At 72.1% G+C, this 57,671-nt stretch carries 46 protein-coding genes and 1 other RNA gene (1 of these 47 running past the window's edge); 22 read left to right on the top strand and 25 right to left on the bottom strand.

The genetic code is table 11. The features are described from left to right. The 3 genes from ACIRSU_RS34095 to ACIRSU_RS34085 form a co-directional block, all read right to left on the bottom strand. A protein-coding gene (locus tag ACIRSU_RS34095; protein WP_403800741.1) for a hypothetical protein crosses the window boundary here: on the bottom strand, positions 1-350 show its 5' portion. The gene continues 730 nt to the left of window position 1, outside the view; 350 of the gene's 1,080 nt are visible here — the first part of the coding sequence; its start codon is at positions 348-350; the stop codon falls past the left edge of the window. A gap of 111 nt (positions 351-461) precedes the next feature. Continuing rightward, positions 462-989 carry a GNAT family N-acetyltransferase gene (locus ACIRSU_RS34090; protein WP_403800739.1) on the bottom strand — a complete coding sequence of 176 codons (528 nt, stop codon included), beginning with the start codon at positions 987-989 and terminating at the stop codon, positions 462-464. 3 nt (positions 990-992) lie between these two features. Next, on the bottom strand, positions 993-2,243 hold the full coding sequence (locus tag ACIRSU_RS34085) for an XRE family transcriptional regulator (protein WP_403800736.1): 1,251 nt from the start codon (positions 2,241-2,243) through the stop codon (positions 993-995). Between the two features lie 214 nt (positions 2,244-2,457). Between ACIRSU_RS34085 and ACIRSU_RS34080 the strand changes: the two genes are divergently transcribed. The 5 genes from ACIRSU_RS34080 to tgmC all read left to right on the top strand — a co-directional run bounded on the left by ACIRSU_RS34080 (position 2,458) and on the right by tgmC (position 5,471). Further along, positions 2,458-2,580 carry a hypothetical protein gene (locus ACIRSU_RS34080; RefSeq protein WP_403800734.1) on the top strand — a complete coding sequence of 41 codons (123 nt, stop codon included), beginning with the start codon at positions 2,458-2,460 and terminating at the stop codon, positions 2,578-2,580. A 56-nt stretch (positions 2,581-2,636) separates the two neighbouring features. Then, entirely contained in the window at positions 2,637-2,867 is a 231-nt protein-coding gene (locus tag ACIRSU_RS34075; RefSeq protein ID WP_403800731.1) for a hypothetical protein, read from the top strand. Between the two features lie 191 nt (positions 2,868-3,058). Beyond that, on the top strand, positions 3,059-3,370 hold the full coding sequence (gene tgmA / locus ACIRSU_RS34070) for a putative ATP-grasp-modified RiPP (RefSeq protein ID WP_403800728.1): 312 nt from the start codon (positions 3,059-3,061) through the stop codon (positions 3,368-3,370). Beyond that, positions 3,367-4,317 carry an ATP-grasp ribosomal peptide maturase gene (tgmB, locus tag ACIRSU_RS34065; RefSeq protein WP_403800725.1) on the top strand — a complete coding sequence of 317 codons (951 nt, stop codon included), beginning with the start codon at positions 3,367-3,369 and terminating at the stop codon, positions 4,315-4,317. The genes tgmA and tgmB overlap by 4 nt, the downstream gene beginning before the upstream one ends. Continuing rightward, positions 4,314-5,471: an ATP-grasp peptide maturase system methyltransferase gene (gene tgmC, locus ACIRSU_RS34060; protein WP_403800723.1), complete on the top strand. Its 1,158-nt coding sequence runs from the start codon at positions 4,314-4,316 to the stop codon at positions 5,469-5,471. Before tgmB ends, tgmC begins: the two co-directional genes overlap by 4 nt. An 86-nt stretch (positions 5,472-5,557) precedes the next feature. Here tgmC and ACIRSU_RS34055 read toward each other — a convergent pair whose 3' ends face one another. From ACIRSU_RS34055 to ftsE, 7 genes are all read right to left on the bottom strand, one after another. Next, entirely contained in the window at positions 5,558-6,193 is a 636-nt protein-coding gene (locus tag ACIRSU_RS34055) for a hypothetical protein (protein ID WP_403800720.1), read from the bottom strand. A 340-nt stretch (positions 6,194-6,533) separates the two neighbouring features. Beyond that, positions 6,534-7,115, bottom strand: coding sequence for a Uma2 family endonuclease (locus ACIRSU_RS34050; protein WP_403800718.1), 582 nt, complete (start codon positions 7,113-7,115; stop codon positions 6,534-6,536). A gap of 162 nt (positions 7,116-7,277) precedes the next feature. After that, positions 7,278-7,646: a transfer-messenger RNA gene (gene ssrA / locus ACIRSU_RS34045) on the bottom strand. A 115-nt stretch (positions 7,647-7,761) separates the two neighbouring features. After that, complete coding sequence (gene smpB / locus ACIRSU_RS34040; protein ID WP_403800715.1) at positions 7,762-8,310, bottom strand: SsrA-binding protein SmpB; 549 nt, start codon at positions 8,308-8,310, stop codon at positions 7,762-7,764. Positions 8,311-8,328: 18 nt separating this feature from the next. Then, entirely contained in the window at positions 8,329-9,525 is a 1,197-nt protein-coding gene (locus ACIRSU_RS34035) for a S41 family peptidase (protein WP_403800712.1), read from the bottom strand. Positions 9,526-9,604: 79 nt separating this feature from the next. Next, positions 9,605-10,525, bottom strand: coding sequence for a permease-like cell division protein FtsX (gene ftsX / locus ACIRSU_RS34030; protein WP_403800709.1), 921 nt, complete (start codon positions 10,523-10,525; stop codon positions 9,605-9,607). 19 nt (positions 10,526-10,544) lie between these two features. Continuing rightward, positions 10,545-11,234 carry a cell division ATP-binding protein FtsE gene (gene ftsE / locus ACIRSU_RS34025; RefSeq protein ID WP_403800706.1) on the bottom strand — a complete coding sequence of 230 codons (690 nt, stop codon included), beginning with the start codon at positions 11,232-11,234 and terminating at the stop codon, positions 10,545-10,547. 235 nt (positions 11,235-11,469) lie between these two features. Here ftsE and ACIRSU_RS34020 point away from each other — a divergent pair, with 235 nt between their 5' ends. Next, a complete protein-coding gene (locus ACIRSU_RS34020) occupies positions 11,470-11,655 on the top strand; it encodes a hypothetical protein (protein WP_403800703.1) in 186 nt (61 codons plus the stop codon). 78 nt (positions 11,656-11,733) lie between these two features. Here the strand turns inward: ACIRSU_RS34020 and ACIRSU_RS34015 are convergent, their stop codons facing one another. The 4 genes from ACIRSU_RS34015 to ACIRSU_RS34000 form a co-directional block, all read right to left on the bottom strand. Further along, positions 11,734-12,702 carry an LPXTG cell wall anchor domain-containing protein gene (locus ACIRSU_RS34015; RefSeq protein ID WP_403800700.1) on the bottom strand — a complete coding sequence of 323 codons (969 nt, stop codon included), beginning with the start codon at positions 12,700-12,702 and terminating at the stop codon, positions 11,734-11,736. A 411-nt stretch (positions 12,703-13,113) separates the two neighbouring features. Continuing rightward, complete coding sequence (gene prfB / locus ACIRSU_RS34010; RefSeq protein WP_403800697.1) at positions 13,114-14,226, bottom strand: peptide chain release factor 2; 1,113 nt, start codon at positions 14,224-14,226, stop codon at positions 13,114-13,116. 250 nt (positions 14,227-14,476) lie between these two features. Beyond that, positions 14,477-15,739: a serine/threonine-protein kinase gene (locus tag ACIRSU_RS34005; RefSeq protein WP_403800694.1), complete on the bottom strand. Its 1,263-nt coding sequence runs from the start codon at positions 15,737-15,739 to the stop codon at positions 14,477-14,479. Between the two features lie 157 nt (positions 15,740-15,896). Beyond that, positions 15,897-17,648 carry a serine/threonine-protein kinase gene (locus ACIRSU_RS34000; protein WP_403800691.1) on the bottom strand — a complete coding sequence of 584 codons (1,752 nt, stop codon included), beginning with the start codon at positions 17,646-17,648 and terminating at the stop codon, positions 15,897-15,899. Between the two features lie 567 nt (positions 17,649-18,215). Between ACIRSU_RS34000 and ACIRSU_RS33995 the strand changes: the two genes are divergently transcribed. The 4 genes from ACIRSU_RS33995 (at position 18,216) to ACIRSU_RS33980 (ending at position 25,445) form a co-directional block, all read left to right on the top strand. Beyond that, positions 18,216-21,545 (top strand): FtsK/SpoIIIE domain-containing protein, encoded by a 3,330-nt coding sequence (locus ACIRSU_RS33995; RefSeq protein WP_403801018.1) that lies wholly within the window; start codon positions 18,216-18,218, stop codon positions 21,543-21,545. A gap of 208 nt (positions 21,546-21,753) precedes the next feature. Further along, the gene (locus tag ACIRSU_RS33990; protein ID WP_403800688.1) at positions 21,754-23,124 is read left to right on the top strand and encodes an ABC transporter substrate-binding protein; all 1,371 of its coding nucleotides are present in this window, start codon (positions 21,754-21,756) and stop codon (positions 23,122-23,124) included. A 12-nt stretch (positions 23,125-23,136) separates the two neighbouring features. Beyond that, positions 23,137-24,501, top strand: a complete 1,365-nt coding sequence (locus tag ACIRSU_RS33985) for a carbohydrate ABC transporter permease (RefSeq protein WP_403800685.1) — start codon at positions 23,137-23,139, stop codon at positions 24,499-24,501. A gap of 53 nt (positions 24,502-24,554) precedes the next feature. Next, positions 24,555-25,445 carry a carbohydrate ABC transporter permease gene (locus tag ACIRSU_RS33980; RefSeq protein ID WP_403801015.1) on the top strand — a complete coding sequence of 297 codons (891 nt, stop codon included), beginning with the start codon at positions 24,555-24,557 and terminating at the stop codon, positions 25,443-25,445. Between the two features lie 15 nt (positions 25,446-25,460). Here the strand turns inward: ACIRSU_RS33980 and ACIRSU_RS33975 are convergent, their stop codons facing one another. Next, positions 25,461-26,075, bottom strand: a complete 615-nt coding sequence (locus ACIRSU_RS33975; RefSeq protein ID WP_403800682.1) for a TetR/AcrR family transcriptional regulator — start codon at positions 26,073-26,075, stop codon at positions 25,461-25,463. Positions 26,076-26,224: 149 nt separating this feature from the next. On the opposite strand from ACIRSU_RS33975, the gene ACIRSU_RS33970 reads away from it, so the two are divergent. From ACIRSU_RS33970 to ACIRSU_RS33960, 3 genes are read left to right on the top strand one after another with little or no spacing between them, the layout of a single operon-like run. Next, positions 26,225-27,163 carry an ABC transporter permease gene (locus ACIRSU_RS33970; RefSeq protein ID WP_403800680.1) on the top strand — a complete coding sequence of 313 codons (939 nt, stop codon included), beginning with the start codon at positions 26,225-26,227 and terminating at the stop codon, positions 27,161-27,163. 10 nt (positions 27,164-27,173) lie between these two features. Then, a complete protein-coding gene (locus tag ACIRSU_RS33965; protein WP_403801012.1) occupies positions 27,174-28,004 on the top strand; it encodes an ABC transporter ATP-binding protein in 831 nt (276 codons plus the stop codon). 26 nt (positions 28,005-28,030) lie between these two features. After that, positions 28,031-29,446 carry a glycosyltransferase 87 family protein gene (locus ACIRSU_RS33960; protein ID WP_403800677.1) on the top strand — a complete coding sequence of 472 codons (1,416 nt, stop codon included), beginning with the start codon at positions 28,031-28,033 and terminating at the stop codon, positions 29,444-29,446. Between the two features lie 79 nt (positions 29,447-29,525). On the opposite strand, the gene ACIRSU_RS33955 is transcribed toward ACIRSU_RS33960, so the two are convergent. After that, positions 29,526-34,481 (bottom strand): NAD-glutamate dehydrogenase, encoded by a 4,956-nt coding sequence (locus ACIRSU_RS33955; RefSeq protein ID WP_403800673.1) that lies wholly within the window; start codon positions 34,479-34,481, stop codon positions 29,526-29,528. Positions 34,482-34,913: 432 nt separating this feature from the next. Between ACIRSU_RS33955 and ACIRSU_RS33950 the strand changes: the two genes are divergently transcribed. After that, complete coding sequence (locus ACIRSU_RS33950) at positions 34,914-35,471, top strand: DJ-1/PfpI family protein (protein WP_403800670.1); 558 nt, start codon at positions 34,914-34,916, stop codon at positions 35,469-35,471. Between the two features lie 127 nt (positions 35,472-35,598). On the opposite strand, the gene ACIRSU_RS33945 is transcribed toward ACIRSU_RS33950, so the two are convergent. Continuing rightward, positions 35,599-36,258 (bottom strand): HAD family hydrolase, encoded by a 660-nt coding sequence (locus ACIRSU_RS33945; RefSeq protein ID WP_403800667.1) that lies wholly within the window; start codon positions 36,256-36,258, stop codon positions 35,599-35,601. Between the two features lie 87 nt (positions 36,259-36,345). Then, positions 36,346-36,852: a DUF6912 family protein gene (locus tag ACIRSU_RS33940; RefSeq protein ID WP_403800665.1), complete on the bottom strand. Its 507-nt coding sequence runs from the start codon at positions 36,850-36,852 to the stop codon at positions 36,346-36,348. 321 nt (positions 36,853-37,173) lie between these two features. On the opposite strand from ACIRSU_RS33940, the gene ACIRSU_RS33935 reads away from it, so the two are divergent. Then, positions 37,174-37,578, top strand: a complete 405-nt coding sequence (locus ACIRSU_RS33935) for an Rv3235 family protein (protein WP_403800662.1) — start codon at positions 37,174-37,176, stop codon at positions 37,576-37,578. A gap of 167 nt (positions 37,579-37,745) precedes the next feature. Here the strand turns inward: ACIRSU_RS33935 and secA are convergent, their stop codons facing one another. Next, complete coding sequence (secA, locus tag ACIRSU_RS33930) at positions 37,746-40,559, bottom strand: preprotein translocase subunit SecA (RefSeq protein ID WP_403800659.1); 2,814 nt, start codon at positions 40,557-40,559, stop codon at positions 37,746-37,748. A gap of 308 nt (positions 40,560-40,867) precedes the next feature. On the opposite strand from secA, the gene ACIRSU_RS33925 reads away from it, so the two are divergent. Then, positions 40,868-41,452 carry a GNAT family N-acetyltransferase gene (locus tag ACIRSU_RS33925; RefSeq protein ID WP_403800656.1) on the top strand — a complete coding sequence of 195 codons (585 nt, stop codon included), beginning with the start codon at positions 40,868-40,870 and terminating at the stop codon, positions 41,450-41,452. A 483-nt stretch (positions 41,453-41,935) separates the two neighbouring features. After that, positions 41,936-43,099, top strand: coding sequence for a winged helix-turn-helix domain-containing protein (locus ACIRSU_RS33920; RefSeq protein ID WP_403800653.1), 1,164 nt, complete (start codon positions 41,936-41,938; stop codon positions 43,097-43,099). A gap of 198 nt (positions 43,100-43,297) precedes the next feature. Here ACIRSU_RS33920 and ACIRSU_RS33915 read toward each other — a convergent pair whose 3' ends face one another. The 6 genes from ACIRSU_RS33915 to mtrA form a co-directional block, all read right to left on the bottom strand. Then, complete coding sequence (locus ACIRSU_RS33915) at positions 43,298-44,053, bottom strand: response regulator (RefSeq protein ID WP_403800650.1); 756 nt, start codon at positions 44,051-44,053, stop codon at positions 43,298-43,300. Between the two features lie 240 nt (positions 44,054-44,293). Further along, complete coding sequence (gene hpf, locus ACIRSU_RS33910) at positions 44,294-44,977, bottom strand: ribosome hibernation-promoting factor, HPF/YfiA family (protein WP_403800646.1); 684 nt, start codon at positions 44,975-44,977, stop codon at positions 44,294-44,296. Positions 44,978-45,270: 293 nt separating this feature from the next. Continuing rightward, positions 45,271-46,113, bottom strand: coding sequence for a ComF family protein (locus ACIRSU_RS33905; protein WP_403800642.1), 843 nt, complete (start codon positions 46,111-46,113; stop codon positions 45,271-45,273). 677 nt (positions 46,114-46,790) lie between these two features. Beyond that, positions 46,791-48,563 (bottom strand): LpqB family beta-propeller domain-containing protein, encoded by a 1,773-nt coding sequence (locus ACIRSU_RS33900; RefSeq protein ID WP_403800639.1) that lies wholly within the window; start codon positions 48,561-48,563, stop codon positions 46,791-46,793. A gap of 262 nt (positions 48,564-48,825) precedes the next feature. Continuing rightward, the gene (mtrB, locus tag ACIRSU_RS33895) at positions 48,826-50,856 is read right to left on the bottom strand and encodes an MtrAB system histidine kinase MtrB (protein WP_403800636.1); all 2,031 of its coding nucleotides are present in this window, start codon (positions 50,854-50,856) and stop codon (positions 48,826-48,828) included. 1 nt (position 50,857) lies between these two features. Further along, on the bottom strand, positions 50,858-51,535 hold the full coding sequence (gene mtrA, locus ACIRSU_RS33890; protein WP_197990047.1) for a two-component system response regulator MtrA: 678 nt from the start codon (positions 51,533-51,535) through the stop codon (positions 50,858-50,860). Positions 51,536-52,164: 629 nt separating this feature from the next. Here mtrA and ACIRSU_RS33885 point away from each other — a divergent pair. Genes ACIRSU_RS33885 through ACIRSU_RS33865 form a run of 5 tightly spaced genes read left to right on the top strand, consistent with a single transcriptional unit; the run spans position 52,165 to position 57,533 of the window. Then, the gene (locus tag ACIRSU_RS33885) at positions 52,165-53,364 is read left to right on the top strand and encodes a hypothetical protein (RefSeq protein WP_403800632.1); all 1,200 of its coding nucleotides are present in this window, start codon (positions 52,165-52,167) and stop codon (positions 53,362-53,364) included. 4 nt (positions 53,365-53,368) lie between these two features. Further along, complete coding sequence (locus ACIRSU_RS33880; protein ID WP_403800630.1) at positions 53,369-54,049, top strand: DUF4129 domain-containing protein; 681 nt, start codon at positions 53,369-53,371, stop codon at positions 54,047-54,049. Beyond that, a complete protein-coding gene (locus ACIRSU_RS33875; protein ID WP_403800628.1) occupies positions 54,046-55,245 on the top strand; it encodes a DUF4350 domain-containing protein in 1,200 nt (399 codons plus the stop codon). Before ACIRSU_RS33880 ends, ACIRSU_RS33875 begins: the two co-directional genes overlap by 4 nt. Beyond that, a complete protein-coding gene (locus ACIRSU_RS33870) occupies positions 55,242-56,225 on the top strand; it encodes an AAA family ATPase (protein WP_403800626.1) in 984 nt (327 codons plus the stop codon). The genes ACIRSU_RS33875 and ACIRSU_RS33870 overlap by 4 nt, the downstream gene beginning before the upstream one ends. Positions 56,226-56,237: 12 nt before the next feature. Then, positions 56,238-57,533 (top strand): DUF58 domain-containing protein, encoded by a 1,296-nt coding sequence (locus ACIRSU_RS33865; protein ID WP_403800623.1) that lies wholly within the window; start codon positions 56,238-56,240, stop codon positions 57,531-57,533. Positions 57,534-57,671 lie beyond the last annotated feature (138 nt).

The raw sequence follows: 57,671 nt of genomic DNA, 5'->3' as shown, positions 1-57,671 counted from the left end.
ATCACGCGGATGCCGTGCGAGGTGAAGTACTGGACGATCTCGCGGCTCATTCCGACGGGCACGCCGTTCGCGGTGCCGGCGTCGGTCGTGCGGTGCAGCAGCTTGCGCGGGTCGACGAAGCTGAGCACGACCAGGTTGACGGAGGGCCGCCCGTCGCCGCGGTCGACCAGCCAGTGGTTCTTCGCGTCGAACTCGGCGACGTCACGGACGGTGGACCAGGTGCAGTAGTCGTCGCCGCAGTGCCAGACGCCGTAGACCTGGACGGGGGCGGCGGCGGTGGCGGTCGTGGCGGTGGGGACAAGGAAGGCGAGGAGCATGGGCAGGACCGCGAGGAGTCCCTTGTGGCGCATACGTACCTCCGGGGATGCCGTGGCGTGGGGGGCGGCGACCGCAGGTTGGCAGGTCCAGACCAAGCCGGCAAGAGGGCGGGCACCCCGGTATCCGGGCCCGGGCTGCGTTGTTTACGCAGCCAGAGGCAGCGACGCCATCATCACCGCGTACAGCGGCGAGTCGGCGAAAGGCCGCTGCTCCCCCACCTTCCGGTATCCCCACGACTGATACAGCGTCTGGACGCGGGGGTGAGCGGTGTCGACCAGAAGCACCGCATGGGCCTCGGGCCTGCCGTCGAGGAGAGCGCGATGAAGGAGTTCGGAGATGCCCTGCTTCCGCCATGCGGGGCGGACCATCAGCTCCGAGAACGAGAACGTACTGGTGTCCTCGGGAGCCGGGTCGAGACAGTCACGCCACCACTCGTGTCCCGGGGTGGCAGGTGCACCGTACGCGAAGCCCACCGGCTCCTCGGCCTCGTAAGCGACGACACAAGCGAAGCCCTGGTTCTTGCCCCAGTGGTCGACGAACCAGGGGAACCGCTGGTGGAACTCGTCATCCATCTGGTCGGCGTAGGCGTCGGCGTGCACGTCGATGAGGAGTTGCCGTATGGCGGGCACGTCGGCGTGGTGGTAGCGGCGCAGGGCGAGGGTGGGCGGCAAGGGTCAGCTCCATTCGGTGCGGTAGCGGTCGCCCCACGCCTTGGCGGTGGAGACGTCTGGGGCGGTCGTGAACAAGTCACGGTGGAAGTCGCCGATAAGGGACCGCATACGGGCCGGAAGCGGGCTGTCGCCCATCAGGGTGAAGACGCGTTCGGCACTGGCGCAGCCCGCTTCGATCTCTCCCTGGTGGAGCTGAGCGAGGGCGAGGCGGGCGGTGACAAGGGCCCGGTTGCGGCGGAAGTGGGGGTGCAGCATGGCGAGCGCTTGATGGGAGGCCCCTTCGGATTCGGCATGGCGGCCGAGGAGATCCTGCGCGATGGCCGTGAGGGACTGGAGCTCCGCTGGGCCATAGAAGGCAATCCACGAGGGGCGCGGCTCATCCGACGCTGTCTTGGTGAGGGCATCTCCTGCGTACCCGAGAGATCGCAGGGCGGCTTGCCGGTCGCCGAGCGCGGCGTGTCCGATGGCCGTGCGTGCGTGCGCCAGGGAGGCGTACATAGGGTCGCGGCGGGTGATGCCGACACGGAGGGCGGCCTGCCCTGCGGCCAGGGCGTCCGCGTAGTTCTTCCGCTGGTAGGCCAGCATCGACATGCTGTTCCACACCCGCAGCTCAGTGGCCTTGTCGCCGCCCTTGCCGGCCAGAGTGAGAGCGCGTTCAAGATGCTGCTCAGCCCGGCCGAACTGCCGACTGTCCAAGGCGGTCCAGGCCGCCGTCGCGGTCAGGTCGGAGGCCAGGGCGAACAGGCGGGAGCGGACCCGCTGACCGGCTGCCGACCGCTGGAGGCCCAGGGCACGGCGGGCAGCGCCGAGCGCCGCTTCTTCAAGGGTCTGATTTCCGCCGCGCTGGTCGTCCAGGGCGTTGATGCGGTCCAGTTCGCGGCGGACGGTTTGAACGTCAGAGGAGCCCACCATCGTGCGGGAGGCGACGGCGGGAGCAGTAAGGGCGGCTGCGGTGGAGGCCATGAAGGTGCGGCGGTTCACGTCGTCCTGCTCCGGGGTGGTACGTGAGGGGTGGGCATCTGGCCGGATGAACCCGAGGTCTTCGATCGGACGCCGGAAGAGTGCGCATAACGCGGCGCGCTGTCTTGTGTGAGGCCAGCGGGTTTTTCCGGTCTTCCAGTACCGGACGGTGCGGTCGCTGACCGTACCCGCGTGTCCGTGCTCAACGAGCCAGTCGTTCAGCTTCCTGACCAACTCCCCCTGAGTCAGACCAAGCTCGTCCATGTGCTGCTGGAGCGCCGCGTTCTCCGTCACCCCACTCACCGTAGTGACGCACCCCACGGCGGTGAAGGGAGAGCCGCCCGCTTCACCCGCCGAAATTTCCGGTCTCTTGCGACCACGGCAGCGGCATCTTTTCCTCCCTGACGCGCCGTCATCGCCGTTGTACTGAACGTGCAGCAGCGCCCTTCCGGCGAACACCGGCCTCGCTCCCCCGGCGCTGAACCCGCCCGCGACCGAGGCAGAGACGATGACCGAGAAGTCGAACGGAATCCCCCGCCGCCCGCTCCCCATCCCCACCCCGGGAGACGCCCTCTCCGCCCGCACCATGCGGCGAGCCGAACGCGGCTGGGACGCCTTCGTACGCCGCTGAGACGAAGACGACGAGCAGCATGACCAGGCCGAGGACGAGGCCGAGCGGTGAGGGTCATGACGGGCACAACCCCGCCTTACCAGGTAGGCGACTACGTCACCGGCACCTCCTACGTCCCGCCCGAGCGCCGTCACATCGAGCAGCCCGAACAGTTCGAGGGCGATGTGGTGCAGGTCGGGAGCGGCTACGCGGGCGTGGACGCCGATCGCGCCTATGTGTGGGTACGCGTGGCGGACGGCACCGAACGACAGGCCCTCATCGACGACGTCGAGCGGGCTGGGCCCTGACCCGTGATCCGGCCCGGCCGAATCACCACCGCCGCCAAGGCGGGAGCACTCACCCAGATCCAGCCCTTGAGACTCCGCCCGGAACAACCCTGGACTGGTCGAGCCGGGCTTTCCGGCGCGGTCCGCTTCCCCCGAGGCCGAACGCGCCACCTTCGAGTTCATCAGCACCCACCACGACCATGGAGGTACCGATGTACGCGCACTCCGACAGGCTCCCGACGGGGACGCCTCTGCCGAACGGCATCCCCACACCGGCCCCGTGGGGCCTGCGCCGCATGACGCCCTATCCCGCGCAGGCGCCGTCGTACGGACGCGTCGAGCTGGACCCGGTCACCCAGACCGGCCGCTACTTCGACGCCGCCGGACAGGTCATGGAGATGCCCGGCCACGGCACGAGCACCGGCACCAACCCCGCGACGAACACGGGCAACCCCTCCGACGGGAGCAGCGGCGGCGGCTCCGGCGGCGGGGACCAGGACACCGGGAACGACAACGACCAGTGACGGGTACCCGCCCGGTTCTGGTCGTGACCAATCTGGACGACCCCACGACCGACCTGGTGGTTGACGAGCTGCACGACCGGGGTGTCCCGGTCGTGCGGTTCGACTCCGGGGACTTCCCCACCACCTTGTCGTTCGAGGCCACCATCACCATCGACGGCGTCAACGGGACGCTGCGCACCCCTACCCGTACGGCAGACCTGTCTCGTATCCGGTCGATGTACTACCGCCGCCCATCCGGCTTCTCATTTTCCCACCTGGACGGGCAGACCGCCCGGTTCGCGGTGACGCAGGCCCGCTACGGCCTCGGTGGCGTTCTCGCCTCGCTGCCGGGCTGCCTGTACGTCAACCACCCGCACCGGATCGGCGACGCCGAGTTCAAACCCTCCGGCCTCGCCGCCGCCGTCGATGCCGGGTTCCTTGTGCCCGACACGCTGTTCACCTCGGACCCGGGCGCGGCACGGGCGTTCATCAAGCGGCGCGCATCGGTGATCTGCAAGCCGCTGTCGACACCGCTGTACCGGATCGACGGCGTCTCGTGCACCGTCGAGGTGCTGGAGGTGAGCGCGGAGGAGATCGACGAGTCGGTGGCCGGGACGGTCCACCTGTTCCAGGAGCGCATCGACAAGTCCGCCGACGTACGGGTGACCGTGATCGGCGACAAGGTGTTCTGCGTGCGGATCGACTCCGACCTGTTGGACTGGCGCACCGACTACTCCCGCCTGACGTACACGGTGGTGGACCCGCCGCCCGGCATCACGGAGGCTCTGCACGCCTACCTGGCCCACTTCCGGCTCGTCTTCGGCGCTTTCGACTTCGCCATCGACCGCCACGGGCAATGGTGGTTCCTCGAATGCAACAGCTCCGGCCAGTGGGCATGGATGGAGCCCGAAACCGGGCTGCCGATGGTCGCGGCCATGGCCGACCTACTGGAGAGGAAGATGACGTGAGCGACGACCAGGAGCTACGGCGGGTACTCGCCGCGCAGCTCGCAGCCGGGGGGCACCCCCGCACCCCACCATGGCGCGCAGCGGTCGAGGCCGTGCCCCGGCACGAGTTCCTGCGGGGCGGGTTCTTCGACCGCATCGACACAGGCGGACCCACGGCGTGGACCCCGGTCATGCCGGACGCGCCCCTGTGGCTGAAGCGCTGCTACGAGGACGAATCGCTCGTGACGCAGATCGCGGGCACCATCGCTCCCAGGGACATCCGGGGCGAGATCATGCGGTCGCCGACGTCGTCCAGCACCATGCCGTCCCTCGTGGTGCGGATGCTCGAAGACCTGCAAGTCGAGGACGGGCACCGTGTGATGGAGATCGGCACCGGCACCGGCTACTCCACCGCGCTCATGTGTCACCGTCTCGGCGACGACCTCGTGACCACGGTCGAGGTGGACGCGGAGGTCTCGGGGCGGGCCGGGGCAGCGCTCGGCGCGTGCGGGTACGCACCGCACCGGATCGTCGGCGACGGGCTGGGCGGACACAAGGACAATGCCCCCTACGACCGGGTCATCGCCACCTGTGGACTCGTCACCCTGCCCACAGCCTGGATCGAGCAGACCCGTCCCGGCGGGATCATCCTCGCCACCCTTGGGGGCTGGATGTATTCCTCCGAACTCGCCCGCCTCAGCGTCCACAAGGACGGCAGTGCCTCCGGCCGCTTCCTCGGTGGGCAGATCTCCTTCATGCTCGCCCGCCCCCAACAGCCGCCGCCCCTCGGTGTCCTCCCGGATCTCGACCACGGAGAGGAGCGGGAGACGGTCCTCGGGGCGGATCTCATCCAGGACTGGGACGCTCGCTTCTTCGCCCAGCTCGCCGCCCCCCGCGCCCAGCGGATCAGCCTGGACCGCGACGGCCGCACCGAACACGTCCTGATCGACGTGGAGGTCGGATCATGGGCGGCGCTCACCGAAACCAGCGGGCGGTGGACGGTCCGGCAGGGTGGCCCCGACCGCACTTGGGACGACATCGAACAGACCGTCACCGCCTGGCGGGACGCGGGAAGCCCCAGCATCAGCGAGGTACAGTTCCGCGTCACCGCCGACGCCCACACCTACTGGGTCGACGAACACCCCGCCCTTCGTTGGGAACATCCCCGCACCTGACCCCCAGCCGGCCACCCGCCGCGCCCCCCGACTCCATATCCTCCGGAGCTGGGGGTGTGGCCGACGGCGGCGCCGGGTCGCCGTAATCAAGCGAGGATGTCGGTGACGCCGTTCTCGGTGATCTCCCTGGCGATGACGTCGCCGGGACGCGGGACACCGGGGAGCTTGCGGTCCTCGAACCGCGCCGAGGCGTAGCCGATGGCCTCGGCCTGGGCGTGGGAGGAGCCGAAGTACAGGATGTGGGGGTGGATCTGATACTTTCCCCGGCCCGCCTTCCACAGGAAGTTCCGGTCCATGAGCTGACCTATGGCCGGATTGATGGACCGGCGGGTGACGCCGAGCATGCCGGCGACCTCGTCCTGCCTGATCGTGACCTCGCCGTAGGCGTTCATGTAGGGGTACTCACCCTTGTCTTCGTCGTACTCGCCAAGGCGGCCGACAATGGTCCAGAACGCGTCCTTGGCGAGCGACGTCAGGTCGTACTGCGGCAAGAATCGAATGAAGTCCATCGACACGACGACGTGGATGGGCCCGGTCTCGTCCCCGGTCATCGCTGCCTCGGTGACGGTGAGCATGGCGTACTGCCCCCTCTTGGTGATGCTGAAGTCGGCGCGCTCACCGGGTCGCAGCTGATTGCTGATCTCCTCGGCGATCTGGATACGCGATACCTGGCGCGGGAGGGAGCGGCTGCGCCTCGCGGCAGGGGTGGGCTTCCTGGGCACGAACGAACGGTACCAAATGTGAACCCAGGCATCACATTAAGACGACTCATGTGCAACCTGGCCTCTCGCAACTCCAGTCGTTATGTGCAACTTGGAGACTCATTACTACTCAGTAGTGTGAAACCAAGGCTCTCACTCAAGAAGCAGACCCGCAGGTTAGAGCGTTGCCCCCGGCCGCGTGGCCGACACGCGACGGTGGGGCACCCCGGGACGGCGCGACGGGCCCGCAGCCGCGCGGGGCGGCCGGCGGGGCGGGGCGGGCGGCGCGGGGCGGGCGTGGGCGGGCGCGGAGTGCCTTCCGGTCCGCACGGGCCCGGCCGGTATCCGCGCCAGGCGCGCGCTACCGGCGGGGGGTGAGGGTGGTGAGGTCGATGTCCGAAGGGAACGGCACGGGCACGCCCAGCCGGTCGCGGTGGATGCCGGTCGCCACGTACGAGCGGGTAAGGGCGTCGAGCTCATAGGTGTGGACGACCGGGCTGCCGTTCTCGTCCTCGACCCGCCAGAAGTGCCTGATGCCTGCCTGGGCGTACTTGAACGGCTTGATGCCCCGGTCGCGGTCGGCGGACTCCTCCGAGACGACCTCGACCACCAGGGCCACGTCATCGGGCGCGTACCAGGTGCGATCCGGGTCGTAGGCCGCCGTGACCGCGAGGATGTCCGGCTCGGGGCGGGACCGCTTGTCGAGGCGGACACTCATTTCCCGCTCGACCTCGAACCCTTCGGGAGCGGCGTGTCGCAGCGCGAACGTCAGGTTCTCCACGACGCGGGAGTGCCAGGACCGCCGCGGCGACATCATGAAGATCAGCGCGCCGTCGATCAATTCCGTGTGCCGGGGAGCCTCGGCGAGGTGGTCGAGGTCGTCCGCCTCCCAACCGCTCGGGCGCGGAGGGAACATCCAGTCGGGGAGCGCGGGTGTGACCATGGCGGTCTCCTCGGTGGCGGGTGGTGTGACCACGCTACCGGTCGGCGGGTGCGACCGTGCCGGAACGCCCGCGCCTCCAGCTGCCGCGGTAGCCGTGGCATGAGAAAGACCCCCTGCCCTGCCGAAATACTCGCAGGTCAGAGGGTCTTTGCCCACATGGGGTGGTGGAGATGGCGGGAATCGAACCCGCGTCCAACGGTGCGGAATCAGGGCTTCTCCGTGTGCAGTCTGGTACGAGTTTCTCAGCCCTCCGGATCACCCAGACAAGTCCGGAACGGGCTCAGTCACTGTTTGGTTTCCCTCTTCACCCCGTGACCGGGATCAAGGTTTAGTTCCCTGCATGATGCCAGGATCCGGGTCGGGAACAGCCCCGGGCTGACACTTCGCAAGTCGCTACTTAGGCAGCGAGGGCGAAGGAATCGCGCTTGGTGTTGGCGATTATTGGTTTCGGCGCGTGGTTTACGAGATCATTGCCGCTTCCTCGACACGCTTCCCCTGCTTCGACATCCGCTGTCGAAACCGATCATCCCCATGTTGATTTTTCAAAGGTTGCACCCGCTGTGAGGTGCAGGGCCCATGGTACGTGACCGACGGGCGCCGTTGCCAGCGTATTAACCCCTGGCGACCGCAACCCGGCCCGACCCCGTCAGCCCTGGCGGGCCTGCTGGGCCCGCTGCCGCCGCCGCGCCGCCGCGATCGCACGGCTCGCCTCGCGCGTGTCCTGCTTCTCCTTCAGCGTCTGCCGCTTGTCGTACTCCTTCTTGCCCTTGGCCAGGGCGATCTCGCACTTCACCCGGCTGCCCAGGAAGTACAGCGCGAGCGGCACGATCGTGTGACCCGTCTCGGACGCCTTCTGCTCCAGCTTGTCGATCTCGGCGCGGTGCAGCAGCAGCTTCCGCTTCCGCTTCGCCGAGTGGTTCGTCCAGCTGCCCTGGGAGTACTCGGGCACGTGGATGTTGTGCAGCCAGGCCTCTCCGCCGTCGATCTGGACGAAGCCGTCGACCAGCGACGCCCGGCCCATCCGCAGCGACTTCACCTCGGTGCCCATGAGCACCACACCGCACTCGTACGTGTCCAGGATGTGGTAGTCGTGCCGCGCCTTCTTGTTCTGCGCGATGAGCTTGCGCTCCGGCCCCTTGTCCTGGGTCTTCTTCTTCGCAGGCTTGCCCTGCACGTTGACGAGTCCCTTTGCCATAGTGCGGTCATTTTCGCACTACGAGGCCCCTCCGAGGCCACTCAATACCGTGCGGGCCCGTTCTTCCGCCCCTTCCGCCCGGGCGTCGACCGCGACGTCCGGGGTGATGCCGTGGCCGTCGACGGCGTGCCCGGCGGGCGTGCGGTAGTGCCCGACGGTCAGCTCGGCGACGGAGCCGTCCGGCAGCGTGCTCGGCATCTGCACCGAACCCTTGCCGAAGGTCCGCGAGCCGACCGTGACGGCCCGGCCCCGGTCCTGCAGGGCGCCGGTGAGCAGCTCGGCCGCGCTCATGGTGCCGCCGTCGATCAGCGCGACCAGGGGGCGGACGGTGTCGCCGCCGCTTTCCGCGTACACGGCGTGCTGGGTGCCGTCGACGTCGTAGGTGGCGACGAGGCCGCCGTCGAAGAAGGCGGAGGCGGCGGTGGCGGCCTCGGCGACCAGGCCGCCGGAGTTGCCGCGCAGGTCGAGCAGGACGCCGGCCCGGGCCGGCGCGGTGCGCACGGCCTGCCGGACCCGCTCGCCGGTGCCCTTGGTGAAGGCGGCGACCCGGATCAGCACGGTGCCGTCCGCGAGCCGCCGGACGGTGACCGGGTCGGTGACGAGCCGGGCCCGGCGCAGCGTCTCGGTCCAGCCGGCGCGGCCCCGCTCGACGCCGAGGGCCACGGTGGAACCCGTGACGCCCTTGCCCCGCAGCAGCGAGACGATCTCGGAGACGCTCAGCCCGCCGACCGGCCGCCCGTCGATCGCGGTCAGCCGGTCCCCGACCCGCAGCCCGGCCCGCTCGGCGGGCCCGCCGACCCGTATCCGGCTGATCTCGACCCGCCCGTCGGCGCCCCGCCGCGCGGACAGCCCGACCCCGGTGTACGCGCCGTCCAGGGTCTGCTCGAACTCGGCGTACTCCCGCTTGTCGTACACCGCGCCCCACCGGTCCCCGCTGCGGCTGACGAACTCCTCCGCCGCCTTCTTCCCGGACTTCCCGTCGGCGACGGCCTGAGCGGCGGCCTGCGCGAGAGCCTCCCGGTCGACGGTGCCGGCGGCGGTGACCGTACGGGGCGAGGGCGCGGCCGCGGGAATCTCCCGGGGGTCCTGCTGCCGGGGCAGCGCGCCGGTGGCGGCGGCGGTGCCGATCACCCCGGCGAAGACCAACGTCAGAGCGGCCCCACGGAGAACTCCGCGGGGCCGTCGACAGAACTCGGGGCCGGCACCGGCACGCATGCCGCCCACTGTAGGACAAGCAGATGGCGTCGTACGGCGGTTGGCCGTACGACGCCATCACGTCACCCGGAGGGAACTGTCACACCTTCAGGTACTTGCGCAGCGCCACGAACGCGGCGAGCGCCGGCATCAGCAGGCCGATCGCGAGGACGAGCGGGAGCTTGGAGAGGACCGCGTCCCAGCCGATGAAGTTCACCAGCTGCATCTTGTCGGCGAGGGCGATGCCGTGGTCGATGAGGAAGTAGCGGCCGACCAGGAGCAGCACGCAGGCGACGCCGCCGCCGAGGAGGCCGGCGAAGGCGGCCTCCATGATGAAGGGCATCTGGATGTAGAAGTTGGTCGCGCCGACCAGGCGCATGATGCCGGTCTCGCGGCGCCGGCTGAACGCGGAGACGCGCACCGTGTTGACGATCAGCATCAGCGCGATGATCAGCATGAGGCCCATGACGCACAGGGCGGCGATGTTCATGCCGTTCATCAGGTCGAAGAGGTTCTGCAGGATGTTGCGCTGGTCCTGGACCGACTCGACGCCGTCGCGGCCGGCGAAGGCGGTGGCGACGACCTTGTACTTCTCGGGGTCCTTCAGCTTGACCCGGAAGGACTCCTGCATCTGGTCCGGGGTGACGACGGAGGCGATGGCCGTGTCGCCGTACTGCTCCTTGTAGTGCTTGTACGCCTCGTCGGCGGACTCGTGGTGGACCGTCTCCACGATCTCCGTCATCTTCTTGAGGTCGGCCTCGATCTGGTCCTTCTGCTGCGTGGTGACGGCACCCTTGGCGCACTTGGCGCTGGAGGCGGCGTCGCTCTTGTTGCAGAGGAAGATGGAGACGTTGACCTTGTCGTACCAGTAGTCCTTCATCGTGCTGACCTGCTCGCGCATGAGCAGGGCGCCGCCGAAGAGGGCGAGGGACAGGGCGACGGAGACGATGACGGCGAAGGTCATCGTGAGGTTGCGGCGGAGACCGACGCCGATCTCCGAGAGCACGAACTGGGCGCGCATGTGACTTCTCCCCCGCCCGTCAGTGCTGGTAGCCGTAGACGCCGCGGGCCTGGTCGCGGACGAGCCGGCCGCCCTCGAGCTCGATGACGCGCTTACGCATCTGGTCGACGATGTTCTGGTCGTGGGTCGCCATGACGACGGTGGTCCCTGTCCTGTTGATGCGGTCGAGCAGCTTCATGATGCCGACGGAGGTCTGCGGGTCGAGGTTTCCGGTGGGCTCGTCCGCGATCAGCAGCATCGGGCGGTTGACGAAGGCCCGGGCGATCGCGACGCGCTGCTGCTCACCGCCGGACAGCTCGCCCGGCATGCGCTCCTCCTTGCCGCCGAGACCGACCAGGTCGAGCACCTGCGGGACGGCCTTGCGGATCTCGCCGCGCGGCTTGCCGATGACCTCCTGGGCGAAGGCCACGTTCTCGGCGACGGTCTTGTTGGGGAGCAGGCGGAAGTCCTGGAAGACGGTGCCCAGCTGGCGCCGCATGTGCGGCACCTTCCAGTTGGAGAGCCGGGCGAGGTCCTTGCCCAGCACGTGCACCTGGCCCTGGCTGGCGCGCTCCTCGCGCAGGATCAGCCGCAGGAAGGTCGACTTTCCGGAGCCGGACGAACCGACGAGGAAGACGAACTCCCCCTTCTCGATCTCCAGGGAGACATCCCGGAGCGCGGGGCGGTTCTGCTTCGGATAGGACTTGGAGACGTTGTCGAATCGGATCACGGATGCACCACGGTCGGCCGGGAGTAGGTGTGCGTGACACTACGCGAACGGGGATGGCCCGTGCAGTCGCGCTCCGGGCTTGTGCGCTTTATCCTTTTCGTTCCTCCGGGTCCCGCCGGCCGGATTCCACGGGGCGCGCCGAAACGCGCCGGAGCTGGCACAGTGGTAGGGGAACGCCGGGGTCGCTCCGAGCGTTCTTCTTGTAAGCACCCCCTGTGCGGGAGGAGGAGAGCGCATGACCTATGACCGTCTGGTGTGCGCCAACTGCGCGGCGCCCGTCGCCGAGGGCCGCTGCCCCGTCTGCCGCGCGAACCGCGAGCGTCTGCCCCAGCCGACGGGCCTGACGCCGGCGATGCTGCTGACCCTGGTGATCGCCCTGCTGGCCGCGATGGCGCTGCTGGTGGTGGCCCGGGGCATCTAGGCCCCCCTGGACGTACGAGAGGGCCGGGAGCGCTTGATCGCGCTCCCGGCCCTCTCACGTACGCGTGCCTGAGCGACCTCAGACGGCGGTGCGCCCACCGGTCACGAGACGCGGCAGGAAGCGGAAGCCGATGCCACCGGCGATCATGGTGGCCGCCCCGATGATCAGGAACGAGGTCTCGGCGGCACCGGTCTCGGCCAGCTCCTCCTTGGCCTTGCCCTGCTCGACCGGCTGCGAACCGGCGTTGTTGGTGCCGTTCTGGTTGCCGCCGTTGTCGACGCACTCGGCACCGTCGAGGTCGACGGTGCAGGTGCCGGCGCCACCGCTGGTGGCGGAGCCACCGTTGCCGCCGCTGGTGCCCTGGCCGCCCGTGGTGCCCGTGCCGCCGTTGCTGCCCGTGCCGCCGGTGGCGGTGGAGCCACCGGTGGTGGTGGAACCGCCGGTGGTGGTGGAACCGCCGGTCGTCGTGGAACCGCCGGTCGTCGTGGAACCGCCGGTCGTCGTGGAACCGCCGGTCGTCGTGGAGCCACCGGTGGTGGTGGAGCCGCCGGTCTGGCCGCCGTTGGTGCTCGGACCACCCGTGGTGGTGCCGCCGGTCTGGCCGCCGTTCTCGGTACCGCCGGTCTGACCGCCGTTCTCGGTACCGCCCGTCTGGCCACCGTTCTCGGTGCCACCGGTCTGGCCACCGTTCTCGGTGCCACCGGTCTGGCCACCGTTCTCGGTGCCACCGGTCTGACCGCCGTTCTCGGTACCGCCCGTCTGGCCACCGTTCTCGGTACCGCCCGTCTGGCCACCGTTCTCGGTGCCACCGGTCTGGCCACCGTTCTCGGTACCGCCCGTCTGACCGCCGTTCTCGCCGCCGCCGGTCTGGCAGAGCGTCGGGTCGATCTCGCAGTCGTCGCCGGGGCTGTCGCCGCCGACCTCAGCGCCGAGGTTGATGCTGACGCCAACGGCCTGCGCGGCGCCGGCCGCCGTCAGGGACGCGCCGGCGGCGATCACAGCGCCGGCCGCAATGCGCGCAACGCGGATCCGCGTCTTCTTCGTCATCTGGCTGCTACCCCCAGTAGCTCATCTCGTCTGTAGAGCAGCGGCCCGGAACCGGGGACTGAGGGCGATCGACGTTGTTCACTGGACCTGCCCCCGTCCACACACGCCCCAGGAACACGCATGCCGCGTGCCACCCTTCCGAGTTTCCAAGGACACGTCAAGGTCGTTGCGCGTGCGATGCCTGAAAGATCCACTTCTGCCCGCCATGCGGGGATGCAACTGTGACGTAATCCCGGAACTCCGGCCCCCGCTACGCCAGTTCCCATGTCGACAAAGCGTCAGGAACGTGCCCTCATGGCTTGCGCCTGCGAACTCAGGCCAACGGCCCCTTGAGGGAATCGCCGCGCGACGACGACGGGCCCCTCGTACGTGAACGTACGAGGGGCCCGTCGCCCGGAAAGCCGGGAGGCGTTACGCCGTCTGCTCCTGCTGCTTGCGCCAGCGGATGCCCGCCTCCAGGAAGCCGTCGATCTCGCCGTCCAGGACGGACTGCGGGTTGCCGACCTCGAACTCCGTGCGGAGGTCCTTGACCATCTGGTACGGGTGGAGGACGTACGAACGCATCTGGTTGCCCCAGGAGCTGCCGCCGTCGCCCTTGAGCGCGTCCATCCTGGCGCGCTCCTCCTGGCGCTGGCGCTCGAGGAGCTTGGCCTGGAGGACGTTCATGGCGCTCGCCTTGTTCTGGATCTGGGAGCGCTCGTTCTGGCAGGAGACCACGATGCCGGTCGGGATGTGCGTGATGCGCACCGCCGAGTCGGTGGTGTTGACGCCCTGGCCGCCGGGGCCGGAGGCGCGGTAGACGTCGATGCGGAGGTCCGACTCGTCGATCTCGACGTGGTCGGACTGCTCGACGACCGGGAGGATCTCGACGCCCGCGAAGGAGGTCTGGCGGCGGCCCTGGTTGTCGAAGGGCGAGATGCGGACCAGGCGGTGGGTGCCCTGCTCGACGGAGAGGGTGCCGTAGGCGTACGGGGCCTTGACGACGAAGGTGGTCGACTTGATGCCGGCCTCTTCCGCGTACGAGGTCTCGTAGACCTCCGTCGAGTAGCCGTGCCGCTCGGCCCAGCGCAGGTACATGCGCTGCAGGCGCTCCGCGAAGTCGGAGGCGTCGACGCCGCCGGCCTCGGCGCGGATGTTGACGAGGGCCTCGCGCTCGTCGTACTCGCCGGACAGGAGGGTGCGGACCTCCATCTCGTCGAGCGCCTTGCGGACGGCCACGAGCTCGGTCTCGGCCTCGGCCCGGGTGTCCGGGTCGTCCATCTCCTCGGCCAGCTCGAACAGCACCGCGAGGTCGTCGATGCGGCCGCGCAGCGCCTCGGCCTTGCGGACCTCGGCCTGGAGGTGCGAAAGCTTGCTCGTGATCTTCTGCGCCGCCTCCGGGTCGTCCCAGAGGGACGGGGCCGCGGCCTGCTCTTCGAGCACGGCGATGTCTGCCCTCAACTTGTCGAGGTCCAGGACGGCCTCGATCGACCCCATGGTCGAGGAGAGGGACTTCAGCTCTTCGGATACATCGACGACTGCCACGCGTCCAGCGTAACGGCTTCCCGCGATTACCAGGTCCCCGCACTCGCGGCTGGATGCCGGACCGCTTGATGTGCTGACTCACGGCCGGGGTGCCGGCCTGCTTGGTGTCGTGCGTCGGCGGGGCGTCCTCGCCGCCCGGTGTCCTGATCCGCAGCCGGGTGCCGGACCGCCCGCGTCCTGACCCACAGCCGGGTGCCGGACCGCCCGCGTCCTGACTCACGGCCGGCTGCCGGACCGCCCCGCGTCCTGACTACGGCTGGGTGCTGGACTGCTTGGTGTCCTGCGTCGGCGCCGCGTCCTCGCCGCCCGTCGCCGCCAGGTAGCCGCCCGCTCCCAGGGCGCCCGCGAGGACGACCGCGGCGACGGTCAGCGTGATCCGGCGCTTGCGGACCGCGTCCGCCTTGTGCCGGGCCGAGCCGGGCCGTCGGGCGCTCGCGGAGCGCGGGGCGCGGGCGGTGCCGAGGGGGCCGCCGGAGAGCTCGTCGGGGCCGGGGACCCGCATGGAGGTGTGGGTGTCGCGGTTGGAGTCGGTGGAGGCGCCCGGGACGAGCGGAACGGCGGCGCGGCGCGGGGCGTTCTCGCCGGAGACCGCGCCCGCCGCGCCCGCCCCTGTCGCGTACGGGTCCTCCTCGTACGAGGGGTCCGCGGCCGGGTCCGCGTCCGGCTCGTCCACGTCGAGCGGCGGGATGCCCTTGAGCGTGGGCAGTACGTCCCGGAGCCGGGTCGCGAGCTCCGAGGCGCGCAGCCGGGAGGCGGGGGCCTTGGCCAGGCACTGGACGATCAGCTGCCACAGCTCTTCGGGGATGCCGGGCAGCGGGACGACGGTCTCGGTGACGTGACGGCGCAGTACGGCGCCGGGGTGGCCGCCGCCGAACGGCGTGAAGCCCGCGAGCAGCTCGTACAGGACGGTCGCCAGGGCGTAGATGTCGACGGCGGCGCGCGGCGGCAGGCCCTCGACGATCTCGGGGGCGAGGTAGTCGGGGGTGCCGATGATCCGGGTGGCCCTGGTGCGGCCGGGGGTGTCGATCAGCTTGGCGACGCCGAAGTCGGTGAGGAGGGCGGGGTGGGCGCCGCCGGGGCCGAGCGGGCCCTCCATGTCGAGCAGGATGTTCTCGGGCTTGACGTCCCGGTGCACGACCCCGGCCTTGTGCGCGGCGGCGAGGCCGTCGGCGACGTCGGCGATGATCGCGACGGCCGCCTCGGGGGCGAGCCGGCGTTCGCGGTCGAGGCGGGTGCGCAGGTCGGTGCCGCGGACCAGGTCCATGACGAGTGCGAGGTCGTTGCCGTCGACGACGAGGTCGCGGACGGAGACGACGTGCGGGTGGTCGAGCCCGAGCAGGGCGGTGCGCTCCTGCACGAAGCGCCCGACGAGCTCCTGGTCGGCGGCGAGGTCCTCGCGCAGCAGCTTGATGGCGACGGGGCCCTCGGGGCCCTCGCCGAGCCACACCGTGCCGGCGCTGCCGCGCCCGAGGATCTGGTGGGCCGTGTAGCGGCTGCCGATATTCCGTGCCAAGACTGCTCCCTCAGCGGCTGCGGTTCGCGTCAAAAGTTACGCGTCCGAAGGTGCCCACCGGCACTTCCGAGGGGAAATCACCCCTCGGAAGTCGACAAAGCGACAGGATCACCGGTTCTCGCCGGCCCTTACCGCCGGTTACCGGCCGGGCGGGAGCCTACTGGCCTACACCGCTGCCGCCGCCCGTCGCGCTCTTCGTGCTGTCCACGAGCGAGGTGAACCAGTCGTACAGCGAGGAGATCCCGTCGCCGATCGCCTGCCAGTACCCCTTGCCCTGGGCGACCCAGTCCTGGAGCGGCGTCAGCTCCCAGATCAGCCAGCCCGCGATCACGAAGAGCACGATCGTGAACAGGCAGCCCTTGAGGCAGCCGAGGCCCGGGATGTGCATCGGGTTGGCGCTGCGCTGCCGCGGCGGGCGCGGCTCGCGCGGTGCCGGGGCGGGCGCGGGCGCCTGGGGCGGCGGCTGCGGCGGCACGTACTGCTGCTGCGGCGGCTGGGGCGCGTACTGCCGCGGCTGCTGCGGCTGCGGCGGCTGCTGGGCGTACGGCTGGGGGTGCTGCGGCCGCTGCTGGTACGGCTGCGGCGGGCCCTGCTGGTACTGCTGCGGCTGCGGCGGGTACGGGCTCTGCGGCGGCTGGGGCTGCGGCCGGCGCTGGGGGCGGCGGCGCAGCGGGTCCTCGTCCGGGTCCAGGTACTGGACCTGCGTCTGCTCGTTGCGGTCGCGGACCTGGCGCAGCTGGGTCTGCCACGGGTGCGGCTGCTCGCCCGGCGGATCCTGCGGCGCGGGCGGTACGGGGGGCATGACCGCGGTCGGGTCGGCGGCGCCGGGCGGGCCGCCCGCCGGGCCGCTGGTCGGCATGACGCTGGTGGCGGCCGCCGGGTCGTACTGCGGGGGCGGCGGGAACCCCGCCGGGGCCGCGGAACCGCTCGGCAGCACCTGGGTGGCACCGGCCGGGTCGACACCCGGGGCGCCCACCGTGCCCGGGACCGGCGCCGGGGCCGGGTCGGGCGCGAGCAGCGCGCCGACACCGTCGGCGGCCTCGATCTGGGCGGGGGTGGCGTGCACGCCGATGCCGGCGGCGACCGTGCGCAGACCGCGGGCGAGGTTCTGGGCGCTGGGCCGCTCGTCCGGGTTCTTGCGCAGGCAGCGCTCTATCACCGTCCACAGCGGGCCGGGCACGGTCGAGGGCCGCTGCGGCTCCTCGCTCAGGTGACGGTGCAGGACCTCCAGGGCCGTGCCGCCGGCGAACGGCGGGCGGCCGGTGACGAGCTCGTAGAGGAGGATGCCCGCGCCGTAGATGTCGACGGCGGAGGTCTGCGGCCGGCCCTCGGCGGACTCGGGCGCGACATACGCCGGCGTGCCGACGAACTCGTGGGTGCGGGTCAGGCCCGGGGAGTCGGCGAGGCGCGCGATGCCGAAGTCGGTGAGCATCGGGTGCATCGCGCCGGCCTGCTCGGCGAGCAGCACGTTCGCGGGCTTGAGGTCGCGGTGGACGACGCCGTCGGCGTGGCTGGCGGCCAGCGCGTCGGCGATCTGCGCGGTGAGCAGTGCCGCGGCGACCGGGGTGAGCGGGCCGTTCTCGCGGATGTAGCGGTGCAGGTCGGGGCCCTCGACGAGGTCCATGACCAGGGCGAGGACATCGCCCTCCACGACCAGGTCGCGGGTGCGCACGATGTTGGGGTGGGTGAGCCGGAGCAGCACGGACCGCTCGCGCAGGAAGCGCATCACGATGTCCGCGTCGTTCGCCAGCTCCTCCTTGAGGACCTTGATCGCGACGGTCTCGCCGGGCTCGCCCGGGACCGCGGCCTCCGCGCCGGCCGTCTCGCGCTGGCGGGCTCGCCAGACGGTGCCCGTGGCGCCGCGGCCGAGCGGCTCCTCGAGCAGGTACTTGCTGCCGATAGGCCGCACGTCACGCGCTCCCTGCTGATCGTGGTCCCGGATCCCGTGACCGGGTGTCCGAGGATGTCCGAGGGCTCCGAGGTGGGGTGTGGAGGGTCCCCGGGGTTCCTGTGTGTTCTGTGACCCGTTGTGTTCTGTGACCCGTCCGGGTGTCCGACCCACTTTAGTGCCGCCGAACGAGTCATCGACTGTCCCCGGGACGGCCGATTCCGACCGTCTTCCGACCGTGGTCCGACCGTGTACCGGTCCCGTGGGGACCCCGTACGGATCCGGAACGTGTCCGTTCACAAGACGCCCGGCGGCGGACGAAGGTTGCCGGAAACGATACGAGACGTACGTAACCAGGCGTTTTCCCGTCCGCGACACGGCCACGGGCGACCGAACAAGATCACTTCTGGACGACCCGGAGGCGGGTTGTCAGTGGCAGGTGCGAGGATGCACCCAGCACGTCGTGTGCGGGTCGGGAGCCCCGCGCCCGTGCCGACCTGTACCGGACGACGCGTCCGTGCCGGGTGGGGGGAGCGAGTGGGCGATTCCCCTGCCGGGCGCGCCGCGCAGAAGGGACCGCTGACGGCGATGCAGATCCGGCTGACCGTCCTCGCGCCGCACGCCGGCCATGCCGCCGGCCACGGTGCCGGACGCGCCTGCGACGTGCTCGTCACCGCCCCCGCGGGGACCGAGCTGGCCGCCGTGGCCTCCTCGCTCGCGACCGCTGTCGCCGGCCCGGACGCCTCCTCCTCCGCGAGCATCGTGCTGTACGCGGGCGGCCGGCGCCTCGACACCCGGCGCTGTCTGCTCGGCGAGCCGCCGCTGGTCGACGGGGCCGTGCTCTCCCTCCAGGTGCCGGGGCCCGACGACCGCGTCGGCGAGGGCGCCCCGGCCCGGCTGCACGTCGTCGCGGGCCCGGACGCCGGCGGCGTCCATCTGCTGCACGGCGGAGCGATCAGAATCGGCCGTTCTGTGGACGCGGACGTTCCGCTGGACGACCCGGACGTCTCCCGCTCCCACTGCACGGTGACCGTCGGCGACGACGGCCGCGTCACCGTCACCGACCAGGGCTCCACGAACGGCACCACCCTCGACGGCGCCCCCGTCGGCCCGCGCCCCGTCCGCTTCCCGCCCGGCGCCGTGCTGCGCGTCGGCGAGTCCGCGCTGCGCCTGACGACGGGCCCCGGCAAGAACTCCCACGACGGCGACACCCTCACCACCGCCCCGGACGGCGAGGGCCATCTGCGGGTGAGCCTCGCCGCGAGCGGTGCCCCGCACAGCGCGAAGGACGGCGGTACGGAGCCGGGCGCGGCCCCCGTCGCCTACGCGCCGCCGTACGAGCCGGGCGCCAGGGCCGAGGAGCCGACCTTCGGCGGAAACGGCCTCCGGAACGCCGGCCTGCACCCCGAGGATCCCGAGGGGCACGCGCGCGCGGAGGACCCCGCCGCGGGGCCGCAGGGCGAGCTCGAGTCGCACAGCCGGACCCGGCAGACCCGCAAGCGCGGCCTCGGCGCCTGGGCCCGGCGGCTCGCGGGCGGCCGGGAGGAGGGGCCGGAGGCGGCGGAGTACGGGGTGGATCCCGTGCCCGCCTTCGCCGCGACCGCGCCCGGCCCCGGCCCGTCCCCGGACAACTGGCCTGACCCGGCCGCCGTGCTGCTGACCGCGCTCGGCCCAGGCCCGCGGCTGTGGGAGCGGGGCCCGGACCATCCGGAGGCCCTGGTGGTCCGGCTCGGCACGACCGACCGGGCCGAGCTGTCCGGCGTGCCCGTCACCGTCGGGCTGCGCGAGGCCGGTTCGCTGGGCCTGGCCGGGCCCGCGCCACGGCTCGCCGGGCTCGCCCGCTCCGTGGTGGCCCAGCTCGCCGCCCTGCACTCCCCCGGCGACCTGGAGATCGTGCTGGTCAGCGCCGACCGGAACCGCCCCCTGGAGGAGCGGCGCCGCGCCTGGGCCTGGCTCGGCTGGCTGCCGCACGTGCGCCCCGCGCACGGCCAGGACTGCCGGCTGCTCCTCGCGTACGACCGCGACCAGGCCCAGGCCCGCTTCACCGAGCTCACCCGCCGCCTCGACGACGGCCCGCTCGGCCCCGGCTGGCCCAGCGCCGACCGGGCGCAGGTCGCCGCGGCCGCCGCCCGGCACGACGGACCCGTGACGGTCGTCGTCGTCGACGGCGACCCGGGCTCCTCGGCGCTGCGCGAGACGGCGGCGCGGCTCGCCGGGGCGGGCGCCGCCGCCGGCATCCACCTGATCTGTCTGGCCGAGGCGCCCGCCGCCTCCCCGGTCTCCCCGGTCGCGGCGACGTACGAGACGGCGTGCGCGGCCTCGCTCGCCTTCCGCGAGTGCGGGGCGGCCGCCCTGCTCAGCGGTGACGTGGCGACCGCGCTGCGACTGCTCCGCACGTCCGGCGGCCGGGTCGCCGGGCACGGCACGGTCGGCATGCTCGACGCGGTGTCCGTGGCCTGGGCGGAGCGCTTCGGCCGCGCCCTCGCCCCGCTGCGTACGGAGCCGGCCGGCGGTGCCGGTACGGGCGCCGGGTCCGGGCGGGCCGCGGCCGCCGCGCTGCCGCCGTCGTCCCGGCTCCTCGACGAGCTGGGCCTGGCCCGGGCCACGCCCGCCTCGCTGATGGCCCGCTGGGCCTCGGCCGGCGAGGGCACGGCGGTCCTGGGCGCGGGCCCGCGCGGCCCGGTCGCCGTGGACCTCATCAAGGAGGGCCCGCACCTGCTGATCGAGGGTCCGGCGGGCAGCGGCCGCACCGAGCTGCTGCGCTCGATCGCCGCCTCCCTCGCGGCCGGCGGCCGCCCGGACCGGCTCGGGCTGCTGCTCGTCGACGGCGCGGGCGGCGAGCGCGGCGAGGGCCTCGCGCCGTGCACGGAGCTGCCGCACGTCACGGAGCACCTGGTCGCCTCCGATCCGGTGCGGATGCGTGAGTTCGCCCAGGCCCTGGGCGCCGAGCTGAAGCGCCGCGCCGAGCTCCTCGGCGACACCCACTTCGCCGACCGCCGCTCGGCCCGACTCATCGGCCAGCGCTCCGCGAGCCCCGACGAGTCCGTCCCGTCGTCCGTCCCCTCGTCCGCCGCGCGCGCCTCGGCCCGTATCCCGGACGCCCGCACGGCCCCCGGCGCCCTCGGCACGCTCGGGGAGACGACGAGCGGCCGCACGCTCCGCACGGACGCGAGCGGCTCGGTCGGAGACACGCCGAGCGGGCGGACGTACCGGACGGGGGCCGCGGCGAGCGCCGCGATGCTCGGGGACACGCCGAGCGGGCGCCTGCCCCGCCCCGGCGCCGGTGACATCTACGACCAGGACAGCGTCCCGACGTACCGCCGGAGCGCCGACCCGGCACCGGCGATCCCGCCGCAGGCCGGGGGCGCCGAGGGGGCGGCGACCCTGGCCCGCCTCGTCGTCCTGGTGGACGACTTCGACGCGCTCGTCGCGCCCGCCCTCGGCGCGCCCGGGCGTCCGGCGGCCGGCTCGGTCGTACGGGCCCTGGAAGCCGTGGCACGCGGCGGCGCGCGGCTCGGGGTGCACCTGGTCGCGACGTCCGCGCGGCCGGACCGGACGGTGGACACGGAGCTGGCGCACGGCGCGCGGCTGCGGATCGTGCTCGACCCGCCGCCGGCCGGCCCCGGCGGTCCGGGCGAGCCGCAGCCGGGCCGCGGGCGGCTCGGGCACCCGGACGGCCGGGTGACGCCGTTCCAGACCGGCCGGGTCACCGGGCGCATCCCGCGCACGGCGACCCAGCGTCCCACGGTCGTGCCGGTGGAGTGGGAGCGGATGGGCGATCCGCCGACCCGCCGCCCGGTGCGCGAGCTCGGCAACGGCCCGACGGACCTGGCCCTGCTCGCGAGCGCCCTGGACCGCGCGGCCCGCTCGGTCGCCGCCGCACCGATACCACCCCTGACGTCCCCGACCCACGCCTGACGCCCGCCCGGGGGGCGCCCGCAGACGCCCGTCACGGCACCCCGCAGACGTCCGCAGACGTCCGTAGACGTCCGTCGCGGTGCCTGACGGCACGTCACGAGCCCATCACGATCCTCCGTTTGCCTCGGAAGGCGGTATTGCGGGCCCCGCGCGACCCGGCTAGACCTGAGCGCACGGGACCGGAGAACGCGGGAGAGGCGGGGCTCGGATGCGCAACGGCAGAACTCTTCATCTGGTCGCGGTGGCGGCTGTCGTCGCCCTCGCGGCGACAGGCTGTGGCGGCGACGGAGGCAAGGAGAAGGGCGCGGACGGGCCGAGCGCCACCAGCTCCGGCGGGCCGAGTGGCTCCGGGTTGCGGCTGCCCTCCCTCAAGGGCGAGAAGCTGGAGGTCGCCGCCGTCTGGACCGGCCCCGAGCAGGCCAACTTCACCAAGGTCCTCAAGGAGTTCGAGAAGCGCACCGGCGCGACCGTCACCTTCGTGCCCGCCCAGGACCCGATCGTGAACTTCCTCGGCACGAAGATCGCCGGCGGCTCCCCGCCGGACGTCGCGATGCTGCCGCAGGTGGGCGCGATCCAGCAGGCCGCCGCGCAGAAGTGGCTCAAGCCGCTCGGCCCCGAGGCCAGGGCCCAGCTCGCCGCGAACTACTCGAAGGGCTGGCAGGACCTCGGCGCCGTCGACGGCACCCCGTACGGCGTGTACTTCAAGGCCGCCAACAAGTCGCTCGTCTGGTACAACACCGCCGCGTTCGGCAACGCGGGCGCGGCCGAGCCGAAGACCTGGAAGGAGTTCCTGGGCACGGCGGAGACGATCTCCGCCTCCGGCGTCACCCCGGTCTCGGTCGGCGGCGCGGACGGCTGGACGCTCACCGACTGGTTCGAGAACGTCTATCTCTCCCAGGCCGGTCCGGAGAAGTACGACCAGCTCGCCAAGCACACCATCAAGTGGACCGACCCGTCCGTGGCCCGTGCGCTCACCACGCTCGCCGAGCTGTTCGGCAAGCCGAACCTGCTCGCGGGCGGCACGAACGGCGCGCTGCAGACCGAGTACCCGGTCTCCGTCACCCAGACCTTCACCGGCGGCGAGCAGGCCAAGGCGGCGATGGTCTTCGAGGGCGACTTCTCGGCCGTCAACATCGCGCAGACCGGCGCGAAGATCGGCACGGACGCGAAGGTCTTCCCGTTCCCGGCCGTCGGCGACGGGGCCGCGGCGCCCGTGGTGACCGGCGGCGACGCGGCCGTGGCGCTGAAGGACGGCAAGGGCGCGCAGGCCCTGCTCACGTTCCTGGCCTCGCCCGACGCGGCCCGGATCTGGGCGGCCGAGGGCGGCTTCCTCTCCCCCAACAAGGCCCTGGACCCGGCCGTGTACCCGAACGACGTGCAGCGGAAGATCGCCGCGTCGCTGATCGGCGCGGGCGACCACTTCCGCTTCGACATGTCGGACCAGATGCCGCAGTCGTTCGGCGGCACGCCCGGCAAGGGTGAGTGGAAGGCGCTCCAGGACTTCCTGAAGAACCCGAAGGACGTGGCGGGCACCCAGGCCCGGCTGGAGGCCGAGGCCGCCAAGGCGTACAAGGGCTGAGGGGCGGGACCGATGGCCGTCCGTACGCACGCCGGTCCGCTTCACCAGGCAGTCCGCGCCCGGCCCCCTGGCCGCGCGGGCCGCCCCCGCACCCGTACGACCCTCACCGCCGCGGTCTTCCTCCTGCCCGCCCTCGTCCTGCTCGGCGCGCTCGTCGTCTACCCCATCGGCTACTCGGTCCAGCGCTCCTTCTTCGACAGGTCCGGCGACTCCTTCGCCGGCCTGGACAACTACGTCACGCTCTTCACGGACGAGGCGATCCGCACCGCCATCCGCAACAACCTGATCTGGGTGGTCGTCGCACCGGCCGTGGCGACGGCCCTCGGCCTGGTCTTCGCGGTGCTCACCGAGCGGGTGCGCTGGGGCACGGCGTTCAAGCTGGTCGTCTTCATGCCGATGGCGATCTCGATGCTCGCCGCCGGGATCATCTTCCGGCTGGTCTACGAGCAGGACCCGGACCGCGGGGTCGCCAACGCGGTGTGGGTCGGCGTGCACGACACCTTCGCCGAGGCGTCGACGTTCCCGCGCGCCCGCCCGCTGCCCGTGCACCCGCTGAAGGCGGCGGGCGGCGGCGCGTACGAGACGAAGTCCCCGGTCCGTACCGGAGAGGTGGCCCGGCTGCCGCTGATCGGCGTTCCGCCGGCGCGGATGCCGGAGGGCGCCCGCCCGGCCCGTACCCCCGCCGCGGACGGCGCCGGAATCACGGGCACGGCCTGGCTGGACTTCACCCGGGGCGGCGGCGGGAAGCCCAACGTCGTCGATCCGAAGGAGCTCGGCCTGAAGGGGCTGCGGATCGAGGCGGTGCGGGACGGCCGGGTGGTGGCCACGACGACGGCCGCCGCCGACGGCACCTTCCGGCTGCCGGCCGCGGCCGACGGGGCGGTCCTCCGGCTGCCCGCGAGCAACTTCCGCGAGCAGTACGACGGGGTGGAGTGGCTCGGCCCGACGCTCGTCACCCCGGCGATCATCGGGAGTTACGTGTGGATGTGGGCCGGGTTCGCGATGGTCCTCATCGCCGCCGGGCTCGCGGGCCTGCCGCGCGAGCTGCTCGAAGCGGCGCGGGTCGACGGGGCGAACGAGTGGCAGGTGTTCCGCCGGATCACCGTGCCGATGCTCGCGCCGGTCCTCGGCGTCGTCCTCGTCACCCTGATGATCAACGTCCTGAAGGTCTTCGACCTGGTCTTCATCATCGCGCCGGGCTCGGCGCAGGACGACGCGAACGTGCTCGCCCTCCAGCTCTACCGCTCGTCCTTCGGCACGGACGCGGACCTCGGGGTCGGCTCGGCGATCGCCGTGCTGCTCCTGCTGCTCGTCCTGCCGGTGATGGCGGTCAACATCCGCCGCGTCCGCCGCACGCGAAGGGAGAACCGCAGGTGACCTCTCTCGGCTCCCGGAGCGGCCCCCGGCTCGGCTCCCCGCCCGGCCGCCGGATCGGCCCCCGGCTCGACTCCCGGTCCGGCCCCGGGCCCAGCGCCCGGCTCGGCTCCCGGCTCGCCGCCCGTACCGCCTCCGGCGCCGTCCGGGTCTTCCTCGTCCTTGTCGGCCTCTTCTGGCTGATGCCGACGGTCGGACTGCTGCTCTCCTCGCTGCGGTCGCCGTCCGACATCGCGGCGAGCGGCTGGTGGCAGGTCTTCACCGCCCCGGCGCAGCTGACCACCGAGAACTACCGCAACCTGCTCTCCAACGACGCCATCACCGGTTCCCTCGTCTCCACCGTCCTGATCACCGTCCCGGCGACCGTCCTCGTGGTCGTCGTCGGCGCCTTCGCCGGCTACGCGTTCGCGTGGCTCGACTTCCCCGGCCGCGACTGGTGGTTCCTGCTGGTCGTGGGGCTGCTCGTGGTGCCGGTGCAGGTGGCGCTCGTGCCCGTGTCGAAGCTTTTCGGGGCGCTCGGGATCTTCGAGACGACGCTCGGGGTGGTGCTGTTCCACACGGCGTTCGGCCTGCCGTTCGCGATCTTCCTGCTGCGGAACTTCTTCGCGGAGATCCCGCGCGAGCTGCTGGAGGCGGCCCGGCTCGACGGCGCGGGTGAGGTGCGGCTGTTCGCCCGGGTGGTGCTGCCGCTGGGCGGTCCGGCCATCGCCTCGCTCGGCATCTTCCAGTTCCTGTGGGTGTGGAACGACATGCTGGTGGCGCTGATCTTCGCCGACGCCCAGTCGCCGCCGATCACGGTTGCGCTCCAGCAGCAGGTCCGCCAGTTCGGCAACAACGTGGACGTGCTCGCGCCGGGCGCGTTCGTGTCGATGGTGATCCCGCTGCTGGTGTTCTTCGCCTTCCAGCGGCAGTTCGTGTCCGGGGTGATGGCGGGCGCGGTGAAGTAGGGCTTCCTTGAAGGACTACGCGGTCAGCGCCGCCACCGCCGACCGCGCCAGGTCGTCCAGGTACCCCTTCGGCAGCTCCGTACGGACCACGACCAGGCGCCAGTAGAGCGGCCCGAGGACCAGGTCGAGCGCCCGGTCCGGGTCGGAGCCGGCCGGCAGCTCGCCGCGGTCGACGGCGGCGCGGACGACCTGGGCGACCACGCCCTGCTGGCTGTCGAGCAGGGCCGCCTTCAGCGTGTCGGCGATCTCCGGGTGCCGGGCGGCCTCGACGAGAAGGTCCGGGATGACCTGCGAGGCCACCGGGTGCCGCAGCGCGTGCGCGGCGACCTCCAGGAGGGCGCGGACGTCCCCGTGCAGCGAGCCGGTGGCCGGCGCGGGCAGGCCGCGGACGGCGACGGCGCCGACCAGGTCGAGGACGAGGGACAGCTTGGACTTCCAGCGCCGGTAGACGGCGGTCTTGCCGACGCCGGCGCGCCGCGCGATGCCCTCGATGGACATCCGGGCGAAGCCGACCGCGGCGAGTTCCTCGAAGACGGCCGCCCGGATGGCCTCGGTGACGTCCTCGCGGAGCACGGCGGCTCCGGCGGGCGCGCGGCGAGGGGTTCCCGAGGGTCCGGACGGTGTCGTCATGCACAGGATCTTAACCAGCGGTTACGGAACGCGGTCGTGACGACGAGACGGTCCCGTCCCGACGTTGCGCTCGGCGGCGCCGCGCTCTACTCTCGCCGTAGCGACGATACGGACCCGTTCCATCGGACGGCCTCCCCCTGGAAGGCGACGTGACCACTCAGACTCTCGCGCCCCCACCCAGCGCTCCCGCCACGGCCGGCGCGCCCACCGCCCCGACCTCCGAGGAGCTGCGGGCCCTCGCCCGGCGCCACGGGCTGACCGTGAGCGGCGCGCGCCCCTCGCTCCTGGCGTACGTGCGCCAGCTGTGGTCGCGGCGGGACTTCATCACCGCGTTCGCGACGGCCAAGCTCACCGCGCAGTACAGCCAGGCGAAGCTCGGCCAGATCTGGCAGGTGATGACGCCGCTGCTCAACGCGGCGGTCTACTACGTGATCTTCGGCGTCCTGATGGACGTCAAGAAGGGCATCGCGGACTACGTCCCGTTCCTGCTCACGGGCGTCTTCGCGTGGACCTTCACCTCTCAGACGATCATGACCGGCACCCGCGCCATCAGCGGCAACCTGGGCCTGGTCCGCGCCCTGCACTTCCCGCGCGCCAGCCTGCCCATCGCCCTCGCGATCCAGCAGCTCCAGCAGCTGCTCTTCTCGCTCGGCGCGCTGGTCGCGATCCTGGTCTGCTTCGGCGAGTTCCCGCGCCCGAGCTGGCTCCTCGCGATCCCGGCGCTGCTGCTCCAGACGCTCTTCAGCACCGGCCTCGCGCTGGTCATGGCCCGGCTCGCGGCGAAGACGCCGGACATCGCGCAGCTGATGCCGTTCATCCTGCGCACCTGGATGTACGCCTCCGGGGTCATGTGGTCGATCGCCCACCTCACCCAGGGCCGCGACCTGCCGCACGCGGCGATCGTGGCGCTCCAGGCCAACCCGGCGGCCGTCTACATCGACCTGCTGCGGTACGCGCTCGTGGAGAGCTTCCACGGCTCGCAGCTCCCGCCCCACGTGTGGGCGCTCGCGGCCGGCTGGGCGGTGCTGACCTTCGCCGGCGGCTTCATCTACTTCTGGAAGGCAGAGGAGACCTACGGCCGTGGCTGACACCCTCACCATGACGGCGCCCCCGACGGACACCGCGGGTACGGCGCCCGAGCGCACCCCCACCGTCGTCGCCGACGGCGTCCACGTCACGTACACCGTCCAGGGCGGCCGGGCCGGCAAGGGCAGTGCGACCTCCGCCCTCAGCCGGATCGTCTCCCGCGGCAAGGGCGCGCCCGGCACCCGCAAGGTGCACGCCGTCAAGGGCGTCAGCTTCGCCGCGTACCGGGGCGAGGCGATCGGCCTGATCGGCTCCAACGGCTCGGGCAAGTCGACGCTGCTCAAGGCGGTCGCGGGCCTGCTGCCGGTGAACGCGGGGCACATGTACACCCTGGGCCAGCCCGCGCTGCTCGGCGTCAACGCGGCGCTCATGAGCGATCTGACGGGCGAGCGGAACGTGATCCTCGGCGGGCTCGCGATGGGCATGAGCCGCCGGGAGATCGCCGAGCGCTACGAGCAGATCGTCGACTTCTCCGGGATCAACGAGAAGGGCGACTTCATCTCGCTGCCCATGCGCACGTACTCCTCGGGCATGGGCGCCCGGCTGCGCTTCTCCATCGCCGCCGCCCGCAGCCATGACGTCCTCCTCATCGACGAGGCCCTGGCGACCGGCGACGCCGGCTTCCGGCGCCGCAGCCAGAAGCGGATCGACGAGCTGCGTGCCGAGGCGGGCACGGTCTTCCTGGTCAGCCACTCGAACTCGACCATCACCGAGACCTGCGACCGGGCGCTGTGGCTGGAGGCGGGCACGCTGCGGATGGACGGCCCGGCGGACGAGGTCGTGGCGGCGTACGAGGAATTCACGAGCGTCACCGGCTCGGGGGGCAAGAACGGGAAGAAATAGGACATAGCACCCTAGAGTGCGGAGGGATGACGAACGAGCCCCCTCCGCACGCCACCACCGCCGGCACCGCCCCCGCGAAGGCGACCGCGCCCGGGAGCATGCCCGGGACCAGGTCCGGTCCCCCGCCCGCGACCGACCTCGCGAAGGCGCATACGACGGCGCATACGCATCCGAAGGCGCAAGCGACGGCACCCGCGCCGCCCGCCCTGACCCGGTCGCCCTTCGAGTCGGAGACCTTCACCTCCGCCACCTTCGTGACCGTCGGCATCGGCCGGCTGCTCGCCCTCGGCGTCGTCTGGCTGCTCACCCGGATCGGCATGCTGATCCTGCTGCGCCGCGACGACCTCGGCATCGGCGGCGTCGCCACCGAGGTGTACGCGCTCTACCGGCACTGGTACGACCAGTTCGCCCACGGCACCTTCCCGCCCGGCGACCCGACCTGGCAGTACCCGCCCGGCGCCGGCCTGGTCGTGATGTCCCCCGGGGCGTTGCCCTGGTTCACGTACTTCCAGGGCTTCGTCTTCCTCACCCTGCTCGCCGACGCGGCCGTCACCGTCGCCCTCGCCGCCGCCGACAGCGCCCGGCTCACCCACGGCGCCTGGTACTGGGTGCTCGGCCTGCCCCTCCTCCTGCACGTGCCGCTCGCGCGGTACGACGTGCAGACCACCGCCCTCGCCGTGCTCGCGCTGCTCGCCCTGAAGGCCCGCGCCCCGGCCGCGCACCGGATCGGCGGCGTGCTCGCCGGGCTCGGCGCGATGGTCAAGGTCTGGCCCGCGCTCACCCTGATCGGCACCCCGCGCGGCCGCACCACCCGCGAGGCGTGGACGGCCGCCGCCGTCACCGCCCTGACGCTCTTCGGCGTGCTCGCGCTGCTCTTCGGCGACTCGCTGGGCTTCCTGCGCCAGCAGGGCAGCCGGGGCATCCAGATCGAGTCGCTCGGCGGCACCGGCCTCGCCCTCGCGAAGGCCGCCGGGATCTGGCCCGGCGGGGTCGAGTTCCGTTACGGGGCGTACGAGTACGTCGGGCCGTACGTCTCCACCGTCGGTCACCTGGCCCTGCTGCTCACCGTGGTCGCCTTCATCTGGCTGCTGCTGTGGCGGATGCGGGCCCGCCGCTGGACCGCGGCCACCCCGCTGGACGCGGCCCTCGCGGCGGTGCTGCTGTTCACCGTCACCAGCCGGGTGATCAGCCCCCAGTACATGGTGTGGCTGCTCGGGCTCGCCGCCGTCTGCCTGACCTGCCGGCGCACGGTCATGCGCCGGGTCGCCGTGCTCCTGCTGCCCGCCGCGGCGCTGAGCTCCCTCGCGTACCCGGTCCTCTACCTGGACGTCGTCGCCGGCACCTGGCAGGGCCTCGCCGTCATGACGCTCCGCAACGCCCTGCTGCTCGCGTCGGCGGCGCTGGCGGCGCGCCGCCTGTGGACGTCGACGGTGAGCTCGTAGCCGTACGCCCCGTACGCGAAAGGGGCGCCCCCGCCGGCCACGTGGACCGGCGGGGGCGCCCCTGCGTCACCCGGGACGATCAGGTGTGCGAGCGCAGCAGCGTGCGCATCGTCCGCATGGCCACCGAAAGGTTCGCCAGGTCGAAGTCGTCCGAGCCCTGGATCTCCTCCAGGGTCGTGCGCGCCCGGCCCAGGATCGCCGCGTTCTTGTCCTCCCACGCCTTGAACCGCTCCTCCGGGGTGGAGGTGCCGTTCCCGGCGGCGAGGACGTCCGAGGTGAGCCCGGCGTGGGCGGCGAACAGGTCCTCGCGGATGGAGGCGCGGGCCATCGACTGCCAGCGGTCGGCCCGCGGCAGCTCGATGATCCGGTCCATCAGGTCGGTGATCCGCAGCCGGTCGGCCAGGTCGTAGTAGACCTCGGCGACCGCCAGCGGGTCCTTGCCGGTGCGGTCCGCGATCGCGACGACGTCGAGGATCGGGAAGGCGGAGGAGAACCCGGCCACGCGCAGCGCCAGCTCCTCCGGGACGCCGACCGCGGTCAGCTCGTCCAGGATCGACTGGTACCACTCCAGGTCCGCGCCGCGCAGCAGCTGCGGCAGCTTCTCCCAGACCTGCTCGACCCGGTCCGCGAAGAACTCGATGGTCTCGCCGATCCGGAGCGGCTGCGGCCGGTTGTTGAGCAGCCAGCGGGTGCCGCGCTCGACGAGCCGGCGCGAGTGCAGTCGCATCCGGGTCTGGAACTCGGCCGCCACCTGGTTGTCGAGCGCCTCGACGGCGTCCCAGACCTCGCCCAGGCGGAAGATCGCGCGAGCCGCGGTCTGCGCGCGGACGATCTCCTCGATCGACGCGCCGGACTCCTCGCGGAGGCGGTGCAGGAAGGTCGAGCCACCGGTGTTGACGGTGTCGTTGACCAGCACCGTGGTGATGATCTCGCGACGCAGCGCGTGGTTGTCGACGGCCTCCGTGAACTGCTCGCGGAGCAGCGTCGGGAAGTACGCGTGGAGCAGCCCGCGCAGGTACGGGTCGTCCGGCAGCTCCGTACCGATCAGCTCGTCGGCCACCGTGATCTTGGTGTACGCGAGGAGGACGGCGAGCTCCGGCTGGCTCAGGCCCTTGCCGCTGCTCAGCAGCTCGCGGATCTGCCGGTCGTTGGGCAGGAACTCCAGCGAGCGGTCGAGCGCCCCGTCGCGGCCCAGGCGGCGCATGAAGCGCTGGTGGGCGTGGAGCAGGGACGGCGACTGGGCGACGGCGTTGGCGAGGGCGGTGTTCTGCGCGTAGTTGTTGCGCAGCACCAGCCGGCCGACCTCGTCCGTCATCTCGGCGAGGATCTTGTTGCGCTGCTTGACGGTCATGTCGCCCTCGGCGACGAGCCCGTTGAGCAGGATCTTGATGTTGACCTCGTGGTCGGAGGTGTCCACGCCGGCGCTGTTGTCGATGGCGTCGGTGTTGACCTTGCCGCCCTCGCCCTCGGGTCCGCCGACGCGGGCGAACTCGATGCGGCCGAGCTGGGTCGCGCCGAGGTTGCCGCCCTCGCCGATGACCTTGGCGCGGACGTCCTGGCCGTCGACGCGGATGGCGTCGTTGGCCTTGTCGCCGACGTCGGCGTGCGACTCGTGCGAGGACTTCACGTACGTGCCGATGCCGCCGTTCCACAGCAGGTCGACGGGCGCCTGCAGGATGGACTTCATCAGCTCGGCCGGGGTCATCTTCGTGACGCCGTCCTCGATGCCGAGGGCGGCCCGCATGTGCGCGTTGACCGGGATCGACTTGGCGCTGCGCGGGTGGATGCCGCCGCCCGCGGAGATCAGCTCGGCGTTGTAGTCGGCCCAGGAGCTGCGCGGCAGGTCGAAGAGGCGGCGGCGCTCGGCGTACGAGGTGGCCGCGTCCGGGTTCGGGTCGATGAAGATGTGGCGGTGGTCGAAGGCCGCGACGAGGCGGATGTGCTCGGAGAGCAGCATGCCGTTGCCGAAGACGTCGCCGGACATGTCGCCGACGCCGACGACGGTGAAGTCCTCGGTCTGGGTGTCGTGGCCCAGCTCGCGGAAGTGCCGCTTGACGGACTCCCAGGCGCCGCGGGCGGTGATGCCCATGCCCTTGTGGTCGTAGCCGGCGGAGCCGCCGGAGGCGAACGCGTCGCCCAGCCAGAAGCCGTACGACTCGGCGACGCCGTTGGCGATGTCGGAGAAGGTCGCGGTGCCCTTGTCGGCGGCGACGACCAGGTAGGTGTCGTCCTCGTCGTGGCGGACCACGTCGGCCGGGGGCACGACCTCGCCGGCCACCAGGTTGTCGGTGATGTCGAGGAGGGCGGAGATGAAGGTCTTGTACGAGGCGATGCCCTCGGCCAGCCAGGCGTCGCGGTCCACGGACGGGTCCGGGAGCTGCTTGGCGACGAAGCCGCCCTTGGCGCCGACCGGCACGATGACGGTGTTCTTCACCATCTGCGCCTTGACCAGGCCGAGGATCTCGGTACGGAAGTCCTCGCGGCGGTCGGACCAGCGCAGGCCGCCTCGGGCGACCTTGCCGAAGCGCAGGTGGACGCCCTCGACGCGCGGCGAGTACACCCAGATCTCGAAGGCCGGGCGCGGGGCCGGCAGGTCCGGGATGGCCTGCGGGTCGAACTTCATCGACACGTAGGAGTGCGGCGTGCCCTCGGCCGACTTCTGGAAGAAGTTCGTCCGGAGCGTCGCCTTGATGAGGGTGAGGAAGGAGCGCAGGATGCGGTCCTCGTCCAGGCTCGCGACCTGGTCGAGGGCGGCGTCCAGCTCCTCCAGGAGGGCGTCGATCAGCTCGGTGCCGGCGCGCTGCCGCTCCGGGGCCATGCGGGCCTCGAAGAGGTTGACGAGCAGCCGGGTGGTGTGGACGTTGTTGCGGAGGGTGTCCTCCATGTAGTCCTGGCTGAACGTCGATCCGGCCTGGCGCAGGTACTTCGCGTAGGCGCGCAGCACCATCGCCTCGCGCCAGTTGAGCCCGGCGGACAGGACGAGCGAGTTGAAGTTGTCGTTCTCGGCCTGGCCGGTCCAGGTGGCGGCGAAGGCCTCCTGGAAGCGCTCGCGGGCGTCGTCGCCGAGGTAGTCGCCGCCGTTGCCGGTGGGCGTGGGCATGCGCAGGCCGAAGTCGTAGACCCAGGCGTTGGGGCGGTCGGCGAGGCGCAGCTCGTAGGGGCGCTCGTCGGTGACCTCGACGCCGAGCCGGTTGAGGACCGGCAGGACGGCGGACAGGGAGATCTGGTCGCCGGTCTTGTAGATCTTGAAGCGGCGCTCGCCGGAGCCGGAGGCGACGGGCTCGTAGAGGGAGAGCGCGAAGTCCTTGCCGCTGTCGGCCAGGGCCTCCAGGTGGCACAGGTCGGCGACGGCGGCGCGCGGCGAGTGGTCGGCCTTGTAGCCCTCGGGGAAGGAGTTGCCGTAGCGGCGCAGCAGCTCGGCGGCGCGCTCCTCGCCCAGCTCGGCGTTGAGCGCCTCGGCGAAGCCGTCGGCCCAGGAGCGGGTGGCGTCGGCGAGCCGGGCCTCGATGCGGTCGACGTCGGCGTCGGTGAGCTTGGCGAGCTCGGTGCCGGGCTCGACGCGGATGACGAAGTGCAGCCGGGACAGGATCGACTCGGTGTTCCAGGCCGTGAAGTCGACGCTGGTGCCGTTCAGCTCTTCCTTGAGGATGTCGATGATCCGCAGCCGGACGCGGGTGGTGTAGCGGTCGCGCGGCAGGTAGACGAGGGCCGAGTAGTAGCGGCCGTACTCGTCCTGGCGCAGGTAGAGCCGCAGCCGGCGCCGCTCCTGCAGGTACAGGACGCTGGTGGCGATGGCCTGGAGCTCGTCGACCGGGGTCTGGAAGAGCTCGTCGCGCGGGTAGGTCTCCAGGATCTGGAGCAGGTCGCGGCCGTCGTGGCTGCTCGGCGCGAAGCCGGCGCCCGCGAGGACCTCCTGGACCTTGCGCTTGATGACGGGCACGCGGCGGACCGACTCGGTGTACGCGGCCGAGGAGAAGAGGCCCAGGAAGCGCCGCTCGCCGACGACGTTGCCGTCGGCGTCGAACTTCTTCACGCCCACGTAGTCGAGGTACGAGGGGCGGTGCACGGTCGCGCGGCTGTTGGCCTTCGTCAGGATCAGCAGCTTGTGCTCGCGCGCCTTGGCGCGGGCGTCGGCGGGCAGCCGGCTGAAGGACGGCGAGACGGGGTGGGCGTGGTTGTCCTCGCCGCTGTGGTGCGGGTCGGAGCGCAGGATGCCGAGGCCGGTGCCGGGGACGGCGGCCAGGGCGTCACCGTTGACCAGCTCGTACTCGCGGTAGCCGATGAAGGTGAAGTGGTCGTCGGCGAGCCAGCGGAGCAGCTCGCGGGCCTCCTCGACCTCGGTGGGCCGCAGGTCGGAGGCGACGGGCTCCTCGGGCAGGCCGTCGGCGATGCGCAGCGCGGCCTCGCGCATCTTCTCCCAGTCCTCGACGGTCTCGCGGACGTCGGACAGGACGCGCAGCAGGTCGTTGGTGATCTGCTTGAGGTCGGCCTTGTCGGTCTCGCGGTCGATCTCGACGTGGATCCAGGACTCGAGAAGCGCGTCGTGCGGCAGCTCGCCGGCGGGCTCCTTGCTGAGCACCTCGATGAGCTTGCCGGTCAGGTCGCGGCGGACCGTGACCTGCGGGTGGATGACGACGTGGATGCCGCGGCCCTGGCGGGACAGCTCGTTGGTGACGGAGTCCACGAGGAACGGCATGTCGTCGGTGACGACCTCCACGACGGAGTGGCTGCAGGTCCAGCCGTTCTCCTCCACCGTCGGGGTGTGCACGCGGACGTTCGCGGTGCCCTGCGGGCGGTTCTCCGCGAGGCGGTAGTGCGAGAGCGCGGCGCCGAAGACGTCGACGGGGTCGCGGTCGCTCAGGTCCTCGGGCGCGGTGTGCAGGTAGTAGCGCTGGAGGTAGTCGAGCAGGGTGGCGTGGTCCGGACGCTTCCCGTCGGGCCCTGTCGGAAGTCGCCCCCCGACCGGGCTGTTCTCAGCGACCCGGGCGGCCCGATCGAGCAGCTCGGCCTTGGCTTCGTCCAGCTTGGTCTGCATGTCCTCTGACTCCTGTCGCGCGCCGTTGCGTGACGTCGGTGGAAGAAAGGGCACAACGCCACGACGCGGTGGTACCGGTCTGGGTCGACGTTATGCCGCGATGAGAGATGTCCGGGTCGTTCTCGGCCACGGTGGGTGTCGTGCCGCGGGCGTGGGTACGGCCCGGACGGAAGGGATCGGCGAACGCGCCGTCGGCCCGGCCGCGGTGGCGGACCGGGCGGAAGCCGGGGGCTGCGTTGCCCCCGCGGCATATCGCGCTGATCACGGGAAAAGCCTATCGCTGTTGACCCCCACACCGTCATGGTCCTTATGTGTACAAAAGCGGGGCCGGAAGTTTGACACTGTGGACAGCGACGCATGGTTCCCCGGGGCACTCACCGAGACGCACCGAGACATACCGACATCAGGGATCTGACGGATCTGGGAGTCGCCATGGCGAAGATCTTGATCGTGACGGGGGACGCGGCGGAGTCGCTGGAGGTGATGTACCCGTACCAGCGGCTCCTCGAAGAGGGGTACGAGGTCGACATCGCGGCCCCGTCCCGCAAGCAGCTCCGCTTCGTCGTCCACGACTTCGAGCCGGGCTACGACACGTACACCGAGAAGCCGGGCTACACCTGGCCGGCCGACCTCGCCTTCTCCGAGGTCGACCCGGGCGACTACGTCGCCGTCGTCATCCCGGGCGGCCGCGCACCGGAGTACCTCCGCAACGACCCGGAACTCCGCAAGATCCTCAAGTCCTTCTTCGACGCCGACAAGCCCGTCGCCCAGATCTGCCACGGTCCGCTCCTCACGGCCGCTCTCGGCAGCCTCGACGGCCGTCACGTCACCGCGTACCCCGCCCTCGAACTCGACATGCAGGCGGCGGGCGCGACCTTCCAGGACACGGAGGCGGTGGTGGACGGCCGCCTGGTCAGCTCACGGGCCTGGCCGGACCACCCGAGCTGGATGCGCGAGTTCCTGAAGGTGCTGAGGGAGGCGAAGGCGTAGACGCCCCTGGGAGGGTGCGGTCATTCGCCGCACCCTCGCCGGGTGGACTGTGGGCATACGTTCCGCAGGGGCGGCACGTATGCCCCCCCGCGCGCTCCCCTGGTGGCCCTAGGGGGTGTCTCGCCCCCTAGACCAGCTCGTCCGCGACGGCGACGGCCTCGGCGAGCGTGTCGACGACGGGCACGCCGACCCGCTCCAGCGACGCCCGACTGTGCGACCCTCCGGTGTAAAGCACCGCCTTCGCGCCCACATGCGCCGCGGCAACCGCGTCATCGGCCGCGTCCCCGATGACGACCACCCGCTCCGCCGGCACGCCCTCCAGCGCCGCCAGATGCCGCACCATGTGCCCCGACTTCCCGTCCGGTGACCGGTCGGTCCGCCCGTCGACCCGCACGAAGCGCTCGGCGATCCCGTGCTGCCGCACGAGCGGTATCAGGTCGTCGTGCGGCGCGAGCGAGAGCAGCGACTGCGTGAAGCCGGACGCCTGCCGTGCGGCGAGCAGCTCCGCCGCGCCCGCCGTGAGCTGGGCTCCCTCGGCCTGGACCCAGTAGTGCCGGTGGAAGGCGCCGTCCATGAGCAGCCACTCCTCCTCGGTGGGCAGCCGCCCCATCAGCCGCTCGTAGAACTTGGGCACCGGCACCGTGTAGAGCTCCCGGTACCGCTCCAGGGTGATCGGTTCCAGCCCCAGCTCGGCGAAGGCCGCGTTGGTGGCGCCGATGACCGCGCCGATGTCGTCGAGCAGAGTGCCGTTCCAGTCCCAGACCAGATGCTTCGCGTGCTTACCCATGGGAAGCCACGGTACCTGCCGGAACGGACAGTCACGCCAGGTCAGGCCGGGCGGCCGGGCAGGGCCGGCCAGGGCCGGCCGGGAGAGTCAGCCGAGGAGCGCGGGGATCTCCTGTACCCCGAACCACAGCAGCTCGTGGTCCTCCGCCCCGTCGACGACGAACTGAGCGTCGTCGTCGCCCAGGTCCGCGGCGCCGAGCGCGGCGGCAGCGGCGGCGACGTCGGTCTCGGCGTCGTCGGCGTCGGCGTGTACGGCGGCGGCCTTGGCCAGCGGTACGGCGGCGGCGATACGGACCTCACCGAGCGCGCTCGCGTCGAGCCCGCGGTCGGGGTCGACGACGGCGTCCTTGTCGGCCACGTCGACGGCGACGACGACCCGCCGCCTGGCCGCCCCGGGGTCACCGGCGAGCATCCGCAGCGAGGCGGCGGCGGCGCGGTTGAGGGCGGCGTACTCCAGCTCCTCGATGTCGTCGGAGACGTACCACTCGCGCAGCGCGGGGGTGACGGCATAGGCGGTGAGCGGCCCGGGGCCCAGCTCGCCGTCCTTGTGCGCCTGTGCGAGACCGGGGAGGGTCAGAGGGACGTACACGCGCATGGCTGGCCGCTTTCGTAGTCGGAGACGCCCTCAGGATACGTGCGGAGTCCCCTTTCGGGGGCGGACCCCCATCACCCCGGCGGCCCGGACGGTCGCACGGACCGCCGTACGGGGTTGACGCCCCGAGGTGCGCGTACGAGGGCCTGCGCATCCTGTCCCGCCCGCTGCACGCGCCCGCCATCACCCTGATCGGTGAATCGCTCTGCGTGACCCCCGCAGGCCGGGCGCCCCTTGCGAGCGGGCCTGCCTCCCCCGTACAAGATGCCCAGGAAGTTACCGACTGGTATCAAACGGTCACTCATCGCGACGAACGGGGATCCCATGACCACGAACACCCTGCGCCCCCGCGGCCCCGCCGGCACCGGTCCTCGGGGCCGCGCCGGGGCCGCCCCGCGGCGGATGGCGCCGCCGCACCTGGTGTTCGCCGAGAAGCTCCTCGCGGTGCTGAGCGGGGAACGGCCGGTGCACTGGATGCTCGGCCACACGATCGGCGAGGCGTACGAGCAGCTGGTCCAGCTCGCCCCGGAGACGCCGTTGCGCTCCTCCGGCCCGCGCCCGGTGCTGCGCGCCTGCCGCTTCCACCCGCCGGCCGACGGCGCCCTGGAGGCCTGGGCCACCGTCGCCACCGGCGACCGCGTCCGCGCCATGGCCTTCCGCCTCGAACGCGGCTCCGACCGGCGCTGGCGCTGCGCGGCGGTGGAACTGGACGGCCTGCCGAGCGCTTGAGAGACGGCCCCAAGCCGCGGGGGGCCCGTACCGGGGCGACCACGACCTCACACGCCGAAGCGGCCGACAACGACCCGCGACCACGGCCCCAAGCCGAAGGGGCCGGCCGCCACCCGGCGACCGACCCCTCGGCTTCGTACACGACTACCGCACAGCTACCCGCACGGCTACTTCTTGCGGCGACGCCCGCCCGCGCTCTTCTGCGCCTTCCGGCGCTCCGCGCGCGTCAGGCCGTCGCCCTCGGCCGCGTCGCCGTCCGACGCGAAGTCGCCCTCGACGACCGAACCCTCGCCGTCGACCTTCGGCGCCGAGAAGTGCAGGCGGTCGGGGCGCTGCGGGGCTTCCAGGCCCTTGGCGCGGATCTCCGGACGGGCGGCGCCCGCCGGGACGGTCGCGTCCTCCTTGTCCAGGGACTTGGCCGCGTCCTGCACCGGGACCTCCTCGACCTGCTGCTCGACCTGGACCTCCAGGTTGAACAGGTAGCCGACGGACTCCTCCTTGATGCCCTCCATCATCGCGGAGAACATGTCGAAGCCCTCGCGCTGGTACTCGACCAGCGGGTCCTTCTGCGCCATCGCGCGCAGGCCGATGCCCTCCTGGAGGTAGTCCATCTCGTAGAGGTGCTCGCGCCACTTGCGGTCGAGGACCGACAGAACGACCCGGCGCTCCAGCTCACGCATGATGTCGGAGCCGAGCTGCTTCTCGCGGGCGTCGTACTGCTCGTGGATGTCGTTCTTGACGGACTCGGCGATGAACTCGGCGGTGATGCCCGCGCGGTCCCCGGCCGCCTCCTCCAGCTCCTCGATCGTGACCTTGACCGGGTAGAGCTGCTTGAACGCGTTCCACAGCCGGTCCAGGTCCCACTCCTCGGCGAAGCCTTCGGCGGTCTCCTGGCGGATGTAGTCGTCGATCGTGTCGTCCATGAAGTGGCGCACCTGCTCGTGCAGGTCCTCGCCCTCCAGGACGCGGCGGCGCTCGCCGTAGATGACCTCGCGCTGCCGGTTGAGCACCTCGTCGTACTTCAGGACGTTCTTGCGCGTCTCGAAGTTCTGGGACTCGACCTGGCCCTGCGCGGAGGCGATGGCGCGGGTGACCATCTTGTTCTCGATCGGCACGTCGTCCGGGACGTTGGCCATGGCCATGACCCGCTCGACCATCTGGGCCTTGAAGAGGCGCATCAGGTCGTCGCCGAGCGACAGGTAGAAGCGGGACTCGCCCGGGTCGCCCTGACGGCCGGAACGACCGCGCAGCTGGTTGTCGATACGGCGGGACTCGTGGCGCTCGGTGCCCAGGACGTACAGGCCGCCGAGCTCCTTGACCTCCTCGAACTCCGCCTTCACGGCCTTCTCCGCGCGCTCCAGGGCGCCCGGCAGGGCCGCGGCCCACTCCTCGACGTGCTCGACCGGGTCGAGACCTGCCTGGCGCAGCTCCGCCTCGGCGAGGTCGTCGGGGTTGCCGCCGAGCTTGATGTCCGTACCGCGGCCGGCCATGTTCGTGGCGACCGTGACGGCGCCGCGGCGGCCCGCCTGGGCGACGATCGCGGCCTCGCGCTCGTGGTGCTTGGCGTTGAGGACCTCGTGCGGGATGCCGCGCTTGCTGAGCTGCTGCGACAGGTACTCGGACTTCTCGACCGAGGTGGTGCCGACGAGGACCGGCTGGCCCTTCTCGTGCTTGTCCGCGATGTCGTCGACGACGGCGGCGAACTTGGCGACCTCGGTCCGGTAGATCAGGTCCGGCTGGTCCTTGCGCTGCATGGGCTTGTTCGTCGGGATCGGGACGACGCCCAGCTTGTAGATCTGGTGGAACTCGGCCGCCTCGGTCATGGCCGTACCGGTCATGCCGGAGAGCTTGTTGTAGAGGCGGAAGAAGTTCTGGAGGGTGATCGTGGCGAGCGTCTGGTTCTCGTCCTTGATCGGCACGCCCTCCTTGGCCTCGATGGCCTGGTGCATGCCCTCGTTGTAACGGCGGCCGGCGAGGATACGGCCGGTGTGCTCGTCGACGATCATGACTTCGCCGTCGATGACGACGTAGTCCTTGTCCTTCTTGAAGAGTTCCTTGGCCTTGATGGCGTTGTTCAGGTAACCGACGAGCGGGGTGTTGACCGACTCGTACAGGTTGTCGATGCCCAGCCAGTCCTCGACCTTGGCGACGCCGGCCTCGTGGATGGCGACCGTGCGCTTCTTCTCGTCGACCTCGTAGTCGCCGGTCTCCTCGATGCCCTTCATCGGGTTGCCGGGCTCGCCCTTGGTGAGGCGGGTGACCAGCTTGGCGAAGTCGCCGTACCACTTGGTGGCCTGGTCGGCCGGGCCGGAGATGATCAGCGGCGTACGGGCCTCGTCGACGAGGATGGAGTCGACCTCGTCGACGCACGCGTAGTTGTGGCCGCGCTGGACGAGCTCGTCCTGGGACCACGCCATGTTGTCGCGCAGGTAGTCGAAGCCGAACTCGTTGTTCGTGCCGTACGTGATGTCGCAGGCGTACTGCTCGCGGCGCTGCGCCGGCGTCATGTTCGCGAGGATGCAGCCCACCGTCAGACCGAGGAAGCGGTGGACGCGGCCCATCATCTCGGAGTCGCGCTCGGCGAGGTAGTCGTTCACCGTGATCAGGTGCACGCCGTCGCCGGACAGCGCGTTCAGGTACGCGGGGAGCGTGCCGACGAGGGTCTTGCCCTCACCGGTCTTCATCTCGGCCACGTAGCCGAGGTGGAGGGCGGCACCGCCCATGATCTGCACGTCGTAGTGGCGCTGACCGAGGACGCGCTTGGCCGCCTCGCGGACGGTGGCGAAGGCCTCGGGGAGCAGGTCGTCAAGGCTCTCGCCGTCGGCGTACCGCTGCTTGTACTCGTCGGTGAGCGCCCGCAACTCGGCGTCGGAGAGGTTGACGAAGTCCTCTTCGATGGAGTTGACCTGGTCCGCGATGCGGTGCAGTTTGCGCAGGATCTTGCCTTCGCCTGCACGCATGAGCTTGTGGAAGACGGACACTGAGGCTGGTCTCCTTGCCGGTCGGGCCTGGCACTGGGTCGTTGTCATGACTCGGGCGCGGGCACGGCAGGTGGTCCCCACCGCAACGGCCATCGTAAGCGAGACCGCCCTCGCGGAGGGAGGCCCGCAGGGCCGGAGCCCCCGCTTCCGTCCCCAGGACCTGTCCGGCGGCTCACCGCCGGGGCCGCGCCTGGTCCGCCGGACAGGCCCTCGCGCCTCACACAGGAAGAACGCACGAGGCCGCCGGAAGGTGCCGCCCGGCCCGAAAAGTGTTCGCCCCCGCGCGGGCGGGTCACCACAATTTCGTCATGGAGCCCATCACACTGAGCACCGACCGGCTGCGCCTGCGCCCGTTCACCCCGGAGGACGCCGACGCGGTGTACGACGCCTGTCAGGACCCCGACATCCAGCGCTGGACCACCGTCCCGTCCCCGTACGGCCGGGCGGACGCCGAACTCTTCGTGACCCGCATCGCCCCGGAGGGCTGGCGCCTGGACGGCGAGTACGTCTTCGCCGTGGAACCCCTGGAGGGCGGCCCGCTGCTCGCCGCGACCGGCCTGCACGCGCGTGGCCCGGGCGTCCGCGAGGTCGGCTACTGGCTGGCCAAGGAGCACCGCGGCCACGGCTACATGACGGAGGCCGTCACCGCCCTCGCCCGCTGGGCCATCGGCTCCCTCGGCGTCCACCGCCTCCTCTGGCGCGCCGAGGTCGGCAACGCCCCCTCACGAGCCGTCGCCGAACGCGTCGGCTTCACGGTGGAGGGCGTGGAGCGCGCCGGCCTCGTCAACAACGGCACGGTCCGTGACTGCTGGCTCGGCTCCCTCCTCCCCTCCGACCTCGGCCTGCCGTCCCCGCTCCCGTACCTGCCACCGAGGGCGACGCCGGAGGACTGAGGGGGCTGGGGGGCGGGCCACGTGGCCGCCGGGAGAGGGTCGGGGCCGCTGGGAAAGCGGTCGGGGCGCCGGGGAGGCGGTCGGGCCGCTGGAAGGCGGTCGGGGCCCTGGTGAGGCGGTCGGGGGCCAGCCGGAGGGGCCGGCGGGGAGGCGGTCGGCCGGATGGCCCGCCGCTAGACAGCCCGGGGCGGGACGGACTGGCCCCACCCCGAGACGGCCGGGAGGGGCTGCGCCAGCGCTCCGGAAGGCGTCCGGGAGAGCCCGCCCGAAGGGGGCGGGGGGCCAGCCCGCAGGGCAGCCGCAGGCCAGTCGGGGCCAGCCCGCAGGGCAGCCGCAGGCCAGTCGGGGCCAGCCCGCAGGGCAGCTGGGAGCGCTCTGCCGGCCTGGCCCGCCAGGGGCCGACTCCGGCCACCTTGCCTGGCGCCCCGGCCGACCCTTCGAAAGCTCCGCCCGGTGTCAGTGGTGCCCTCTAGGGTGCGGATCATGACTGCCGCTCCTCGCCCCGCCGCCGAACTGTCCGCCGACGACGCCCGCCGGATCGCCCTGCGGGCCCAGGGCTTCCTGGGAGCCCCCGACCGGCGGGCGGGGGTGCGGGGCGTGCTGCGGCACCTCGGACAGGTCCAGCTGGACACCATCTCGGTCCTCGCCCGCTCGCACGAGCTCATCCCGTACGCGCGCCTCGGCGCGGTCGGCCGCCGCACCGTCGAGGACGCGTACTGGACCGACGGCCACGCCTTCGAGTACTGGTCGCACGCCGCCTGCATCCTGCCCGTCGAGGAGTGGCCGCTCTTCGCCTTCCGCCGCCGCGCCTACCGCGACCGCCCGCACTGGGGCCACAAGCTCTCCCCGGCGGCGTACGACGCGGTGATCGCGCAGCTGCGCGCCGAGGGCCCGCAGACCGCGACCGAGCTGGGCGGGGCCAAGAACAAGGGCGAGTGGTGGGACTGGTCCGACTCGAAGATCGCCGTGGAGCGGGCGCTGATGTACGGCGAGGTGGTGGTCACCGAGCGGCGCGGCTGGAAGCGCGTGTACGACCTGGCCGAGCGCGCGATCCCGGACGGCCTGCTCCACGACGACCTCGACGACACGGAGTGTCTGCGCCGTCTCGTACGGCAGGCGGGCGAGGCCCTCGGCGTCGGCACCCGCGCCGACATCGCCGACTACCACCGGATCAAGGCCGAGGCGTTCGACGCGGTCGTGGCGGACTCGGGGCTCGTGCCGGTCACGGTGGCGGGCTGGGGGAAGCCGGCATGGGCGGACCCGGCGGCGCTCGCGACCGAGCCGCGCGGCCGGCACCGGACGACGCTGCTCTCGCCGTTCGACTCGCTGATCTGGGAGCGGCCCCGCACCGAGCGCATCTTCGGCTTCACGCACCGCCTCGAGGCGTACGTGCCCAAGCCGAAGCGGGTGTACGGGTACTTCGCGATGCCCGTCCTGTCCGGCGGCCGGCTCGTGGGCCGCGTGGACCCGGCGCGCGACGGCCGGACCCTGGTCGCCCGCCAGGTGACGCTGGACGGCGCGAAGGCGGTCCCGGCGGTGGCGCAAGCGCTGCGCGAGGCCGCCGAGTGGGTGGGCTGCGACGCGGTGGCGGTGGAGCGGGTGGACACCCCGGAACTGGCCCCGGAGCTGATCAAGGCCCTCGGCTGAGGCCTCCCACCGGACGGCCGGTCGACGGCGGCCGGCCGACGGGGCCGATGGACAGGGTCGGTCGACGGGAGCCAATGGACGGGGCCGGTGGACAGAGCCGTCGGCAGGCGCCGTTCGACAGGCGCCGCTCGGCGGGCGCCGTTCGGCAGGCGCCGGTCGGCGGGCGCCGCTCGGCGGGCGCCGGTCGGCGGGCGCCCGTCAGCGGATCTCGAGGATCTTCTCCCGCATCGCGTAGACCACCGCCTCCATCCGGGAGTGCAGCTGCAGCTTCTCCAGGATGTTGCGGACGTGGTTCTTCACGGTGTTCTCGGAGATGAACAGCTCCTTGGCGATGTCCCGGTTGTTCATGCCGGTCGCGACGAGCTTGAGGACCTCCAGCTCGCGATCGGTCAGCCGGGGCGCGGGCACGAGCCGGCGCTCGTCGGTGCGCTGGATCATCGACTTGAACTCGGTGAGGAGCTTCGACGCCATCGACGGGCTGATCTGCGACTGCCCGTCGGCGACCGCGCGGATCGCGGTGGCGACCTCGTCGGTGGAGATCTCCTTCAGGAGATAGCCGGTCGCACCCGCCTTGATCGCGTCGTAGAGGTCCGCCTCCTCGTCGCTGATCGTCAGCATGATGATCTTCGCGCTGGGGGCGACCTCCTTGATGGAGGTGCAGGCCTCGATACCGCCGCGCTTGGGCATCCGGACGTCCATCAGGACGATGTCGGGCAGCAGATCCGCGGCCTTGTCCACGGCCTCGGCACCGTCGCCCGCCTCGCCGACGACCTGGATGTCCTCTTCCTGCGCGAGAACGATCTCCAGACCGCGGCGGAAAAGGGCGTGATCGTCCACGACGAGGACGCGGATCGGCTCGCCCCGTGACGGGCCGTTGGCCGAATCCATTCCCCCCGGGTTCATCGTGCTCTCGGGCTCCCGCCCGCCGTGCACCGGCCCGAAGCTGTCCGCCATGGTTCCTCCCCCTGAAGGCCGTGGCCTGAAGTCGTGTACTGATTCGCTTTTCGGTCCCCAACCGCTGCTCGGGGAGCACCGGTTGGCATGCCCGCCATGATTTCATGCCGCGGCGACAACCAGGTGATCCCGTGGTCGCACGGGGGCGCGCACGGTCGCACAGGGGTGCCCCTGGGAGCGCTCCGGGCGCTCCAGGGGCACCATGTCAGGATCGTCCGCGACCGGGTCGATAACGGTGGGTCAGCCGCCGAGCGCGCCGCCGGCGCCGCCCCCCTCGGACTCGGCGAACGGGTCGTTCTCCACTCGGATGACGCCGAAGTCGTACGCGTGCCGTCGGTAGACGACACTCGGCAGCTTGGTGTCGGCGTCGACGAAAAGATAGAAGTCGTGCCCGACCAGCTCCATCTCGTAGAGCGCCTGGCCGAGGCTCATGGGAGCGGCCTTGTGGGTCTTCTCCCGGACTACCAGCGGCCCTTCGCCCTGGACCTCGATCGAGCCCATCATCGTGGTGGGCACGTCGGGCTCTTCCGGCACGAGCTCGCCGCTTCCGTTGAGCTGGGCGACACCCGGCACCACGTCGGGCACCTCGGCGGCCGACAGCCTGCCGGTGCCGCGGCGGGTGAACCGCTTGTCGTGCTGCCTGCGCAGCCGGGCCTCCAGCTTTCCGTGGGCGAGGTCGAGCGCTGCGTACGGGTCGCCTGCTGACGCTTCCGCCCGGATCACCGGGCCTCGGGAATGGACGGTGATCTCCACACGGTCGGACCGGTCGGCCTGCCGCGGGTTGGTCTCCTTGGACACCTCGACGTCGAGGCTGATCACCTTGCCGTCGAGCTTCTGGATCTTCTCCAGGTTCAGCTTCTCGGCCACGTGCTTCCGGAACCGCTCGGGCACCTCGGTCTTGCGGCCCTTGACGACGATGTCCACGCAGAACTCCGTTCCCGGATCACTCGGTACGGCTCCTTGGCCGGCGAGCTTCTCCCTTTGCACCAGACTCCGGCGATTACCGGAGTCTCGGACTTGGCGACCTGACCTCCTCCTCCCCAGCCGACAAGCTCCCCACCCCACCAACCCGAGGTTAATTCGCCTTGAACTCCTGTCCTGTAGGCGCACCCGTGCATTCGGTGAGGCGTGGCATTCGCCATTCCTCACAACCGAACATAGCTCGTTCGGACGGGTGTCGGCACCCGGTGCGGCCACTTACCTTCATTCGGGTGCTTTCACCTCTCACCACCTGCAACGATGCAACTTCCCCGTGAGTTCCGGTTTATTTCGAACGAGGCCGGAGAGGATGCGACTACCGCCGCCACCGGGCGTTCGAATAGGCCTTCCGCCGCGCCTCCCTTCGAGCTGTGCGTTAATCCGTGAAACGTGAACGGACGGTGTACTCCGCCCGCCGCGGGCCGGGCCGCCGCGAGCGCCCGCGCCGCCTCCGCGAGCGAGGCCCCCGTGGTCATCAGGTCGTCCACGAGCACCACCCGTCCGCCCGCCCGCTCGGCCTCGTCGAGCAGCCGCGCCGCGCCTGCCGCGACCTCCAGCGCCCCCGCCAGGTTCGCCAGCCGCTCCCCCGCGCCGAGCCCCGACTGGTCGGCGACCCACCGCCGCTGCCGCAGCGCCGGCAGCACCCGCGCCGCCGGCCCCGCACGCCGCAGCCGCCCGGCCGCGGCCAACGCGATCCGCCGCGTCGGATCGTGGCCACGCGCCCGCACGGAGCGCCGCGAGGACGGCACCGGTACGAGAAGCAGCGGCCCGTCCCCGGGTCCGCCCAAGCCGCCGGCAGCGGCCACCACGGCCCCGGCCAGCGCCGCCCCGAGGGGCCCGGCGAGCGGCAGCGCGCCGCGCTCCTTGTGGGCGAGGAGCACCTCGCGTACCGCACCCTCGTACGGCGCCGCGGCATGCACCACCGGCAGCCCCGCAGGCTCGGGCACCGGCCGCACCCTGCCCGGCCCGCTCCCGGTGAGCTCGGCCTCGCACGGCGGGCACAGCGCCGTACGGGGTCTCCCGCATCCTCCGCAGGAGACCGGCAGCACCAGCCCGGCAACCTCTCGCCACCACCCCTGCATGCCACTACTGTCCTCCGGCCCGACGCCCCCGGCCACCCCTGTGGACAACACCCTGTGGACAACGAGCACGGCCGCCGAGAACTGCGGGGCGCGGGGCGGCGGAAGTGAGGGGCGCAGGGCGTGGAGGCGCCGACACGGAGGCGCGGGGCGCACTTGGTGTGGGGCGCACTTGGTGTGGGGCGCACTTGGTGTGGGGCGCACTTGGTGTGGGGCGCACTTGGTGTGGGGCCCGCGCAGCGCGGGCCCCCTGCAGCGCGGGAGGCGCGCCGGTGGGGCCGCCCGGCGCGGGAGGCGCGCCGGTGGGGCCGCCCGGCGCGGGAGGCGCACAGCGTGAGGGCCCATGCAGCGAGGGGCGCGCAGCGTGAGGGGCACCCGCGCGGAGCGGACTCACGTGAGCGTCGCCCGGCGCGCGGCGCGCTCCGGGTGGGAGTCGCGCAGATGCGGGTGTCGCGGGGCGCGGAGCCTCCGCAGCGCGGGCACCCGCCAGAGGGGGCTCGCAGTGGGGCCTCACCAGTTGGAGTCGCCCGGTGCGAAAGACGCTCGCCGTGAGGGCGCCGTGCGCGAAGCGCACTCACCGTAAGCGTCGCCCGGCACGCGGCGCACTCACCGTAAGCGTCGCCCGGCGCGCCGCACGCTCAGCGTGCGGCGCGCCGGGGGCGGCGGGGGTCGCGGGTGGCTCAGCCCGGGTAGACCGGCGAGCTGCCCGCCTTCACCACCGGCTGCCAGTTCGCGCCCGGCACGAGCCGCACGATGCCGTCGTTCCCGGAGTTCGCGACCACCGGGGCGCTCTGGTCCGCCCCGTACGGCGCGGCCACCGACGTGACCCCGTTCAGGCCCGGGAGGACGGACGTCGCCGAGGTGGAGCCGTCGGTCTGGACGTACCGCACCTGCTGCACGCCCCCCTTCTCCGTGCCGACCACGACGAGCCGGCTCGGTCCGGCCCAGGAGACGGCGGTGACCGACTCCAGGCGGGGCGCCGCGTCCTGCAGGTCCTTGACGGTGACCTCGACGTGGCCGTCCTCGACCGTGCGCTCCACCCGGCCGATCTGCAGGGTGGTGCGGCGGTCCCGGGTCACGAGCAGCGCCATCCGCACACCGTCCGCGGAGACCCGCAGCGACTCGACGCGGGCGCCGTCCCGGAGCCACGGCGTGCCGACCTCGACCCGCTCGCCCTGGCCGCCGGGCACGAGCCACAGCCGCGGCTTCAGCGGGTTGCGGTCGGCGACCCACAGGTCACCGCGGCCGTCCCAGCTGGGCGCCGACAGCCGGTCGTCGGGCCGCAGGGCGCTGCTGATCACGACCGGCGCCGGGAGCTCCTCCTCGGTGGTGATCGAGCCGACGCGCAGCTCGCGCCCGTCGTTCACGATCGCGGCCGCGCGGTTCTCCTCGCGGTCCACCGCCACGGACCGCAGCGGCACCGCGCCCTTGCCGAACGGGCCGGGCACCTCGGCCGGCTTGTCCGGCTGGCGGCCGCCGACCGACAGCATCATCAGCCGCTCGTGCTCGTCGACGAAGTACGGGTTCTCGCCCCGGCCGGGGTTGCGGACCGGCGAGAACTCCTGCAGCGCCTGCCCCTTGCCGAGCAGGCACAGCCGGTTGCCCTTGCTGCCCAGGATCTCGACCTGCTCGACCCGCACCGACGTCAGGTCGCCCAGCGTGAACAGCAGCTGTGCCGCCATGCCCTTGCAGGCCGGCGCGTTGACGTTGTCGGCCTTGGCGTTGAGCGGGACCTTCAGGGTGGACTGGTCGTCGGGCGTCAGCGACCTGACGTCCTCCCGCAGCTCCGTACCGGACGGGAAGCGCGAGTCGACCGCCGGGCCGAGCCACTTCGTCGGGCCGTCGAGGAGCGCCTTGACGGTCTGCGTCACCGAATCCATCCGGGTGACGGGGTCCTGGCGCTGCCGGATGTAGACGGGGTCGGCGACCAGCCAGCTCTCGCCGGAGGCGAAGTAGTACTTGTTGACCGAGCGGTAGTTGCGCAGGAAGTCCGCCTCGCCGAGCACCAGGCCCCGCGGCAGGCTGTCGATGCGCCACTCCTTGCTCTTGCCGTCCGCCGACGGCTGCTGCACCACGTGGATGGCCGTGTCGAACTCGGACGGCACCTCCGGCCGGTACGCGTGCCTCGCGTCGACCTCCGCGATCCGCCGCCCCGAGATCGGGAACGTCCGCCCCTGGCTGTCCGGGTCACCGGGCCGGTCGGCCTGGTCGCGGTCGGGCGCGGTGGTGAGCACCGTGATGCTCTCCTCCGGCCTCCACGTCCGCGCGGCCTGCTTCGTCAGGTACTTCCGCGCCGTCGCGAACCCGGGGTCGTCACTCGTCATGGCCTCCAGGAAGCCGTCGACGATCTCGTCGGGGTCGGCGTTGTCGCGCGGCGCCACCGCGTACACCCGCACCTGCGAGTCCCCGGCGTTGGACGCCTTGACCGCCTGCACGTCCCCGCTGTCGGGCATCCCGGCACACCCGGTCACCACGAGCGCCCCACAGGCGGCGAGCACAACACCCCGCCCGACCCGCCCGGCCGCGGCCAGCCCAGCCGTCGACCAACCCGCCGCCGACCGTCCCGCCGCGGAAGGCCCGGCCGCCGACCGTCCGGCTACCAAAGGTCCGGCCACCGACCGTTCCGTCGCCGAACCCTCAGCCACCGACCGGCCCGCCGCCGAACGCCCGGCCGCCGACCGTTCCCGCCCCAGGGTCTCCCGCTTCCCTCGATGGTCAGCGCCCACCAGTTCCGTCCTCCCGCTCGGCGCGCGTCGACGCCATCGCCTCACCACTGTCGCCGTCGGCCGTCTCCGCGGACAGGGCGACCACCCGGGCTCCGCTGCCCGGCAGGGCCGTCGGATCTACCGTGGCGCGCGGCGCCGGCGGTATCCGCGGCGGTACGGGCAGAGCCGTACGAGCGGCCCCGGCCGCCCCGGTCGCCTGCACCGGTACGCCCGCGAGCCGCCCACCGGACGCGACACCGGCACCCGAACCCGCACCGGCCGCCCCGCCCAGGGCCGCCTGCTCGCGGTTGCGCCGCGAGTCGTCCGGTTCCAGCGGGATGGGGGAGCCACGCAGCGGCTCGTCAGCGGTACGGGGCAGGGTCAGCCGGAACTGGGAGCCGCCACCGGGCTCGCCCCACGCCTGGAGCCAGCCGCCGTGCAGCCGCGCGTCCTCGACGGCGATCGACAGGCCGAGGCCCGTACCGCCGGTGGTGCGGGCGCGGGCCGGGTCGGCGCGCCAGAACCGGTTGAAGACGCGGGTCGCCTCGCCGGGCTTCAGGCCGACGCCGTAGTCCCGTACGGCCACGGCGACGGCGCCGCCCGCGGCGGCGAGGCGCACGATCACGTCCTTGCCCTCGCCGTGCTCGACGGCGTTCACGACCAGGTTGCGCAGCACCCGCTCGACCCGGCGGGCGTCCGCCTCGGCCACCACGGGCTGCTCGTCGCCGACGACGACGATGCGGCTGCCCTTGCGCTCGGCCAGCGGCTCGGCGCCGCCGATGACGCGTCGCACCACCTCGCGCAGGTCTATCGGCGCGGCCTCGAGCGCCGCCGCGCCCGCGTCGAAGCGGCTGATCTCCAGGAGGTCGGAGAGCAGCGACTCGAAGCGGTCGAGCTGGTCGCCGAGGAGTTCGGCGGAGCGCGCGGTGACCGGGTCGAAGTCGGCGCGCGCGTCGTGGATGACGTCGGCCGCCATCCGTACGGTGGTCAGCGGGGTGCGCAGCTCGTGCGAGACGTCGGAGACGAACCGCCGCTGCATCCGGGACAGCTCCTCCAGCTGCTGGATCTTCAGCTGAAGGGTCTGCGCCATCTTGTTGAAGGCTTCGCCGAGGCGCGCGATGTCGTCCTCGCCGGTGACCTTCATGCGCTCCTGGAGGCCGTTGACCGACAGCCGCTCGGCGACCCCGGCGGCCATCCGCACGGGGGTGACGACCTGCCGCACCACGAGCCACGCGATGGCGCCGAGCAGGACGACGACGAACAGCCCGGCGGTGGCCAGGGTGGCCTTGACCAGGGCGAGGGAGTCCCCTTCCTGCGTGAGCGGGAAGAGGTAGTAGAGCTCGTACGGCTGGCCGTCGGCGTCGTTGAGCCGCTTGCCGACCACCAGACCGGGCTCGGACGGCTTGCCGCTGGTGTAGTGGATGCGGGCGTACGTCTGGAAGGTGTTGGTGCCCTGCGCGACGTTGTGCCGCAGCTCGTCGGGGATGCTCGTGGTCGGGTCGACCTCGCCGGAGGCGCGGGCGCCGCGGCTGGCGGTGTCGCCGGTCTCCAGGGAGAGCGCGACCACGTTGAACGCGCTCTGGCCGCCGCTGGCGAGCTGCTCGACGAGCGTGGAGCGCCAGTTCACCGAGGACCCGGCGCGGCCGCCGTCCTGCTCGCCGGGCGCGGGCTGCGTGGTCGCGGCCCGGTCCTGCGCGGCGGAGAACCCACCGGCGGCCTGGCTCTGCGCGGCCTTCTCCTTGGCGTCGAGCAGGCCGTTGCGGACCTGGCCGATGACGACCAGACCGAGCAGCAGCACCACGCCGAGCGACATGAGCAGGGTGCCCGCGACCACCCGCACCTGCAGGTTGCGGCGCCACAGGCGTACGGCGGGCAGCAGCGGACGGCGCACCCAGCGCGCGATCAGCCGGAACGCGGGTCCGCCCGGTGTTCCGTCCTGGAGGAGACGGCCCAGACCTCGGCCCCCCCGCCCCGGTCCGGCAGCCCGCCCCGCACGGACCCCAGGGTCCCCGGCCTTGGGAGCAGCACTGCCCTTGGTCATGTCAGCTCGGTCCCGCCTTGTAGCCGACACCGCGGACGGTCACGACGATCTCCGGGCGCTCGGGGTCCTTCTCGACCTTCGAGCGCAGCCGCTGCACGTGCACGTTCACCAGACGGGTGTCGGCGGCGTGCCGGTAGCCCCACACCTGCTCCAGGAGCACCTCGCGCGTGAACACCTGCCACGGCTTGCGGGCCAGCGCGACCAGCAGGTCGAACTCGAGCGGCGTCAGGGCGATCGACTGCCCGTCCCGCTTCACGGAGTGCCCCGCCACGTCGATGACCAGGTCACCGATGGTCAGCTGCTCCGGCGCCGGCTCCTCGGACCTCCGCAGCCGCGCCCGGATGCGGGCGACGAGCTCCTTCGGCTTGAACGGCTTCACGATGTAGTCGTCGGCCCCGGACTCCAGACCCACGACGACGTCGACCGTGTCGCTCTTGGCCGTGAGCATGACGATCGGTACCCCGGACTCGGCCCGGATCAGCCGGCACACCTCGATGCCGTCCCGACCGGGCAGCATCAGGTCGAGCAGCACCAGATCCGGCTTGGCCTCACGGAAAGCGGCGAGTGCCTTGTCACCGTCCGACACGAACGACGGCTCGAAACCTTCACCCCGCAGCACGATCCCGAGCATCTCGGCGAGTGCGGTGTCGTCGTCGACGACAAGAACGCGTCCCTTCATATCGACATCATCCCATTTCCGTATCAGTCTCAAGGCGGCTGGTGAGATACCTCACTGACCTGCGGTGACGTCCCTGTTTGCCCGCCGTGAACCGCCGGTGTCTGTGGGTGTTGATGTCAGACATGGATGTCACCCCCGTGGCCCCCCGTGGCCCCCGCTGGTCGCCCAGAACCGTACCTCGCGCGGCCGACATCGGCCCATGGGGAGGACCGGGCCCGTTCTCAGCCCGCCTCGGACGACTCGGGTGAGGAGATCGATTCAGCGAGGTGATCGACCAGCCCCGGGGACGACTCGGCCGGCGCCTTCGTCGCGGAGCGCGCCGGCGAGCACCTGCCGAACCCCGTCGTGCGCCTACGGCGTGGCTGACCGTGATGCCGATCTCCGCCATGCGGTGCACGACGCCCGCCTCGGCGCGGGACCCCGCCGCCGTTCCGTACGTCGGGAACGGCATTCGGCACAGTCCGGACCGCGACCGCCCCGGTGGGAAGGCCGAGGAGGAACTGCCCGCCCGTGGGCGGGTCCCGCGTGGCACGATGGCTCCCGGTCCGCCGCCCTGCCGGGCGGACGGCCGTTGAGACCAAGCCGGTTCGGCGATCCGGCACCGCGACCAATCCTCGAGGTGGACCACCGTGAACGACACTCCGGGCTGGACCTCGCCCGGATCCGCCCCCGCCGACGGCCCGAGCGGCACGCCCGGTGACACGAACGGCTCCGCCCCCCAGTGGTCCCAGCAGCAGCCGGCCGCCGGCCAGTGGCAGTCGCCGACCGGTCCCGGGCAGGCCGCACCGCCGCAGGCACCGGCTCGCGCACACGGCGGCCAGGGCGGCCCGGGCTGGGGCGCGCAGCCCCCGTACGGCCAGTGGGGCATGCCCGCGGCCGCGAAGCCGGGCGTGATCCCGCTGCGCCCGCTGACCCTGGGCGAGATCCTCGACGGCGCCGTGACGACGATGCGCCGCTACTGGCGGACCGTTCTCACCGTGTCGGTCACCGTCGCGGTGATCATGCAGATCGCGGAGACCCTGACCCAGCGCTATCTGATCCCGGCCCGCCCGGAGATCAACCCGGACGCCGGCCCCGCCGAGGCGATGGCCCAGGCCGTCGAGTCGATGAAGGCCAGTCTGATCGCCTCGATCCCGGCCTATGTGATCATGATCGTCGCCACGCTGATCAGCGCCGCTCTGCTCACCATCGTCATCAGCCGGGCCGTCCTCGGCCGCCCCGTCGACCTCGCCACCGCCTGGCAGGAGGCCCGCCCCCGGCTGCTCCAGCTGCTCGGGCTGACCCTGCTGATGCCGCTGATCGGCGGCGCCGTCATGCTCATCGGAATGCTGCCCGGCATGCTCCTCGGGGAGACGGAAGGCGGTGGTGCCCTCACCGCCGTCGGCGGCCTCTGCGGCTTCGTCGCCATGATCTGGCTGATGATCCGCTTCAGCCTGGCCTCGCCCGCCCTGATGCTGGAGCGCCAGGGCGTCATCAAGGCCCTCAAGCGCTCGGCGAAGCTCGTTCAGGGCTCCTGGTGGCGCATCTTCGGCATCAGCGTCCTCACCCAGCTCATCGTGCTCGTCGTCGCGTTCATCCTCGCGCTGCCCTTCGGCATCATCGCGGTGATCGTCACGGGCAACGGACTCTCCGGCATCAGCAGTGGCGGATTCGAGACCAGCTGGTCCTTCCTGCTCATCACCGGTGTCGGCGGGATCGTCACGAGCGCCGTCACCTACCCGCTCCTGGCCGGAGTGACCGTCCTCCTCTACATCGACCAGCGCATCCGCCGGGAGGCGCTCGACATCGAGCTCACCCGGGCCGCCGGACTCGCCGGCCAGGGAGGCTGATGGCGTGAGGGTCACGGGGGGAACGGCCGGCGACGTACCGGTGGACATCCCGCGCGTCCCCGCCCGGGAGGCGGCGGAGCGTGAGCTGTCCAAGCCGATGTACCACGAGAACGACCCCAGTCTTCTCCAGCGCGCCCTCGACCGCTTCTGGGACTGGATCGGCGGCCTCTTCGACGCGGCCGCCGGCGCGACGCCCGGCGGCGTCGTCGGCGTCGTGGCCGTCGTCCTGGTCGTCATCGCCCTGGTCGCCGCCCTCTGGTGGCGCCTCAGCACCCCCCGTCGCGCGCCCTCCGGCGGCGGCGACGCCCTCTTCGACGACGGCCCGCGCACGGCCGCCGAACACCGGGCCGCCGCCGCCCGCCACGCCTCCGCCGGCCAGTGGAACCAGGCCGTCCAGGAACGCATGCGGGCCATCGTCCGCTCTCTCGAAGAGCGCACCCTGCTCGACTCCCGCCCCGGGCGCACCGCCGACGAGGCGGCCGCGGAAGCCGGCCGGTCCCTGCCCGCCCACGCCGACGGGCTGCGCTCCGCCGCCCGTGCCTTCGACGACGTCACGTACGGCGGCCGAACGGCCGACGAGTCCGCGTACCGGCGCATCGAGCAGCTCGACACCGCCCTGGAACGCACCAAGCCGTCCCTCGGCACGGCCGGCGTCGCCTCCGCCTTCACGGAGGCGCCCCGATGAGCCGCTCGGCCACCAGCACCACCTCGGTCTCCCTCACGCCCCGCCAGCTCTGGACCCGCACCCGCGGCACGCTCGTGCTCCTGGCCCTGCTCCTGCTCGGCGGGACCCTCCTGGCCACGGTCCGCTCGGCGGACCACGGTGGCGGCTACCTCGACCCGCGCTCCGCCGACCCCTCCGGCGCCCGCGCCGTCGCCGAACTCCTCAAGGCCCGGGGCGTCACCGTGGACGTGGTCGACACCCTCGCCAAGGCCACCGCCGGCACCGGCGCCGACACCACCCTCCTGGTCACCACCCCGGACCTGCTGACCGACGACCAGCAGACCACCCTGTACGAGGCGATGACCCGCTCGTCCGGCCGCACCGTCCTCCTCGGCGCCGGCCTGCCGTCCGTAGGCACTCTCGTCCCCGACGTCGACACCGCCCCGAGCACCACGGCGGCGACCCTCGAGCCCGGCTGCACCCTGCCCGCCGCCACCCGCGCCGGCAGTGTCCAACTCGGCGGCGAGCGCTACCGGACCGGCACGACCACGGCCGACGCCTGCTACCTCTCCGACGGCCTGCCGACCATGGTCCGCGTCCCCGGCGCGGGCACCGCCGACACCGTCCTGCTCGGCTCTTCGCAACTCCTCACCAACAAGCGCCTCGCCCAGCAGGGCAACGCCTCCCTGGCCCTCCAACTCCTCGGCTCCCGCCCGCATCTCGTCTGGTACCTCCCCTCGCTCACGGATGTGCCCACCGACCCCGAGGCCGCGGACGACCCCACCGGCTCCTTCCTCGGCCTGGTCCCCTCCGGCTGGCTGTGGGGCACCCTCCAGCTCGCCGTCGCGGCCCTGCTCGCCGCCGTCTGGCGCGGCCGCCGCCTCGGCCGCCTGGTGACCGAGCAACTCCCCGTCGCCGTCCGCGCCTCCGAGGCCACCGAGGGCCGCGCCCGCCTCTACCGCAAGGCCGACGCCCGCGACCGCGCGGCGACCGTCCTGCGCACCGCGACCCGCACCCGGATCGCCCCGCTCCTCGGCGTCCCCGCCAAGGACGCCCACACCTCCGATCTGCTCCTCCCGGCGCTGGCCGCCCGACTCCCCGCCGACGCGACCGCCCACCGGGACCTCCTCTTCGGCCCGGCACCCGCCGACGACGCCGCCCTGATCCGCCTCGCCGACCAACTCGACGCCCTCGAAAGAGAGGTACGCACCTCATGAGCGCCCCGACCCCCGAGACCGTGCCGAGCTCGGACCGCGCCCGCGCCTCCCTGGAGGCCCTGCGCACCGAGATCGGGAAGGCCGTGGTCGGCCAGGACCCAGCCGTCACCGGTCTCGTCGTCGCCCTGCTCTGCAAGGGCCACGTGCTCCTGGAGGGCGTCCCCGGCGTCGCCAAGACCCTCCTCGTCCGGACGCTCGCCGCCGCGCTCGAACTCGACACCAAGCGCGTCCAGTTCACGCCCGACCTCATGCCGAGCGACGTCACCGGCTCCCTCGTCTACGACACCCGGACCGCCGAGTTCTCCTTCCAGCCCGGCCCGGTCTTCACCAACCTGCTGCTCGCCGACGAGATCAACCGGACGCCCCCGAAGACCCAGTCCTCGCTCCTGGAGGCGATGGAGGAACGCCAGGTCACCGTGGACGGCACACCCCGCCCACTGCCCGAGCCGTTCCTCGTCGCCGCGACCCAGAACCCCGTCGAGTACGAGGGCACCTATCCGCTGCCCGAGGCCCAACTCGACCGCTTCCTGCTCAAGCTGACGGTCCCGCTGCCCTCACGCGAGGACGAGATCAACGTCCTCACCCGCCACGCCCAGGGCTTCGACCCGCGCGACCTGAAGTCCGCCGGAGTCCGCCCCGTCGCCGGCCCCGCCGAACTCGAGGCCGCCCGGGAGGCCGTGACCAAGGTGGCGGTCTCCCCCGAGATCGCCGGCTATGTCGTCGATATCTGCCGTGCCACGCGTGAATCCCCCTCGCTCACTCTCGGCGTCTCCCCCCGAGGAGCCACCGCACTGCTCTCCACCGCCCGCGCCTGGGCCTGGCTCACCGGCCGGGACTACGTCACCCCGGACGATGTGAAGGCCCTGGCCCTGCCGACCCTGCGCCATCGCATCCAACTGCGGCCCGAGGCCGAGATGGAGGGAGTCACCACGGACTCCGTCCTCACCTCGATCCTCGCCCACGTCCCCGTACCCCGCTGAGAACGGCGCCCCATGGCCCTCACCGGACGAACCGCCCTGCTCGCCGCCATCGGGTCGCTTCCCGTCGGCATCCTCGCCCCCAGTTGGACGGGGATGCTGGCGGTGAACGCGCCGCTCACACTCGCAATTCTGTGCGACTACGCGATGGCCGCGCCAGTGCGAACGCTGCAGTTCACCCGAAGTGGTGATACGTCAGTTCGACTGGGTGACAGAGCCGACGTCCAGCTCACCGTCACCAACCCGTCCCGCCGCCGCCTGCGCGCCCAACTCCGTGACGCCTGGGCCCCGAGCGCCGCCCAGAACCCCGCGCGCCAGCAGCTGACGGTCCCCGCCGGCGAGCGCCGTCGCCTCACCACGGCCCTGCGCCCGACCCGCCGCGGCGACCGGCGCGCAGAGCGCGTCACCGTCCGCTCGTACGGCCCGCTCGGCCTCGCCGCCCGCCAGGGCAACCACGAGGTCCCCTGGACGGTCCGCGTCCTGCCGCCGTTCACCAGCCGCAAACACCTGCCCTCGCGCCTGGCACGCCTCCGTGAACTCGACGGCCGCACCAGCGTTCTGACGCGCGGTGAGGGAACGGAGTTCGACAGCCTGCGCGAGTACGTCCCCGGTGACGACACCCGCTCCATCGACTGGCGGGCCAGCGCACGTCAGTCCATGGTCGCGGTCCGCACCTGGCGTCCCGAGCGCGACCGCCACATCCTCATCGTCCTGGACACCGGCCGCACCTCGGCCGGCCGAGTCGGCGACGTGCCCCGCCTCGACGCCGCGATGGACGCCGCCCTCCTGCTCACCGCCCTCGCCTCCCGCGCCGGCGACCGCGTCGACCTCGTGGCCTACGACCGCCGTCTCCGCGCCCAGGTCCAAGGCCGCTCCGCGAACGACGTCCTGCCCGCGGTGGTGGACGCTCTCGCCCCGCTGGAACCCTCGCTGGTCGAGACCTACGCCCGCGGCCTGGCGGCCACAGCACTGGCCCGCGCCCCGCGCCGTTCCCTCATCGTCCTGCTCACCGGCCTGGACGCCTCCCCGATCGAAGAGGGCCTCCTCCCGGTCCTCCCGCAACTCACCCAGCGCCACACGGTCCTGATCGCCTCCCCCGCCGACCCGCACATCGCCCGCATGGCGACCACCCGCGGCTCGATCGAGGGCGTCTACGAGGCCGCCGCCGCAACCCAGGCCCAGTCCCAGCGCCTCCGTACGGCGGAACAGCTCCAGCGTCATGGCGTCACCGTCGTGGACGCGACCCCCGACGAGCTCGCTCCGGCCCTCGCAGACGCGTATTTGGCTCTGAAGGCGGCCGGCCGACTGTGAGGGGTGAGTCCCTTGGGGGCGGGGCCTCCCCTCGAAAGCCCCTCAGAACGCAGAAAAGCCCCGCACCATACGGTGCGGGGCTTTCCCACAATGATTGTTCGGCGGCGTCCTACTCTCCCACAGGGTCCCCCCTGCAGT

The organism is Streptomyces sp. NPDC101160, assembly GCF_044768205.1.
Taxonomy (GTDB): domain Bacteria; phylum Actinomycetota; class Actinomycetes; order Streptomycetales; family Streptomycetaceae; genus Streptomyces.
The sequence above is the reverse complement of the archived record's forward strand: the minus strand, read 5'-3'. Positions and strand labels throughout refer to the sequence as shown.

Excerpts from the sequence above, each read along its gene's own strand:
- ACIRSU_RS34080 (WP_403800734.1), top strand. The coding sequence starts at position 2,458 with ATGACCGAGAAGTCGAACGGAATCCCCCGCCGCCCGCTCCCCATCCCC.
- ACIRSU_RS34075 (WP_403800731.1), top strand. The coding sequence starts at position 2,637 with ATGACGGGCACAACCCCGCCTTACCAGGTAGGCGACTACGTCACCGGC.
- tgmA (WP_403800728.1), top strand. The coding sequence starts at position 3,059 with ATGTACGCGCACTCCGACAGGCTCCCGACGGGGACGCCTCTGCCGAAC.
- ACIRSU_RS34050 (WP_403800718.1), bottom strand. The coding sequence starts at position 7,115 with ATGGTCACACCCGCGCTCCCCGACTGGATGTTCCCTCCGCGCCCGAGC.
- smpB (WP_403800715.1), bottom strand. The coding sequence starts at position 8,310 with ATGGCAAAGGGACTCGTCAACGTGCAGGGCAAGCCTGCGAAGAAGAAG.
- ACIRSU_RS34035 (WP_403800712.1), bottom strand. The coding sequence starts at position 9,525 with ATGCGTGCCGGTGCCGGCCCCGAGTTCTGTCGACGGCCCCGCGGAGTT.
- ftsX (WP_403800709.1), bottom strand. The coding sequence starts at position 10,525 with ATGCGCGCCCAGTTCGTGCTCTCGGAGATCGGCGTCGGTCTCCGCCGC.
- ACIRSU_RS34020 (WP_403800703.1), top strand. The coding sequence starts at position 11,470 with ATGACCTATGACCGTCTGGTGTGCGCCAACTGCGCGGCGCCCGTCGCC.
- ACIRSU_RS34015 (WP_403800700.1), bottom strand. The coding sequence starts at position 12,702 with ATGACGAAGAAGACGCGGATCCGCGTTGCGCGCATTGCGGCCGGCGCT.
- ACIRSU_RS33995 (WP_403801018.1), top strand. The coding sequence starts at position 18,216 with ATGCAGATCCGGCTGACCGTCCTCGCGCCGCACGCCGGCCATGCCGCC.
- ACIRSU_RS33990 (WP_403800688.1), top strand. The coding sequence starts at position 21,754 with ATGCGCAACGGCAGAACTCTTCATCTGGTCGCGGTGGCGGCTGTCGTC.
- ACIRSU_RS33985 (WP_403800685.1), top strand. The coding sequence starts at position 23,137 with ATGGCCGTCCGTACGCACGCCGGTCCGCTTCACCAGGCAGTCCGCGCC.
- ACIRSU_RS33975 (WP_403800682.1), bottom strand. The coding sequence starts at position 26,075 with ATGACGACACCGTCCGGACCCTCGGGAACCCCTCGCCGCGCGCCCGCC.
- ACIRSU_RS33965 (WP_403801012.1), top strand. The coding sequence starts at position 27,174 with ATGACGGCGCCCCCGACGGACACCGCGGGTACGGCGCCCGAGCGCACC.
- ACIRSU_RS33960 (WP_403800677.1), top strand. The coding sequence starts at position 28,031 with ATGACGAACGAGCCCCCTCCGCACGCCACCACCGCCGGCACCGCCCCC.
- ACIRSU_RS33955 (WP_403800673.1), bottom strand. The coding sequence starts at position 34,481 with ATGCAGACCAAGCTGGACGAAGCCAAGGCCGAGCTGCTCGATCGGGCC.
- ACIRSU_RS33950 (WP_403800670.1), top strand. The coding sequence starts at position 34,914 with ATGGCGAAGATCTTGATCGTGACGGGGGACGCGGCGGAGTCGCTGGAG.
- ACIRSU_RS33945 (WP_403800667.1), bottom strand. The coding sequence starts at position 36,258 with ATGGGTAAGCACGCGAAGCATCTGGTCTGGGACTGGAACGGCACTCTG.
- ACIRSU_RS33940 (WP_403800665.1), bottom strand. The coding sequence starts at position 36,852 with ATGCGCGTGTACGTCCCTCTGACCCTCCCCGGTCTCGCACAGGCGCAC.
- ACIRSU_RS33935 (WP_403800662.1), top strand. The coding sequence starts at position 37,174 with ATGACCACGAACACCCTGCGCCCCCGCGGCCCCGCCGGCACCGGTCCT.
- ACIRSU_RS33925 (WP_403800656.1), top strand. The coding sequence starts at position 40,868 with ATGGAGCCCATCACACTGAGCACCGACCGGCTGCGCCTGCGCCCGTTC.
- ACIRSU_RS33920 (WP_403800653.1), top strand. The coding sequence starts at position 41,936 with ATGACTGCCGCTCCTCGCCCCGCCGCCGAACTGTCCGCCGACGACGCC.
- ACIRSU_RS33915 (WP_403800650.1), bottom strand. The coding sequence starts at position 44,053 with ATGGCGGACAGCTTCGGGCCGGTGCACGGCGGGCGGGAGCCCGAGAGC.
- ACIRSU_RS33905 (WP_403800642.1), bottom strand. The coding sequence starts at position 46,113 with ATGCAGGGGTGGTGGCGAGAGGTTGCCGGGCTGGTGCTGCCGGTCTCC.
- ACIRSU_RS33900 (WP_403800639.1), bottom strand. The coding sequence starts at position 48,563 with ATGCCCGACAGCGGGGACGTGCAGGCGGTCAAGGCGTCCAACGCCGGG.
- mtrB (WP_403800636.1), bottom strand. The coding sequence starts at position 50,856 with ATGACCAAGGGCAGTGCTGCTCCCAAGGCCGGGGACCCTGGGGTCCGT.
- mtrA (WP_197990047.1), bottom strand. The coding sequence starts at position 51,535 with ATGAAGGGACGCGTTCTTGTCGTCGACGACGACACCGCACTCGCCGAG.
- ACIRSU_RS33875 (WP_403800628.1), top strand. The coding sequence starts at position 54,046 with ATGAGCCGCTCGGCCACCAGCACCACCTCGGTCTCCCTCACGCCCCGC.
- ACIRSU_RS33870 (WP_403800626.1), top strand. The coding sequence starts at position 55,242 with ATGAGCGCCCCGACCCCCGAGACCGTGCCGAGCTCGGACCGCGCCCGC.
- ACIRSU_RS33865 (WP_403800623.1), top strand. The coding sequence starts at position 56,238 with ATGGCCCTCACCGGACGAACCGCCCTGCTCGCCGCCATCGGGTCGCTT.